This window comes from Pseudomonas sp. PvP089, assembly GCF_017875165.1.
Lineage (GTDB): Bacteria > Pseudomonadota > Gammaproteobacteria > Pseudomonadales > Pseudomonadaceae > Aquipseudomonas > Aquipseudomonas fortuita.
Genome location: NZ_JAGGME010000001.1, coordinates 1762677 through 1817159 on the forward strand (window position 1 = coordinate 1762677; position 54483 = coordinate 1817159).

The 54483-nt window shown below is 60.3% G+C and carries 60 protein-coding genes and 2 pseudogenes; 30 read left to right on the forward strand and 32 right to left on the reverse strand.

All coding sequences use genetic code 11. The annotated features are described in order from the left end of the window. Positions 1-240 precede the first annotated feature (240 nt). A complete protein-coding gene (locus J3A71_RS08165) occupies positions 241-552 on the forward strand; it encodes a hypothetical protein (RefSeq protein ID WP_054902876.1) in 312 nt (103 codons plus the stop codon). 126 nt (positions 553-678) lie between these two features. Here the strand turns inward: J3A71_RS08165 and J3A71_RS08170 are convergent, their stop codons facing one another. After that, positions 679-1062, reverse strand: a complete 384-nt coding sequence (locus tag J3A71_RS08170) for an NUDIX hydrolase (protein WP_060513155.1) — start codon at positions 1060-1062, stop codon at positions 679-681. 216 nt (positions 1063-1278) lie between these two features. Here J3A71_RS08170 and J3A71_RS08175 point away from each other — a divergent pair, with 216 nt between their 5' ends. Further along, on the forward strand, positions 1279-1668 hold the full coding sequence (locus J3A71_RS08175; protein WP_209952823.1) for an NUDIX domain-containing protein: 390 nt from the start codon (positions 1279-1281) through the stop codon (positions 1666-1668). A gap of 10 nt (positions 1669-1678) precedes the next feature. Here J3A71_RS08175 and J3A71_RS08180 read toward each other — a convergent pair whose 3' ends face one another. Together J3A71_RS08180 and J3A71_RS08185 are read right to left on the reverse strand one after the other, a co-directional pair. Beyond that, positions 1679-2464, reverse strand: coding sequence for a CHAD domain-containing protein (locus J3A71_RS08180; protein ID WP_054902852.1), 786 nt, complete (start codon positions 2462-2464; stop codon positions 1679-1681). 153 nt (positions 2465-2617) lie between these two features. Then, complete coding sequence (locus tag J3A71_RS08185; protein ID WP_156340949.1) at positions 2618-2791, reverse strand: hypothetical protein; 174 nt, start codon at positions 2789-2791, stop codon at positions 2618-2620. A 242-nt stretch (positions 2792-3033) separates the two neighbouring features. Here J3A71_RS08185 and J3A71_RS08190 point away from each other — a divergent pair, with 242 nt between their 5' ends. Then, positions 3034-3324, forward strand: a complete 291-nt coding sequence (locus J3A71_RS08190; protein WP_054902851.1) for a hypothetical protein — start codon at positions 3034-3036, stop codon at positions 3322-3324. A gap of 34 nt (positions 3325-3358) precedes the next feature. Here J3A71_RS08190 and J3A71_RS08195 read toward each other — a convergent pair whose 3' ends face one another. Beyond that, positions 3359-3586: a hypothetical protein gene (locus tag J3A71_RS08195; protein WP_060513156.1), complete on the reverse strand. Its 228-nt coding sequence runs from the start codon at positions 3584-3586 to the stop codon at positions 3359-3361. Between the two features lie 12 nt (positions 3587-3598). Next, positions 3599-3889 (reverse strand): hypothetical protein, encoded by a 291-nt coding sequence (locus J3A71_RS31340; RefSeq protein ID WP_054902849.1) that lies wholly within the window; start codon positions 3887-3889, stop codon positions 3599-3601. A 257-nt stretch (positions 3890-4146) separates the two neighbouring features. Between J3A71_RS31340 and J3A71_RS08200 the strand changes: the two genes are divergently transcribed. Next, positions 4147-4581: an NUDIX domain-containing protein gene (locus tag J3A71_RS08200; protein ID WP_054902848.1), complete on the forward strand. Its 435-nt coding sequence runs from the start codon at positions 4147-4149 to the stop codon at positions 4579-4581. 58 nt (positions 4582-4639) lie between these two features. Beyond that, positions 4640-4912: a PepSY domain-containing protein gene (locus J3A71_RS08205; protein ID WP_054902847.1), complete on the forward strand. Its 273-nt coding sequence runs from the start codon at positions 4640-4642 to the stop codon at positions 4910-4912. A gap of 196 nt (positions 4913-5108) precedes the next feature. Here J3A71_RS08205 and J3A71_RS08210 read toward each other — a convergent pair whose 3' ends face one another. From J3A71_RS08210 to J3A71_RS08230, 5 genes and pseudogenes are all read right to left on the reverse strand, one after another. Further along, the gene (locus tag J3A71_RS08210; RefSeq protein WP_054902846.1) at positions 5109-6245 is read right to left on the reverse strand and encodes a HAMP domain-containing sensor histidine kinase; all 1137 of its coding nucleotides are present in this window, start codon (positions 6243-6245) and stop codon (positions 5109-5111) included. 576 nt (positions 6246-6821) lie between these two features. Beyond that, positions 6822-7160, reverse strand: coding sequence for a hypothetical protein (locus J3A71_RS08215; RefSeq protein ID WP_054902844.1), 339 nt, complete (start codon positions 7158-7160; stop codon positions 6822-6824). Between the two features lie 677 nt (positions 7161-7837). Further along, positions 7838-8632, reverse strand: coding sequence for an OBAP family protein (locus J3A71_RS08220; RefSeq protein WP_054902843.1), 795 nt, complete (start codon positions 8630-8632; stop codon positions 7838-7840). Between the two features lie 246 nt (positions 8633-8878). Then, positions 8879-9571 (reverse strand): annotated as a pseudogene (locus J3A71_RS08225) (YetF domain-containing protein). A 644-nt stretch (positions 9572-10215) separates the two neighbouring features. Continuing rightward, entirely contained in the window at positions 10216-10740 is a 525-nt protein-coding gene (locus J3A71_RS08230; RefSeq protein WP_054902842.1) for a toll/interleukin-1 receptor domain-containing protein, read from the reverse strand. A 1134-nt stretch (positions 10741-11874) separates the two neighbouring features. On the opposite strand from J3A71_RS08230, the gene J3A71_RS08235 reads away from it, so the two are divergent. From J3A71_RS08235 to J3A71_RS08250, 3 genes are all read left to right on the forward strand, one after another. Further along, entirely contained in the window at positions 11875-12771 is an 897-nt protein-coding gene (locus J3A71_RS08235) for a hypothetical protein (RefSeq protein WP_309474339.1), read from the forward strand. A gap of 169 nt (positions 12772-12940) precedes the next feature. Beyond that, positions 12941-13303, forward strand: coding sequence for a histone-like nucleoid-structuring protein, MvaT/MvaU family (locus tag J3A71_RS08240; RefSeq protein WP_054902840.1), 363 nt, complete (start codon positions 12941-12943; stop codon positions 13301-13303). Positions 13304-13557: 254 nt separating this feature from the next. Next, positions 13558-13770, forward strand: a complete 213-nt coding sequence (locus J3A71_RS08250; RefSeq protein ID WP_146024524.1) for a hypothetical protein — start codon at positions 13558-13560, stop codon at positions 13768-13770. Positions 13771-14325: 555 nt separating this feature from the next. Here J3A71_RS08250 and J3A71_RS08255 read toward each other — a convergent pair. Together J3A71_RS08255 and J3A71_RS08260 are read right to left on the reverse strand one after the other, a co-directional pair. Then, positions 14326-14907 carry a hypothetical protein gene (locus J3A71_RS08255; protein ID WP_054902838.1) on the reverse strand — a complete coding sequence of 194 codons (582 nt, stop codon included), beginning with the start codon at positions 14905-14907 and terminating at the stop codon, positions 14326-14328. A 476-nt stretch (positions 14908-15383) separates the two neighbouring features. After that, the gene (locus J3A71_RS08260; protein ID WP_054902837.1) at positions 15384-15836 is read right to left on the reverse strand and encodes a helix-turn-helix domain-containing protein; all 453 of its coding nucleotides are present in this window, start codon (positions 15834-15836) and stop codon (positions 15384-15386) included. Between the two features lie 322 nt (positions 15837-16158). Between J3A71_RS08260 and J3A71_RS08265 the strand changes: the two genes are divergently transcribed. The 3 genes from J3A71_RS08265 to J3A71_RS08275 all read left to right on the forward strand — a co-directional run bounded on the left by J3A71_RS08265 (position 16159) and on the right by J3A71_RS08275 (position 17494). Continuing rightward, positions 16159-16596, forward strand: coding sequence for a hypothetical protein (locus J3A71_RS08265; RefSeq protein WP_054902836.1), 438 nt, complete (start codon positions 16159-16161; stop codon positions 16594-16596). 141 nt (positions 16597-16737) lie between these two features. Then, complete coding sequence (locus J3A71_RS08270; RefSeq protein ID WP_054902835.1) at positions 16738-17079, forward strand: hypothetical protein; 342 nt, start codon at positions 16738-16740, stop codon at positions 17077-17079. Positions 17080-17302: 223 nt separating this feature from the next. Continuing rightward, on the forward strand, positions 17303-17494 hold the full coding sequence (locus tag J3A71_RS08275) for an MbcA/ParS/Xre antitoxin family protein (protein WP_054902834.1): 192 nt from the start codon (positions 17303-17305) through the stop codon (positions 17492-17494). Between the two features lie 235 nt (positions 17495-17729). On the opposite strand, the pseudogene J3A71_RS08280 reads toward J3A71_RS08275, so the two are convergent. Then, a pseudogene (locus J3A71_RS08280) lies at positions 17730-18497 on the reverse strand (mechanosensitive ion channel family protein); the annotation flags it as partial. A gap of 103 nt (positions 18498-18600) precedes the next feature. Here J3A71_RS08280 and J3A71_RS08285 point away from each other — a divergent pair. Continuing rightward, entirely contained in the window at positions 18601-19962 is a 1362-nt protein-coding gene (locus J3A71_RS08285) for a DEAD/DEAH box helicase (protein WP_023047768.1), read from the forward strand. Between the two features lie 121 nt (positions 19963-20083). Here the strand turns inward: J3A71_RS08285 and J3A71_RS08290 are convergent, their stop codons facing one another. From J3A71_RS08290 to J3A71_RS08300, 3 genes are all read right to left on the reverse strand, one after another. After that, on the reverse strand, positions 20084-20356 hold the full coding sequence (locus tag J3A71_RS08290; protein WP_096426618.1) for a hypothetical protein: 273 nt from the start codon (positions 20354-20356) through the stop codon (positions 20084-20086). A gap of 89 nt (positions 20357-20445) precedes the next feature. Next, the gene (locus J3A71_RS08295) at positions 20446-20739 is read right to left on the reverse strand and encodes an addiction module antidote protein (protein ID WP_016488543.1); all 294 of its coding nucleotides are present in this window, start codon (positions 20737-20739) and stop codon (positions 20446-20448) included. Further along, positions 20732-21034, reverse strand: coding sequence for a type II toxin-antitoxin system RelE/ParE family toxin (locus tag J3A71_RS08300; protein WP_016488542.1), 303 nt, complete (start codon positions 21032-21034; stop codon positions 20732-20734). The genes J3A71_RS08295 and J3A71_RS08300 overlap by 8 nt, the downstream gene beginning before the upstream one ends. A 175-nt stretch (positions 21035-21209) precedes the next feature. On the opposite strand from J3A71_RS08300, the gene J3A71_RS08305 reads away from it, so the two are divergent. Both J3A71_RS08305 and J3A71_RS08310 read left to right on the forward strand, forming a co-directional pair. Continuing rightward, positions 21210-21605: a hypothetical protein gene (locus J3A71_RS08305; protein WP_016498447.1), complete on the forward strand. Its 396-nt coding sequence runs from the start codon at positions 21210-21212 to the stop codon at positions 21603-21605. Positions 21606-21711: 106 nt separating this feature from the next. After that, complete coding sequence (locus J3A71_RS08310) at positions 21712-22638, forward strand: DMT family transporter (RefSeq protein WP_016488540.1); 927 nt, start codon at positions 21712-21714, stop codon at positions 22636-22638. Between the two features lie 47 nt (positions 22639-22685). Here J3A71_RS08310 and J3A71_RS08315 read toward each other — a convergent pair whose 3' ends face one another. After that, on the reverse strand, positions 22686-23855 hold the full coding sequence (locus J3A71_RS08315) for an MFS transporter (RefSeq protein ID WP_096426616.1): 1170 nt from the start codon (positions 23853-23855) through the stop codon (positions 22686-22688). 106 nt (positions 23856-23961) lie between these two features. Between J3A71_RS08315 and J3A71_RS08320 the strand changes: the two genes are divergently transcribed. Both J3A71_RS08320 and J3A71_RS31670 read left to right on the forward strand, forming a co-directional pair. Next, complete coding sequence (locus tag J3A71_RS08320; RefSeq protein WP_016488538.1) at positions 23962-24855, forward strand: LysR family transcriptional regulator; 894 nt, start codon at positions 23962-23964, stop codon at positions 24853-24855. 124 nt (positions 24856-24979) lie between these two features. After that, positions 24980-25108, forward strand: a complete 129-nt coding sequence (locus tag J3A71_RS31670; RefSeq protein ID WP_009683677.1) for a PA1414 family protein — start codon at positions 24980-24982, stop codon at positions 25106-25108. A 99-nt stretch (positions 25109-25207) separates the two neighbouring features. Here the strand turns inward: J3A71_RS31670 and J3A71_RS08325 are convergent, their stop codons facing one another. Both J3A71_RS08325 and speB read right to left on the reverse strand, forming a co-directional pair. Then, positions 25208-26587 (reverse strand): sodium:solute symporter, encoded by a 1380-nt coding sequence (locus tag J3A71_RS08325; RefSeq protein ID WP_016488537.1) that lies wholly within the window; start codon positions 26585-26587, stop codon positions 25208-25210. Positions 26588-26718: 131 nt separating this feature from the next. After that, the gene (gene speB, locus J3A71_RS08330; RefSeq protein WP_016498452.1) at positions 26719-27669 is read right to left on the reverse strand and encodes an agmatinase; all 951 of its coding nucleotides are present in this window, start codon (positions 27667-27669) and stop codon (positions 26719-26721) included. Between the two features lie 225 nt (positions 27670-27894). Here speB and J3A71_RS08335 point away from each other — a divergent pair, with 225 nt between their 5' ends. The 3 genes from J3A71_RS08335 to J3A71_RS08345 all read left to right on the forward strand — a co-directional run bounded on the left by J3A71_RS08335 (position 27895) and on the right by J3A71_RS08345 (position 31154). Then, positions 27895-28788, forward strand: a complete 894-nt coding sequence (locus J3A71_RS08335; protein ID WP_016488535.1) for a LysR family transcriptional regulator — start codon at positions 27895-27897, stop codon at positions 28786-28788. A gap of 136 nt (positions 28789-28924) precedes the next feature. Further along, positions 28925-30490, forward strand: a complete 1566-nt coding sequence (locus tag J3A71_RS08340; RefSeq protein ID WP_060519145.1) for a PAS domain-containing methyl-accepting chemotaxis protein — start codon at positions 28925-28927, stop codon at positions 30488-30490. Positions 30491-30554: 64 nt separating this feature from the next. Then, positions 30555-31154, forward strand: coding sequence for a DTW domain-containing protein (locus J3A71_RS08345; RefSeq protein WP_016488533.1), 600 nt, complete (start codon positions 30555-30557; stop codon positions 31152-31154). Between the two features lie 171 nt (positions 31155-31325). On the opposite strand, the gene J3A71_RS08350 is transcribed toward J3A71_RS08345, so the two are convergent. The 3 genes from J3A71_RS08350 to J3A71_RS08360 all read right to left on the reverse strand — a co-directional run bounded on the left by J3A71_RS08350 (position 31326) and on the right by J3A71_RS08360 (position 33956). Next, positions 31326-32684, reverse strand: a complete 1359-nt coding sequence (locus tag J3A71_RS08350; protein WP_016488532.1) for a TolC family outer membrane protein — start codon at positions 32682-32684, stop codon at positions 31326-31328. Positions 32685-32995: 311 nt separating this feature from the next. Next, positions 32996-33361, reverse strand: a complete 366-nt coding sequence (locus J3A71_RS08355) for a YbaN family protein (protein ID WP_016488531.1) — start codon at positions 33359-33361, stop codon at positions 32996-32998. A gap of 7 nt (positions 33362-33368) precedes the next feature. Then, complete coding sequence (locus J3A71_RS08360) at positions 33369-33956, reverse strand: YecA family protein (RefSeq protein WP_010955200.1); 588 nt, start codon at positions 33954-33956, stop codon at positions 33369-33371. 245 nt (positions 33957-34201) lie between these two features. On the opposite strand from J3A71_RS08360, the gene recQ reads away from it, so the two are divergent. Together recQ and J3A71_RS08370 are read left to right on the forward strand one after the other, a co-directional pair. Then, positions 34202-36349, forward strand: coding sequence for a DNA helicase RecQ (recQ, locus tag J3A71_RS08365; RefSeq protein ID WP_016488530.1), 2148 nt, complete (start codon positions 34202-34204; stop codon positions 36347-36349). Between the two features lie 150 nt (positions 36350-36499). Beyond that, on the forward strand, positions 36500-36937 hold the full coding sequence (locus J3A71_RS08370; protein ID WP_016488529.1) for a MarR family transcriptional regulator: 438 nt from the start codon (positions 36500-36502) through the stop codon (positions 36935-36937). A gap of 34 nt (positions 36938-36971) precedes the next feature. On the opposite strand, the gene J3A71_RS08375 is transcribed toward J3A71_RS08370, so the two are convergent. Further along, complete coding sequence (locus tag J3A71_RS08375; RefSeq protein WP_096426615.1) at positions 36972-39158, reverse strand: patatin-like phospholipase family protein; 2187 nt, start codon at positions 39156-39158, stop codon at positions 36972-36974. A 67-nt stretch (positions 39159-39225) separates the two neighbouring features. Between J3A71_RS08375 and J3A71_RS08380 the strand changes: the two genes are divergently transcribed. After that, positions 39226-39507, forward strand: a complete 282-nt coding sequence (locus J3A71_RS08380; RefSeq protein ID WP_016488527.1) for a SelT/SelW/SelH family protein — start codon at positions 39226-39228, stop codon at positions 39505-39507. Here J3A71_RS08380 and J3A71_RS08385 read toward each other — a convergent pair whose 3' ends face one another. Together J3A71_RS08385 and J3A71_RS08390 are read right to left on the reverse strand one after the other, a co-directional pair. Beyond that, on the reverse strand, positions 39508-40398 hold the full coding sequence (locus J3A71_RS08385; RefSeq protein WP_016488526.1) for an EamA family transporter: 891 nt from the start codon (positions 40396-40398) through the stop codon (positions 39508-39510). It lies immediately after the preceding gene. Between the two features lie 167 nt (positions 40399-40565). Further along, entirely contained in the window at positions 40566-41333 is a 768-nt protein-coding gene (locus J3A71_RS08390; protein ID WP_070087026.1) for an AraC family transcriptional regulator, read from the reverse strand. A 126-nt stretch (positions 41334-41459) separates the two neighbouring features. Between J3A71_RS08390 and J3A71_RS08395 the strand changes: the two genes are divergently transcribed. Next, on the forward strand, positions 41460-42272 hold the full coding sequence (locus tag J3A71_RS08395) for a UDP-2,3-diacylglucosamine diphosphatase (protein WP_016488524.1): 813 nt from the start codon (positions 41460-41462) through the stop codon (positions 42270-42272). Between the two features lie 39 nt (positions 42273-42311). Here J3A71_RS08395 and J3A71_RS08400 read toward each other — a convergent pair whose 3' ends face one another. Then, entirely contained in the window at positions 42312-42623 is a 312-nt protein-coding gene (locus J3A71_RS08400; RefSeq protein WP_016488523.1) for a DUF962 domain-containing protein, read from the reverse strand. Positions 42624-42777: 154 nt separating this feature from the next. Between J3A71_RS08400 and J3A71_RS08405 the strand changes: the two genes are divergently transcribed. Continuing rightward, a complete protein-coding gene (locus tag J3A71_RS08405; RefSeq protein ID WP_016488522.1) occupies positions 42778-43839 on the forward strand; it encodes an AraC family transcriptional regulator in 1062 nt (353 codons plus the stop codon). On the opposite strand, the gene J3A71_RS08410 is transcribed toward J3A71_RS08405, so the two are convergent. Then, the gene (locus J3A71_RS08410; protein ID WP_016488521.1) at positions 43796-45250 is read right to left on the reverse strand and encodes a TrkH family potassium uptake protein; all 1455 of its coding nucleotides are present in this window, start codon (positions 45248-45250) and stop codon (positions 43796-43798) included. The genes J3A71_RS08405 and J3A71_RS08410 overlap by 44 nt on opposite strands. Positions 45251-45352: 102 nt before the next feature. Here J3A71_RS08410 and J3A71_RS08415 point away from each other — a divergent pair, with 102 nt between their 5' ends. Next, positions 45353-45910, forward strand: a complete 558-nt coding sequence (locus J3A71_RS08415; RefSeq protein ID WP_060519140.1) for an NAD(P)H nitroreductase — start codon at positions 45353-45355, stop codon at positions 45908-45910. Between the two features lie 150 nt (positions 45911-46060). On the opposite strand, the gene J3A71_RS08420 is transcribed toward J3A71_RS08415, so the two are convergent. The 5 genes from J3A71_RS08420 to J3A71_RS08440 form a co-directional block, all read right to left on the reverse strand. Next, positions 46061-47401: a HAMP domain-containing sensor histidine kinase gene (locus tag J3A71_RS08420; RefSeq protein WP_060519137.1), complete on the reverse strand. Its 1341-nt coding sequence runs from the start codon at positions 47399-47401 to the stop codon at positions 46061-46063. A gap of 60 nt (positions 47402-47461) precedes the next feature. Further along, on the reverse strand, positions 47462-47878 hold the full coding sequence (locus J3A71_RS08425) for a Spy/CpxP family protein refolding chaperone (RefSeq protein WP_016488518.1): 417 nt from the start codon (positions 47876-47878) through the stop codon (positions 47462-47464). Positions 47879-48045: 167 nt separating this feature from the next. Then, positions 48046-48723 carry a response regulator transcription factor gene (locus J3A71_RS08430; RefSeq protein WP_016488517.1) on the reverse strand — a complete coding sequence of 226 codons (678 nt, stop codon included), beginning with the start codon at positions 48721-48723 and terminating at the stop codon, positions 48046-48048. 142 nt (positions 48724-48865) lie between these two features. Beyond that, positions 48866-49165: a YciI family protein gene (locus tag J3A71_RS08435; RefSeq protein ID WP_016488516.1), complete on the reverse strand. Its 300-nt coding sequence runs from the start codon at positions 49163-49165 to the stop codon at positions 48866-48868. 1 nt (position 49166) lies between these two features. Then, complete coding sequence (locus tag J3A71_RS08440) at positions 49167-49760, reverse strand: septation protein A (RefSeq protein WP_024717735.1); 594 nt, start codon at positions 49758-49760, stop codon at positions 49167-49169. Between the two features lie 66 nt (positions 49761-49826). Here J3A71_RS08440 and J3A71_RS08445 point away from each other — a divergent pair, with 66 nt between their 5' ends. The 5 genes from J3A71_RS08445 to rluB all read left to right on the forward strand — a co-directional run bounded on the left by J3A71_RS08445 (position 49827) and on the right by rluB (position 54186). Further along, the gene (locus tag J3A71_RS08445) at positions 49827-50687 is read left to right on the forward strand and encodes a PHP domain-containing protein (protein WP_016488514.1); all 861 of its coding nucleotides are present in this window, start codon (positions 49827-49829) and stop codon (positions 50685-50687) included. A gap of 13 nt (positions 50688-50700) precedes the next feature. Continuing rightward, complete coding sequence (locus J3A71_RS08450) at positions 50701-51330, forward strand: L-threonylcarbamoyladenylate synthase (protein WP_060519139.1); 630 nt, start codon at positions 50701-50703, stop codon at positions 51328-51330. 125 nt (positions 51331-51455) lie between these two features. Then, entirely contained in the window at positions 51456-52181 is a 726-nt protein-coding gene (locus J3A71_RS08455; RefSeq protein WP_161775556.1) for a ScpA family protein, read from the forward strand. After that, the gene (scpB, locus tag J3A71_RS08460; protein WP_024717734.1) at positions 52168-52935 is read left to right on the forward strand and encodes an SMC-Scp complex subunit ScpB; all 768 of its coding nucleotides are present in this window, start codon (positions 52168-52170) and stop codon (positions 52933-52935) included. Before J3A71_RS08455 ends, scpB begins: the two co-directional genes overlap by 14 nt. Positions 52936-53118: 183 nt before the next feature. Further along, positions 53119-54186, forward strand: coding sequence for a 23S rRNA pseudouridine(2605) synthase RluB (rluB, locus tag J3A71_RS08465; RefSeq protein ID WP_016488510.1), 1068 nt, complete (start codon positions 53119-53121; stop codon positions 54184-54186). Positions 54187-54483 lie beyond the last annotated feature (297 nt).

Sequence of the window (54483 nt, forward strand, 5' to 3'; positions counted from 1 at the left end):
TGCAGGGGAAGCCATGGCGGACAGCAAAGTTCAGACCAACAAGGCAGGCGGTACTGATTCGCTGCCTATCCGAAAGTTGGCTGAACCAATCGGATCACATCGATATCAGAGCGATCTAAATGGAGCTGCTGGGACGAATCGGTGGCCATCCATCATAATCGGCTGTTCGAAAGGGCTAGCTGTGAGAATCCCAAGCTCGGGGGCTTCAACCGTTCCGCTTTAAAGCTAAAGGGGGCTGGCATGCGAATACGTGGTGATGTCTTCTGGAAATGGGCTGACCCCGCGCTTGCCCACCGCAGTTATGATGAAACGCTGGACGACGGAACCGCTATAGAAGTCCAGACGAGGTTGTCACGAACCGGAGCCACCCAGGTTTTTATCGGGGTTTATGCCGCGAGTGGAATGCCCCTTCACGAAGAGGCATTTGCTGCCATGCCGGGCGAATCGATGAATCGTGCGCTGGCTTGGGGGATAGGACGGGCCAAAAGCATTGCCAATGAGCCAAATAGGAAAGGCATTAAGCGACCGCCATTCAGTACGATGGGGGAGTAGGCAAGCCCAGCCAAAACCAGAAAATTTCTCCTCGTACCGATACTTTTCTTGGGACGGGCAAGTTTTCTGATCGATACTCATCAGTGCTGCTGCCTATTGAACATCAAGCTCCTTGGCTGATTCAGGCTATTCGTTAGCGGTGATTATTCCTTCTCGTCTTAGCAGATCTACGTTGGTTGGCTTGACTGAGGTTTTGGTGATTTCCTGGATCGAGAACCAGCGACACTCCACTATCTCGTGCGAAGGTCGAGGCATCATGCTGGCCGGAACGGCCATTCGGTACAGCCAGTGCTCTTCCGCTTGGAGCACGTGATGCCCCAAAAACTGAGCGTCAGTCAGTTCTAGGCACGTTTCTTCCCGTAGTTCACGACGTGCCGCTTCAAGCTGCGTTTCGCCAGGATCGATTTTCCCGCCAGGGAGTGACCACTGAGGTGCCTCCTTGCGTACAAGCAATACCTTCCCTGCCTGCAGGCAGATGACGGTGGAATGAAGTTCTCTCGATGGGCTCATCACTTGTCCTCCCTTTGACGGAAGGCTCTCATGATCTGGTGAAGTTCACTTGATGCGTCGAAAGGCGTTCGACTTACCTGAGCAGGGCATTACACGCTTCGGCGCCGATAACTTGAACGTTGCCCTCGTTACACCGGTCATCTAACCGACACACGGAAGATTTATTCTCGGCAAGGAACCTGCCGGATCTAGGCCAGCCAACGTTAAGGGCAGCGCATGAAGGCAATGGACACTGCAACAGCGAAACGCAAAGGCATCCAGCTGCGCGCCACCATCATCTATCGCAAGGATGGTGAAGTCTTGTTCGTTCGCAAGCGCAACGCCAAGTGGAACCTACCTGGTGGCCGAGTCGAGCGAGACGAGACGCCGCATGAGGCGGCTATGCGGGAGATGGCCGAAGAAACTGGTCTCGCATTCGACGAGCTCCGTTACCTCACGATGTACCGGGAAGACAAGGTGATCCATTACCTGTTCGAAGCCCGCAAGTCAGACGATAAACCACGCCCTCGAAACGAGATCGAAGCTTGTCGTTGGATCAAGGCTAGGGATGTACCGAAGCGTCGAGTAAGGCGCCCGATCAAAACCATCCTGAAACGCTGCGCCTGATCAGGCCACGTTAACCGTTTGTTTCAAATCCCGAGCGCTTGCGCGCTTCGGCGTCCGCTTCATTCTTCTGCGTCTGGGCCTTCTTCGAGATGGCCGGAAGCAGCTGCTTCAGCTTTTTCAGTTCGGCCTCAGCCTGCGCCAGTTCTTTCTCCGACGACTCTGCCCAGAGACTTTCGAGAGGTTGAAGATCAGGCTCTTCGTGGACACGCAGGCACCATTGGTGGTGGTCGTGCCATGAGCCCAAGGCACCCTGAACTTTCTTCAGCGATTTCGCAGCTTCAGGGGAGAGCGGCGACAACTCTTCAAATGCTTCGGTGAGATAGCGAGCCCGCTTGACCAGGATCCGCAACTCATGGCGGTCGTGATGCTTGTCATCTACCGCGATATGTACCTTGTCCAGCAGCTTGGTCAGTGACTTCATCACCGCCCCACGCAGCGCTTTATCGTCATGCCCAGCAGAAGAGGATCTGAAAGTTGCCGGCCAGAGATCGAGGGCGGTGAACAGTTCGTTGAGCTCCTGACTCTTCGCGATAGCTTTGTACTGATCAGGCAATCGACTTCTTCGGGCCTGGGCGGCTTCGGTCAGTCCACGTGTATCCAGCTCTCCCGCCATGACCTCAAGATCTCTGGTGGGAGTAGTAAGTCGACCTACCTCGGCGGCAGCTGCTTTCAAGCGCTCCACGCCTTCGAGCTTGCGGACGGGGATCAGTAAGCTTCGGATACGTCTGACGGCGATCCGCATGTCATGTAACGCCTCGTCATCGGTCGAAGCCAGAAGGCGTTCTCTGGCATTCATAAGCGTCACTTCGAGCTCTACAAACTCGCAACGTACAGGTCAACAAACGCCATCTCGTCCTCCCCCTTGATGAAGTACGGGTGCTGAACCACTCACCGTATCGCTTACACATCAGATGTGATGGGCGAGTATAGATTTTGGTTCGGTGGCTGCTCAGGCTGAAGCTTCTGCAGATGTTACGAAGGCATGTTGAGCGGCCTGCAGCCGCTCTTGCAGACGAGCAACATAGGCCTCAGCTTCAACTGCATTCGCGAACGAAACTGGATGGCCGTCAATGATTACTTTGCAGCCTGATCCGTGTTCGTCGACCTGGATATCGATCTTCATGCCCGCCATCTCCTTGGTGTTGTTTTGGCGGCGCGGAGGGTAACGTAAATAGATCAGCAGGAAAATCGCCAGGGCCGCTCTAGCATGCAGGTTTCATCGATTATCATCAGTTCGGCAAAACGCTGTAACAACTCCAACCGTCTGATTATGAATGGATTTGCCGGCCATTTGGATGCATGAGAGCCGCTGTGGGCTATGGTGGGATGACCATCTGTCTAATACTAAAGTCGTAGGAGAGCGGCATGCGCATACGCGGTGACATTTTTTGGAAATGGTCAGACCCGACGCTTCATCACCGAACTCACGATGAGACGCTGGACGACGGCACGACGATGGATATCCAAGTGCGGTTGTCGCGAACGGGCAGCACTCAAATGTTCATAGGCGTGTATGCCGGCAGTGGTATGGCACTGCATGAAGAAGCCTTCGACACGCGTCCAGGAGAGTCGATGACGCGTGCCTTGGCCTGGGGGGTTGGCCGTGCGAGGTGCCTCGCCACCGAGCGAAACCAGCCTTCGCAACGGCTTGCTTAAACAATGTGCTGGTAGCCGAGGGTCGCAATTTTTCTCAGTGATCCACTTCTTGATGAATCCAGGCGGTATAAGCCGCTTTGAGAGATTGAGGCAGGTGTGGTGAGTCGGGTTTCAATGCGCCCGGCTTTTTCACCCACTCGGTCAGCCAGGCGATGACCAGAGTGCGAGTGACAGGGCTAGGCCCAACCTGGCGCTCTAGCTCCGCAGCTATCTGATCCAAGAACGCGATCTCAGCGTCCAATTGGGCTAGCTGATCAGCCATTGTCTCGTCCTCCTACCCCATGTGCTGCTTTCGTTCCAGGGCGGATAGAGCCAGCGCACGACCCCTGCCCGCGCCCCACGCCATGGCCCGAGTTACCGATTCACCAGGCCGTTTTGCATAGGCTTCTTCAATCCTGGCCAAGCCCGAGCGCTCGTAGATCCCGATGAACAACTGCGTGTCGCCAGTACGGGAGAGCCGAACCTGAACATCGAGCTTGGCTCCATCATCTAGCTCTTCCTCGTGGGAATGGTGCTGTAGAGCTGGATCTGCCCAAGCCCAAAATACTGCTCCTCGATGTCGCATCCTTGCCTCCTGATTACCTCTCCTTCAAGCGAGCTTAGTCCGTTTCGTCTAGATCGGTGGTTTCAATCATTTCAGGACATTCCAGTGCATGTCTTTGACTCACTCATGATCATGTGACCGGTGGGAATTCAGAGACTTCATGCTTCTTCGCATGGAAAACCGTCAATTCGGAACTCTGCATTCAGCCATGGATCATCAGATCATGGATGATCATTTTCGCGTTAAGGATGTCGCCCATTCTCTAGGTGCGATCCCTTATGAGCGTCACTACGCATCGCCCAGTCAGAGCTAAGGCCACGATCATCTGCTTACGAAATGACAAGGTTCTGCTTGTCCGCAGGAAGGGGGCTAAATGGAAGTTTCCAAGCGGCGTGCTCGCGACCGGCGAAGCGCCAATCGTTGCCGCTGCCCGTGAGCTTTGGAAGGCGCTGGCGCTTCATTGCTCAGGCTTGAACGCTGTGGGCACCGTCGAGGTAGGCAATGTTCTCCACCATATTTTTACGACTGACGTACCCGACGGTTGCTGCGTCGCGCTTGGCAGAGGCATCGTTCATTGTAAGTGGATTTGTTGGGAGGAGCTGAGTTCAACCATGCTGAAACCCACAGCCGCTGCTTTGCTTTCACGAGACCTGCAGGAGCTCGTTCACCATGATGGGTGCCCGGAATCAGTCTCGTCTTTCAACACAAACTGAACGTCAAGATCAGCGTTCGGGTCGGATCGTTAACTGTCATGAAAAAAGGAAGTTAGTGATGAAAGCGATGACACGAGTGTTCACTGGCCTGGCGTTGGTTGGTGCTATGGGGGCTACTTCTGCATGGGCTGATACGCCCGGTGCTGACTGGAAGGTGAACAAGGATCAGGCTGAGGCCACCTTGAAAGGCGCAGGCTACACCCAGATTACCAAGATCGAAGCTGACGATGGTCACTGGGAAGGCGAGGGTATCAAGGCTGATGGCAAGCAATACGAGTTCCAGGTTGATCCGCACGACGGCAAGATTATCAAAGACGAGCTGGATAACTGATCAGGGCGGGTGTTGCTCTCTGAGCGGCCCGTGCCTAAGGCGCGGGCTTTTTTTCGTTAGTCATCCCAAACGGATTTCGGCGTTTCTGGGCCAGTCTCCTGGCAACGGAAGCAAGCGGCGGCTATCGACCCAGCTAACCTTGAGGTTTCTCCCCAAGGTCAAAGAGCAAGCTTTTCGCTCGTTCTAATAACAGGGATTATGTCGATGGCTGTCTCGGAAAGCTCACTCGAAAAGTCGTGCCTTGCTCAGGGCTAGATACGACTTGAATGCTGCCGGCATGGCTGGCCGTGATTTCCTTGGCTATGAACAACCCTAGCCCTAGACCTTGGCTCTGCTCACCGTCAGCACGACTTGCGCGTGTTAAGCGTGCTTCAGGATCAAATAGGTAGGTGATCTGGTCGGCAGAGATTGGTTTTCCCCAGTTGTGTACCTCAATTACGGCCATGTTCTCAACGCAGCTAGCACCTACTCGAATCGGCCGCTCAACATCCCCGTGTCGTATGGCATTTACCATCAGATTGGATATCACCTGGCTCATGCGTAGCGGATCGACGCTCGCCGGCAGTGCATCGGTACGTTCGAAAACAACGTTAATCTGTGGATGGGCGAAGCAGACCTCTTGTACAACCCTGGCACACAACGAAGTCAGATCGATATCCTGACGTTGCACCGTGATGCCCAGGCCCAGGTTGCATCTGGCGAGATCCAGTAGATCGTTTACCAACTGATTGGCACGTTCGGCACTCGTATCGATCTGCACCGCCAAGCTCTGTTCACGGTCTCCCCACTGCTTGGCTCTGGTAAGCAGCGCCGCTCCCATTTTAATGGCCGTTAGTGGTGATCGAAGATCGTGACCCAGTACCCCCAGCACCATTTTGCGTGTGGTATCGACAGCCTTGCCATAGGATGCGATGGACTCTACAAGAGCCTGATCGATAGCTTCGTTGAAACGGATTATTTCGGGTACACGATCCGCTTGATCGAGTGATGCTTCCTGTGAAAGCCAAAGCCTGAGCACGCTGGATCTGAGGGCTCTGTACTCGGATACCATCTGATCGAGGGTAAATCCATCCAGAAGGCGAAGTACGGCATGAGTCTCAGCAGCGCTTTCGCCCTCAATAGCTGGGCCTAAACCCTGCGATTTATCGATCTCCTGCTGCAAGCTCTGTGGTGTATCCATATCGCGAGCCACGGCTTGGAGGATGAAGGCGGCATGATTTCTTAAGCCCTTGTCACTAAGCGCTTCGCGAGGTAATTCAACGGTACGAGCGAAATCCTCCCAAGCCTGCAGGATGCTGCCCATGTGCTGAGTGATGAATGTCGACAACCGCATGCAGCCTGCCCTCCGTCCTAATCGCGTATCTTTTCCGTTGAGTCTGTAGAAGCGTAGCTCCCTGGCATCTGGTTGGTGACTTCCAGCGCAACGCGACTGATTTGATACTAAAGCAAGCGTCCGCTACGGGGCGACTGCTGTCACTCGCCAAAGGAATTGAGCACGCTGATAATCTCGGCAGTTCAGCTCTGGGTTGCCCAGAGGCATCCTCGTCGAACTGCTTTGTCCAACAGGCGATACGCTTTTGCTGACAAAGGCTGCGCATGAGGGGGCGGATTTACCGGGAGGGTTTCCGCTACAGCAAAGCGGAGGTGCTGTTGCTCGACCTCAGCCAGCGTAATGAGATTAGTGGTGACCTGTTCGGGCTGCTCAGCTAGTGGCGAGTGAGAAGCTGATGGGGGGGCAATCCATGGACGATGGGAACGATGCGTCTGGCGAGCGCCCCGGTCGACCTGTCATGGGGATGATGAGCCAAAGCTTCACGACACGAGTTAATGAGCTCTGTACTGTTTACTGCAAATAGAGCGGGGCCATGAGCAAGGCCAGGGCTTCCAGCTCCCCTGGCCCTAAACAACCTTACCGGTTGTCTTCAGTCATGCCGCTGTCTTCGTCCTGCACCGCTTGCGAAGCTTCGTCAATTTCGCTTTGGCCATTGTCCGATTTGGGCCCCGTGGTATGACCTCCCATGCCGCCTCTATGAGCTGTACCAACTGCGCCCTGGTGATCGCTTTGGTACCCACCGCCTAAATCCTGACCATCTTGATGCAAATCTCGTTGAAGGTCGGATTCGCTCTCCGACAACTGTCCACCTCTTTGATCAGGCTCAGATGGTCGGTGTGGATCATTCTCGAAGCCATCAGGATTGTTTTGAGTGGTGCCACCTTGCTGACCGGTTTTTTCTTGATCGTTTGCCATGATCTCGCACCTCGTGTGGTCACACAGAGAGCCTGTGTGTTCTGGTGAGATGCTTGGCGAATTAGGGACGCTCCCTTTACTTTCGTATTAGCTGACCGGGTGCGCGAAAGATCGTGAAGCGCAACGAATCGTGTAATAAAGGTTGCTGCATAGCTTGTGCAGTTGTCCGCGCTCGGTATGCCACTACCCGGCGTCCAAGAGAGGCAGGCGCTGCCTGATGTCGGCAATCAGCCGTCTACCTTCTGCCTCCATCAGATCGCCATAATTGGCAATGGCGGCACACCCTCGGCACGTGAGGATAGCCTTCTTGTTCAACCTCTGTGGTACTACAAGGTCTTGCCCACCGCATTTGAGACATCTCAAGGTGACGCTCACAGTTTTCCTCTCCATGGACGTTGATCAGAATCCTTCCCTCGCCGTGCTGATCACTAAACACGGTGCGGTACATGGAGTGTCGCGGTGTGCTGATCGTTCACTTTGAGACAAGGACTAGGCCGGGCATTTGAGTGTCGGCAACTAGCAAGCGGAGCGCGCAGCCCATGGAGGGGCGGAGGCGTGAGGATGGAAGCCCGGTAGGGCCGTGACCCTGGCAGCGCCAGGGTGCGGTACACGACAGCCGCTCCCCCGAAAGGGGGGACACGCCCGAGGCCCCATCCACACAAAGCTGATGCAGGCGGCTATTGGCTGGATCGGCTATTTGTAGTGGATGGTGTAGCTGTTGAAGGGCGATGTAAATGGGCACCGGTTGGATCGGTGATTTGAATGACGTTACCGTGCTGCCAGCCATTCGCCTGGGGATCAGCATCAGGAATACGAATGTCAGCCCGCTCAGCTTTGGTTTTTGCAGCATCCACACCCAGGCGCCGATTGCGCTGTTCGACCATCGCCGGGCTAGCCTGGCCATCAGCGGTAAAGCCCATCATCAATTGCGGCACACCTACAGGCAGCGATTTATCCTGATCGGTGTGCCAGGTGTGCCATGTCTTCCCATAAGTATGCGCCAGTCGCTCCATCAAGGCATGTTCAGCAGGAGCAGGGATGCCTGGGGCGATCAGCTGCCCAGACGCGACCTCGTAGCCATGACTGTGCCACATCGCCTTCTCCTTGATTGGTAATCCGGCAAACAGCTTCTCGTCGATGATGTACTCGACGCCCATGATCTTCGCACACTTGGTATTGCCGTCGAATATCACACACTGAATGACATCCTCGTTGAGGATGGAGCAGTAGTGATGCGCTTCCATTTGCACGTCCTGATGGCCGTTGTAGAAGTGAAATCCATCCAGGTAGGCGTTGATGGCCTCAATGGGCGGCTTGGACTGCAGCGTCGCGGCGCCGGTTTCCAGCAACTGGGTTTTTGCCGACTCTGGCCGGCCTGGTGCCTCCACAGGAGACTTCGTTTCGGGAGCGGCGCATGCCCACAGCAGAGTGCAGGCAAGGGGAAGAGTTATCGATTGGAATAGCTGTCGCATGAGGAAGCCTCTGGCTGATGTCCTTAGAGGACAGCTTTGGCCGATGAAGCGGACAGCCCAACGGACGAATGGCCCGAGTCGATGAGGAATGGCGGGCAAAAGAAAGCCCGCTGCTAGGCGGGCAAGGGAGCTTCTATCACACGTAGGGATAGCTAACGCTCCCACATAGCATGTGAAAAGGGCGTGAATAAATCCGTCAGTGAAGACGGTGCCTGTCCAACCCCCGCGCTATTAAGTGGATTAGGTCTAGCGGTTGCGCACGGTATCCAATGCAGGTGACCAGACGTTATGTCCGCAGCGTTCACACACGACTGAGTCTTGAGGTTCATGGAAGGTTGGGAAGCCGCAGCTGACGCAACAGTGAAGGCCCGCGTTCGGCGGTGCCAGGTACTCCGGACGATGTTCGACTGGGAGCACCGACAGCCCTGGCCGGGTGTCATCTTGCCCATAGAAATACAGACTGAGATCGCCATCGGTTTCCAATAGGCCGAGTCGAACTTGGCCGAGATGCTCCACGCCTTGTTGGCGCAGCTCCATGAAGAGCTCGTTGGACGAGATGTTCAAATTCCGCAGCTAATGGATCTCGTACATTCCGTCCTTTACGACCGTGATGGGCAGTCCATCGATCCAGGCCTCGCATGTTTTGCTGCGCCTCATCATGTAGACGGTTCCGCGATAGAGCAGCAAGAGCGTAAGGAAAACCAATGCGACCGGGAGGAGGGGTACATCTTCATAAAAAGTCACATCGCCTGCGGCTGAGCCCAAGGTGAGGATCACCACGAGCTCGAATCGGGACAGCTGCCTGATTCCGCGTCGACCACTGAATTTCAAAAAGAAGAACACGGCTAGAAACGCCGCTGAAACACGAAGGGCGACCTCCAAGAGGAAGGTCAGCGGGAACTCGCCAATGAGCATCCTTTGTAGATCAAATGAAACCATTCGCTGTACCCCGCCAGTTGCAATCTCCCGTTACAGACTGACCCGCAATTATCGATCTTGGTTCATGCGGCGGTGTCGGCGAGATCAGTAGACCTTTTGCCATACGTTGATTGGTGCAAGGCTTTGGATTCCATAGTAGCTGGGTGACGTGCGGTTAGATGGACGCGCGCTTCGGGACTGCGCCCATATCTATGTGGCAGCAGATCTTCGCCCTTGGACGAAGCTCCCAATTATTGGGGGGTGAGTTGCAGTTTGGGCAACTGAGCTGGGATTCACTGAAAGTAGCTATTTCATAAGTGCTCAACATGTCCGTAGACTCGCCGAGCTCAGATTGCGACGATGATGTCTTCGCGACCACACTTTTCTGAGCCGCCAATCATCAATACCTGGTTTTGTCCGAGGTCATTGTCACTATCTGCATCTGAGCAGTCTGCAAGTGGCTTGGCACAAGAATGGCTGGTGTTTCGGTACTCCAATGGCGAAGTTGAATCCGTAGGCATCCATTGGCATTGCTGTCGACACCTTGAATCTGGCGGCCCCCCTGGGGAGGAGAAGGCGATTAGCCTGCCGGGATGTCCCAAGGGCAGGCAACAGCGGATGGGCATGCCCGATTATCTCCAGGCATGCTGTGTGGACGCTTGATGTTAGGATGCTTGGGCATCATTAGACTTTAGCAAATCGGCGATCTCAGCAGCGATCTCATCAATGGTGTGCACCGCGGTGCTGCGCGCCACCTTGTCCGCGATCGAAGAACTGAAATCCATCACCTGCTGCTTGGTGATGTTGTGCCAAATCGGCAGCAATATCTGTTCGCCAGAAACCGAGCGGGTAACGATCCCGTCCAATTCGTAATTCGTCCATCCCTTCTTGATAAACGCTGGGGACAGAACCACAAGTCCAACGCGGCTATTAACCAAGCCTTTATCAATTTTTTGACGCAAGCTGTCCCCGATACGAAGTGTCATTTCGTCAAACCATACCTTGAGCCCAACTGCAATCAACGCATTGGCCAATGGCCTGACAAACTCGTCCTTGTCCTCAGATGCATGAGATATGAACACGTCATAGGTTTGCCCGTTCGACTGCGCCGGAGTTGGAACCTCGCTGCGGACTAGGCTTGGTACCTCAGATAGCGGACGACGATAGATTTCCGGAACTCCACTGGGCAAAGCACGTGACGTGCGCCCCCCACCCCCACCAGATGAAGAGGATGATGACGGAGAAGAGTATGAGGTGGAGGAATATGAGCGTGCTCCATAGCCCCCATAGCGATTTCTACACGCAGGACAATTTGCTGCCGCGCTTGCGGAGCGGTGACCCTTACTAGGTGCGGTGCATGTCGCCATATCGATTCTGACTCCCCAAACGCAATGTGCGCCTTGTACGTGCCCTGCCTCAGTCATGGCATTAGCGGGACAATCCCATAGGTTCAGCGCTAGAAAATCATGCCAGTTTGAAGCGCCTAAACTGAAGGATTACTGATATCAACGTGCCATGCAACCCTTTTGGGGTATAGCGAAACGTGGATCGCTGGCAAGCAGCGGAAACTATGGAAGGAACTTTCGAGTGCGCTTGTGTGGCTGAATTGAACTCGGTTTCGTAGATACCTCGAACGGCTGCAAAGAATCGATTGCGGTCGGTCACCACTGGCTGTTTTCGACCCAGGGGTGCCAGTGCAGTTGCCAGTAATTATGTGGGAGTGGGCTTGTCCCGCGAAGCGGCCGGCCCATGCATTGGAGGTAGCTGGCACGGGCTACGCCCGTGTTCGCTGGGCAAGCCCGCTCCCACAAAAATCAACTCTGAGTTCACCGCCAGCAACGCGTCGTAGGCTAGCGGTCATCATTTACCTCTTTCTATCCAAAGCTCCCAAACGGGAGCGATGGTCACGCTCAATTCCCAAAGCCTGTGGCCGTGGACGAAGACCGTGAGATACCCGCGTTGTGAGCTTCACTGGTACCCATCTCCCTGAGTAATAGATGATCAGGCCACATGCTGGATCAGGGCCCGATGTGTTGTATCTCGAAGTAGCACTCCACCTCGTCTTTGGCCTACCTCTTTCGGCTGAATAACCTGCAGTTCCGTGGAGAAATCATTGTCGCTAGGGGCGAGACGGGATCAAATGATGCAGCCAGTTCAAGCTGTGATAGCGGCTATGTTAATGTGCCATCACGAAGCCAGTAAGGAATATTGTGATGGGTTGGAAAGGGACAGTTCGATCTCTGCAAGCGTCTGCAAGGCGAGCAGAACGTAATGCGCATCGCCGCCAACGTGAGCTGGAGAAGCGGCAGAAAGAGTTCGCGAGAATGGAGGCCCTCGAACAGGCGGCCTACGAAGTCGAGGTGTATGAGAACCACATTGATATCCTGCTCTCGATGCATAAGGAATGCGCTGAGCCGGTCAAATGGAAGAAGATTCTGTCCAAGCCTGAGCCTAAGCCGCCCGTGAAAAGCGGGGCCCTTGAACAGGCCGCTATGCAGGCCTCGGCGACTTATCGTCCAAACTTCTGGGCCAAGCTGTTTAAGTTGGAAAGCCGTCAGCGTGCGGCCCTCATCGCGAAAATCGCCACTGCCGCAACTGAAGATGAACGGCTGTTCCAGGCGCAGTTTGAAGAATGGAAGACTCAGCATTCTGATTGGTCGGAGGAGCGGGACATTGCCCTGCGGATTCTTGATGGCGATCGCCAGGCAAAGCTCGACGCTATCGAGGCGTTCGAGTCGTTCGAGGAAATTTCGCACCTTGGCTCATCCATACAGATGATCGTTCATGAGGGAGGCGTGCTGGAAGCAAAGCTGGCTATTCACGGCTCGCACGTCATTCCCACCGAGATCAAATCGCTGCTCAAAAGCGGAAAACTGTCGACCAAGGCGATGCCTGCAGGCCGCTTCAACGAACTCCACCAGGATTACGTGTGCAGTTGCGCACTGCGGGTAGGCCGCGAGCTGCTGGCCATCTTGCCGGACGACCTCGTCATCGTTACGGCGATGGATAACGTGCTGAACAGCTCTACCGGGCACATGGAGGATCAGCCGATCCTCAGCGTTGCATTCTCCCGTGCCACTGTCGAAGGTCTTAACCTCGAAGCCATCGACCCTTCAGATGCGATGAAAAACTTTGTTCACAATATGAGCTTTAAAAAGGGTGCTGGCTTCTCGGCGGTAACGTCCTTAGACGCGCAGCGCTTTGCTCAGGTAGGTGTGTGAAGCAGCACAGGCCTAATTAGTGAGATGGATATAGTTTCCTTATATTGCTGCTGAGCCTGCAAGTGCTGTTGTGGTGAACTAACTCCACGTTGCAGCATCAAATTCATTAGGCCCAGCTCCACATTTGGGTTAACCTGTAAGCACTTTTTTAAATACCTGAGGACTACATATGTCTCGTTTGGCAGAATTCCGAAAGCTTGAGCAGACCCTGGCCGCGCAGCTCGCTGAGCTCGAGGCGATGAAGGGCAGCACCGAGCTGAAGAAAGAAATCGAATTTGAAGAAAAGCTTCGTGATTTGCTGAACAAGTACGGCTTCAGCCTGCGTGACATCATCAACCTGCTGGATCCTCAAGCGGGTCGTCGTAGCGCCCCGGCTGTGGCAGAGAAATCGCCGCGTCGTGCACGCCAAGTTAAGCAGTACAAGAACCCGCATAACGGGGAGATAATCGAGACAAAAGGCGGCAATCACAAGCTGCTGAAAGAGTGGAAGGCGCAGTACGGGGCCGAAGAAGTAGAAGCTTGGGTTTCCTGATTTATTGTTGCTGCACTCAAAACGGCCAATCTGGCCGTTTTTTTGTGTCAGGGAAATTGGTGAGGTAGCAGATCAGCCTTTCTTCCATATGTCGTTTACCGTCGACCATGGAATGCCAAGCTCATCTGAGATTTCTCGCTTGGATTTGCCAGCCGCTTTGGCTTTGAGCACCGCTTCAATCTTCGCTTGCCGTGCTGGCTGACCAGGCTTGTGGATTACAAGATGCCCACCTCAGGCTGACGACGAGGCTTTTGTTGGACGTGGCCAAGGCTGACCATGGGGCCGATGAAATCGCTGAACAGCTCACTCAGTGGTGGTCAGCAAAAGACGCGGCGCGTATTGCTCATGAGATCAAAGCTCACTTGATGCGTATCAACAGCGCCTCGCATGTCCCCAAAACGTCTGACGATCCGGACTTCATCCCCAGAATGATTGAGGCGGGAGAGCGGCGGATGACTGGGCCCTGATTGTGCGACAGGGGGAAGCTGACGCGGGATAGGTGGAGTACAAATGTATTCTTTCCTGTTTTCATGCCAGTGAATGGCTTAATGAGCGCCTGAATTTCTTCTGCTTTCAGCAATCCCAATGGTAGCGTCGCTCAAGTGCCCGTCTGAACGAGGCCGAGTCAACCCAGGAGATTACAAGCCTGCAAGTCGTACCGTTCGCGTCCTCTCGGATACTGATGTCTCCTAGGGAAGTCCCGCTATGATGCTGAAAATACATTGTGATCAAGTCCTGTGCACACTGGCGAACACACTCTAGGCGACGGGATTGACAGAAAAATGATGGATTGATGACGTCACTGAGAGGTACCAGCGGCAGTAAGCATGGCGGATCGTGCTGTCCGCAGTCCTAGTAGGAGTTGTCTGATCGCGGGTGGTCAGAAGCTAGGAATGAAGTGGCCCTGTTTACCAGGTACGAGATGAGAAGCCACAGCAGGGTTACGATGCTGTCCGGATGGATAAGATATGTGAGCTGCGAAAGGATGGAGGCGGGCGACCGACTGATCGCCCGCCGGAGGGTTAAATCAGGCCGCTCTTCTTCTGCGCGCGACGGATTCTGCGTTTGATTTTCTGAAGGGGAGGATCGGTGACGACCAGGTGCTCCTTCAGGAACAGTGAGGGGAAATTGGCTTTTGCTAGCGCCACTGGGACGGCTGCAAACGACCCCCAGTTCCACCGCCAGGCTGACAGCTCAGCGCCGGTCTCGATCACATAGAGCGGCTCTTCATAAAACGCGCGGAAGTCCATGATCGCCAATTGCTCGTAACCGGGCTTGGGCATACGAACCTCCCTCCCGTTTCTATCCCATCCAATGAAGTAAGAGTCATAGCCGATCGACTTGCCGTCAAAATGACTGAACCGCACATGCGCGATACCCTCTTCGGGAACACGCAAGGCGCAGATTTTCTTCATGAGCGTAGTGTAAAAGTCACCGAGGCGGTCGGATGGCGCCGTCTTCAGGCAGCCCTTGAAGTGCTCATAATCTTGGTAGCCCAGGCGCTGAGCCAGGTAACGAAGGTACTGGGTGTGTTTGAGCTTTGGGGCATCCGCAACCTTGGTGGTTTTAAAGGTTTCCAGGATGGTTTCGGCATTGAAACGCATGACATTGACTCCGGTGTCATGGCCGAAAAAGCACTCGTTAGACGAGATCTTTGCAGATCAGACGCGCTTTGCTGAGCTTGCTGCTAGCCGGGCTGGCCACGGGGAGTAATGTGGTAAGCAGGCACAACACCGTGCTTTCCCAACACAGCGGGGCGGTATACGGCAACCTGGGCACTTGGCCCTCGTCAGCAGGATAGCAAGGCTTCGAATTTGGGTGCAAGCGCTCTATCATCGTTCCTTGCTGCTTTAATACTTTGTGCTAGGGATGCGAAGTTTGGCTAGGTTGAGGGTGTGCTGATCACAGTGGCACGGGCCTGATCTTTGGCATCTGCTGCTGCAGAGGAGCTCGCCAGCAGGCTGGGCGTGGCTCTTTTGGGCATCAATACTTTAAGGGTCGCAGGCCCACTCCTCAGAGTGCATCCATACGGCTACTACGCTTGGCTGGCCGCGCTTGAAGCGGACAGGTCGAGAGAGGGTTAGCATTTTCTCCAGTAACGGCTCAGAGTGGATCTAGGTAAGTCCAGCAACGCCATGGCCTCTGATTGAGTCTTGCCCTCAGCCTTCAGCGCCTGCACCTTCAACAAAACTGCCTCAGCGCTCCTGGTGCGAGGATGTGCTTGCTTGACTGGCTCGGTGGGGAGTGGCGCATCGATCAGCTCCATGCGCTCCAACTGGTCGAGCGCCTGCTCCAGAATCTGCCTCGCGGTTTTCTGCTCATCAGCTGCGTGCACGAGCGCCAGGAAAGCGATCGGATGCAAGTTCAGCGCTTTCGCGAGCTCTTGGCTGGTTTCCAGAGTGGCATTGGATTTCAAGCCTTCCAGTCGACTGATGTGTGACTGAGTCACACCTCCAGCGACATCGTATTGCGAAAGCTGCTGCTGCTCTCGCAAAAGCTGGAGCACGGCCGCAAAGGCATCTCGAAGACTCATTTCATCCGCCCTGATAAAAGCGGAGGGTATGCCGCGTTTGCGTGCGCTCACTCAAATGTATATATTCATCGCTGTGGGAATCAGGTGGCTCTGTCAGCTTCGGCTGTAATTGGGGGTAGCCCTCTGACCGCAGGCCCTGGCCCGGAGGGGGCTCTTCAATATATCTCTAAATCGTAAATGAGTAGCGTCACCGTGTGGCAAGCCTCGGCCCGCACTCTGTGTGGCCCGTTAGCTATCCATCAACGATGAAAATTGATCTTTTCTTGTCCGAATCATCATGTCGAGGCGGTTTAGCTGTGCGTTGGAGTAAGCGAGGAAGGCGGTGGAATCAGTTCTAATTGCAGACATCCTGTACGGGGAGGCACGGAATCTTAATGGGTCGAGCCTCAGCGATGGCGACCTCATTAGCATCGTTCAAAAGGACTTTTCCGACCGTGCAGTTTGTGTGGTGAGGCAGTGGTTGTTGCTGGATGTTTTGCTGGCCGAGGGCATGCGCGCTGAGATCGAAGGGGAGGGGCGTCAGCCCACCATTCTCTACGCCCACAACGTGGTCTTTGATAACCGAGAATGCATTCCCGCGGGGGACGGTCTTGTGACCGATTACGAGCGAGAATTCTACGGCTGCCTGTTTGAAACCGGGGATGTCTTGGTGGTGCTTGCCGGCCGTGGTGGACGCAAATATGTGAGTCAGCCTGCGGTGGCCGCGCTGAAAAATCCCGACATTCGAAGTGCCGCAGGATTGCTGGTGCACGATCTTTAACGCCTGCAGGTGCCGCTTTCCTCCCTGGTCGTGCAATGGGGCCGCAAGCTCCAATATTCGTTTCTCTGCGCTGAGAAGCAGTGCTCAGTCGGGTGACCGGTTTTGACGTCGGGGCAGTAACTATTAAAGGAAATTTTCAGGGTGAGTAAGCTTAGAGTTCCGCCGTTTACCAATAAGCCGGCTTGGAGTGACTGCGCCGCGATACCGAGCGGTGTCGCAAAAGCCATGGACACGCAGTTCGACGTGACCGTAACGGCCTATCTTTCCTCTGTGCAGTACGGGGAGGGGGAGGCGTACATGATCGGCGTGATTTTTGGCGACGACCGTAAGCGGTTTACTGATGGCTCGACAATTTGCACATCAATAATTATGAAGACTGAAGAGCGGCGGGGCTACTTGATAGTCCACACCATGAACAGTTGTTATGTGATATGCGACTGGGCGGCAAGTAATGGGAAGGAAAATCTAGGCTTCGTTCATTGATGTTCCTGCCTGAGCTGGAGTTTGAAAGGAGTGAACTTCAGGATGTGGGTTTGCGCTGTCTCATTTTCTCAGAATTTACCAGTGAGGCGGTGCTGGTTTTCAGAAGGTGTTCAAGTGAGCGGGAAATGCAGGAATTTACTTAGGTCTGGCATCGTATGTCACGCCTAGCTAGCTCGGGTTGAGCGATTTTGGACGACCAACACCAAGGGCTGGGAGGGCATCTATGGATCGGATTGAGCGCCTCTGGCTGCGGGCTGAGCAGGTGTTTGGTGACAGAGCCAAAGCTGCCGTTTGGTTGTCGCAGCCTCGGGCCGCATTTGAAGGTTGCTCTGCGCTGGAGCTTGCACGTGAGGAGGCTGGCAATCGTCTGGTCGTCCAGACCCTGGAGCGGATTGCTCACGGCTACTGCTGCTGACAAGCATGACGTAACTACGCGTCATCGCGAAATCAACTGCGAGAATAGCAACGGATATTGAGCGCGGATCTTGCCCACAGGGGGAAGCGGAATGGGGCTCAAGGCGCGGGCTGGGCGGGAAAGGGGTTACGCAGGAGGGTGGCAGATAGTATATGAATTGGTAGTATGTGTACTATCTATGAGGCCAGGGTTTACGGGGTCTGTGGCGTAGGTAGTATATTATCCGCGGTTATAGACCACGGTTGCGGAACGACTCGCTCATCAGGCGCCAGGTGGGGATGGAGACAATCGTCTTGTCGAAGTTCTGCACCTTCACCGTGTGCAGGGTAATGTCCACCACGTCGCCATCGGCACCCACCTGCGGCATTTCGATCCAGTCACCCACGTGCAGCATGTCGTTGCTGGTGAGTTGCACGCTGGCGACGAACGACAGCAGGGTGTCCTTGTACACCAACAGCAGCACCGCCGACATGGCACCCAGGCCCGACAGCAGCAGCAACGGCGAGCGGTCGATCAAGGTGGCGACGATGACGATGGAGGCGAAGATCCACAGCATCATCTTGGCCAGTTGCACATAGCCCTTGATCGAGCGGGTGCGGGCGTGTTCGGTGCGGGCGTAGATGTCGAGCAGGGCATCCAGCAGGCACGACAGCGCCATGGTCATGAACAGCAGGGTAAAGGCCAGGGCCACGTTGCCCAGGAAGTGCTGGGCAGTGTCGGACAGCTCCGGCACCAGCTTCAGGCCGAACTGGATCACCAGCGACGGCGTGGTTTGCGCCAGGCGGTGGAACACTTTGTTGTGGCGCAGGTCATCCAGCCATTTCAGCGCGGGCTGGCGGGCCAGCAGGCGGGCGCCATGCAGCATCAGGAAGCGCGCCAGGCGGCCGAGGATGAGGGAAATCAGCAGCAGCACCGCCAGGCCAATGGCGGCGTGCAGCATCGGGTGTTGGTCGAGGGTGCCCCACAGGTCGAGGGAGTCACGCCAGATTCGTTGTATATCCATGGGCTTGCATACAGTCTTGTTGCGAAACGAAGGGCCATTAGAGCGCGGATGGCGACAAAGTTGCCAAAAGAAATTCGGCTAAGGCGGCAGAAAACGTTACCCTATGCAACTGAATTTCCCGCACTTGCCTGAGGTTACCTCCGTGTTCTCCCAATTCGCCCTGCATGAACGCCTGCTTAAAGCCGTGGCCGAGCTTAAATTTGTCGAGCCAACCCCGGTGCAGGCCGCGGCCATCCCCCTGGCCCTGCAAGGGCGCGACCTGCGCGTGACCGCGCAGACCGGCAGTGGCAAAACGGCGGCCTTCGTGCTGCCGCTGCTCAACCGCCTGGTTGACCTGAAAGGCGGGCGCGTCGAGATCCGTGCGCTGATCCTGCTGCCGACCCGCGAGCTGGCCCAGCAAACCTTGAAGCAGGTTGAGCTGTTCTCGCAGTTCACCTATATCAAGGCGGGCCTGGTTACCGGCGGCGAGGACTTCAAGGAACAGGCCGCCATGCTGCGCAAGGTGCCGGACGTGCTGATCGGCACCCCGGGTCGCCTGCTTGAGCAGCTCAACGCCGGCAACCTTGACCTGTCCCACGTGCAGGTGCTTATCCTCGACGAAGCCGACCGCATGCTGGACATGGGCTTTGCCGAAGACATGGAGCGACTGTGCAAGGAGTGCGAAAACCGCGAACAGACCCTGCTGTTCTCCGCCACCACCGGTGGCGCGGCCCTGCGCGACATCATCGGCAAGGTGCTGAAAGACCCTGAGCACCTGATGCTCAACAGCGTCTCGCAGCTGGCCGAGGGCACCCGCCAGCAGATCATCACCGCCGACCACGACCAGCACAAAGAGCACATCGTGCAGTGGCTGCTGGCCAACGAAACCTTCGACAAGGCGATCATCTTCACCAACACCCGCGCCATGGCCGACCGTATCTACGGTCACCTGGTGGCCAAGGACGTGAAGGCTTTCGTGCTGCACGGCGAAAAGGACCAGAAAGACCGCAAGCTGGCCATCGAGCGCTTCAAGCAGGGCAGCTCCAAGGTGCTGGTGGCTACCGACGTGGCGGCTCGCGGCCTGGACATCGACGGCTTGGACCTGGTGATCAACTTCGACATGCCTCGTAGCGGTGACGAGTACGTGCACCGCGTGGGCCGTACCGGCCGTGCCGGTGGCGAAGGCCTGGCGATCTCGTTGATTACCCACAACGACTGGAACCTGATGTCGAGCATCGAACGCTACCTCAAGCAGCAGTTCGAGCGCCGTGTCATCAAGGAAGTGAAAGGCACCTACAGCGGGCCGAAGAAGGTCAAGGCCTCGGGCAAGGCTGTTGGCGCCAAGAAGAAGAAAGTTGATAAGAAAACCGGCGATAAGAAAGCGGCCGCCAAGCGCAAACCAACCGCCAAACCGCGGGCCAACGCACCGCTGGCCAGCGCTGACGGCCTGGCGCCGCTGAAAAAGCGCAAGCCTGCTGCTGAATAAGTAGCGATCAAGGCCCTATTGCCGGCAAGCCAGCTCCCACAGGGAAACCACAGACGCTGAATTCAGCGGACCTGTGGGAGCTGGCTTGCCGGCGTTGGAGCTATCGAAGGCAACCCGTCAATCAATCGGCCTTCTTCTCCGCCGTTTTCAGTTCCTTGATCCGCTGGTCTATCAGCTGACACTTGTCGGGCAAGTCCTTGCTCGCCGTTCCTAGATCCATCCCTTGAAGCTCGTCGTTGATCTCCTTCGCCTTCTGCGGGTTCTGCTCGGTCAACTGGGTAACCAACCCGGCCAGCTCTTCACGTTTCTGCGTGGCTTCTTCCGGTGTGCAGGCCCAGGCGGGCAGGGCGCAGGACAGGACAATGACGCAGGTAATCGGCAGCAGCGGTTTCATCCTTTTTACCTCTAGCGGTGGCTATGCGCGGTGGAACGATGCGGCGGCAAGCAAGTTCAACCTTGGCGACCGATGGCGCAGATGCGTTGTCAGCCAGCGAGGTGAGGCCGCGCCGTCATGTCTATTCCCAATGCCTTCATCACGGTCAGAAACGACTTCAGCGTGGGGTTGCCATGCTCGCTGAATGACCTGTAAAGCTGCTCTCGGGACAGCCCCGTCTCTTTCGCCAGTTCGCTCATGCCCTTGGCACGTGCAACCACGCCGACAGCTTTAGCGACATAGCTGGCATCGCCGGTTTCAAGTGCATCGGTCATGAACTGCGCGATTGCTTCAGGTGTAGTGAGGTACGCGGCAGGATCGAATTCAGAGAAGGTTTCAGTCATTTTGCATCCTCCACGAACGCAGAATCTGGTGGGCAACCTTGATGTCTCGCTTTTGACTGCTTTTGTCGCCGCCACAGAGCAGAATGACGAAGGTGCTGCCCGTCTGATGGAAGTACACCCGATAGCCGGGACCATAGTGAATTTTGAGCTCACTCACGCCATGGCCTACCGGAGATACGTCGCCCGGCAGACCCTCCATCAACCGGTTGATCCGAGAAATGATTCGGGCTCTGGCGCTTAAGTCCCGTAGTCCGGTCACCCAATGCCTGAAACTGCTGGATTCGATTTTCTTCATCGAGTGAATGTAGTTTATAAACTACACCAGGCGAGGCAGCAAATGGTTTCTGTCTATTGCTACCTACGCGGCTTCAGACCGTGGCATCCATCCAGCCTTCATCTTTCGGAACACCGCTTGCGTCGGCAGGTCCCAACCTGTGTACCCCTTCCGTCCACAGCAGGAGCCCGTAGCCATGAGCATCGCTTACGATTGGGACCTGATCGAACGTTTGCTGCACGAAGTGCAGAACGGCGCCGGTCATAGCTTTACGCCACGCCCCTATGCCGAACAGCACGCCGCGGCCCAGGCCGCCAAGGGTGAGCCGGTGGGGGATCTGGATCACCTTAAAACCCACGCTTGTGAGTATGAAAAGCTGCTGTTCGAGCGTGGCTTCATCGAAAGCCGGCCTGAAGAAGAGGGCGGCAATGGCGAAAACTTTGTGCTGACCGAGCGTGGTTTACGCTTGCTGAGCCTGATCGACAGCAGCATCCCGGGCTTCGAACACCCGCGCCAGGTGCTGGACGAACAGGCGGATGCGCTGGATGAAGCCACCTTCGAACAGGTGTCTTCGAAGGCGCAGATCGCTTGAGGTCGTTTTGAGGCTGGCAACAGCGGGTAGGGAAGCCCGATAATCGGTAGCTTCTGAAGACTGCCGAGCCTATGCCCATGCCTGCGAACACCCCTGAGGCCCGCCTATGAGCGCGGTCCGCAAGAACCCAGACGCCTTTGCCTTTCAGGTGATGCTGGGGCTGTGCCTGATCTGGGGTTGCCAGCAGGTGCTGATCAAGACCGCCGCGGTCGACATTGCGCCGGTGATGCAGGCTGCGCTGCGCAATGGCATTGCCGCTGTGCTGGTGGCGCTGATGCTGTGCTGGCGCGGTGGCTGGGAGCAGGTTGGCATCACCTGGCGGGCCGGGTTGCTCGCGGGCGGGTTATTTGGCGTGGAATTCCTGTTCATTGCCGAGGGCCTGAAGCTGACGTCGGCGGCGCACATGTCCGTGTTCCTCTACACCGCGCCGGTTTTTACCGCGTTGGGCCTGCACTTTCGGCTGCCCAGCGAGCGCCTGCGGTTGTTGCAGTGGCTGGGCATTCTGTTGGCCTTCGGTGGCATTGCCATGGCGTTTGCTGGCGGCATGTCGTTCGAGGAAATGGATGGACGCATGCTGCTGGGTGATGCCTTTGGCGTGATCGCCGGGCTGGCCTGGGGCGCTACTACAGTCGTGGTGCGCTGCTCGCGGCTGTCGGAAGCACCGGCTACCTTGACCTTGTTCTATCAGCTGGCGGTGGGGTTTGCAGGCCTGTTGCTGATTGCCTTGCTTAGCGGGCAGATCGGCGCTGTATCGCTGACACCCTTGGCGATGGGCAGTGTGCTGTTCCAGGGCATTGTGGTGTCGTTCATCAGCTACCTGACCTGGTTCTGGTTGCTGCGCAAGTACCTGGCGTCCAACCTGGCGGTGTTTTCGTTCATTACACCGCTGTTCGGGGTGACCTTTGGGGTGCTGCTGCTGGACGAGCCGCTAAGCGTCAATTTCGTGATCGGCGCGCTGTTGGTGTTGCTGGGCGTGGTTCTGGTGAGTGCCGAGCCTTGGGTGAAGCAACAATTGCGCAAGCTGGTGGGTTGAAGGTTGCCTGTGCCGGCGATAGGGCCGGTACAGGCAAAACCAGTTAATCAGGCTGAGCGGGTTGCCGCCTGGCAACCTTGAATACGCTGCCCGCTGGAGATCACCAGCACGCCCGCCAGCCCCAGCCCCATCGCCGCCAGCATCAACGCCGGCTGCAGGCCGCCGCTGTAATGGCTGCTGACCGCCGCCAGCAACGGCCCGCTCAACTGCCCCAGGGCAAAGCACGCAGTCAGCAGCCCGGCATTGCGCTGTGTGGCATGCGGGGCCAGCTCCCGCGAGCGTTGCATCACCAATTGCATGCAGGCCAGGAACGGCCCGCCACACAGCACCACACCCAGCGCCAACCCGATCCCGCCGCCCACCAGGCAGGCCAGTACGCCCAGCCCTTGCAACCACAGGGTGGCGGTCAGCCAGGCCGAGGTGCGCCCGTTACGGCGCAAGCTCACCAGCACCACCCCCAGCGCTGCCGCCAGGCCAAACGCCGGCCAGAACAGGTCGGCCATCCACTGCCCGCGGAACTGCTGGTTGGCCATTTGCGACAGGAAAGTGGCCGGCAGGATGTAACCCACGCCGTACAGCGTATATACCAGCGCCAGGCGGCCAATGCCGGCGCTGCGGGCCGGGCCCGGGTGCGCTGGCGAGGGAGTGGGGGCAGCTTGCAGCGCGCGTGGCAGCCAAGGCCGTACGGCCAGCAGCATCACCAGCGCAGCCACGGCGTAGATCAACCACAGTGCTGCCGAACCCAGCCCCAGCAGATGCGCCAGCAGTGCCAACAGCCCGGTCAGGGCAATGCCCAGGCCGGGGCCTGCAAACACCAAGGCACCCAGCCGTTGGCGGTTGTGGGCGTTGGCTACCTGCTGGCTGAGGCTGGTGATCATCACCAGCACCCAGGCACTGGCCACGCCGGTGCCAAAGCGCAGCAGCAGGTGGCTCCAGAAACCGTCGGCGGCCCATGAGGCCAGGGTCAGCAGTACGCACAGCCACAGCCCGCCGTGCAGGCGCAGGCGCACCTGGCCGGGTGTGCGAGCGAACATGGCGTCCACCGCGCCAATGAAATAGCCCAGGTAGTTGGCGGCCGCGACCAGCCCGGCGACCGTCAGATCGAACTGGCCTTCGGCGATCAGGTGCGGCAGTTGCGGTGTGAGGGCGAAACGGCCGATGCCCATGGCCATCATCAACGCCACGGCGCTGGCCAACAGTTGAGTGAGTGGCGACATGACAGGTCTCCTGCGTGGAATTAAGCGATGACTGGCAGGTTAGGGTGGTTTAATTTTCAATAAAATTGAATAATGATGATCAAGTTGTTCTGTTTTGGAGAATGCTGTGGAATTCAGCCAGCTGCGTATCTTTCAGGCTGTGGCCGAGGAAGGCTCAGTCACCCGTGCTGCAGAGCGCCTGCATCGGGTGCCGTCCAACCTGTCCACGCGCCTTCGCCAGCTTGAGGAGCAACTGGGTGTCGAGTTGTTCCTGCGCGAGCGCCAACGGCTGCAGCTGTCGCCGGCGGGCAAGGTGCTGCTGGAGTACGCCAACCGCCTGTCGGCCTTGCGCGACGAGGCGCTGGCCGCTGTACGCGGCGGCGAGCCGGCCGGCGACTTCGTGCTGGGGACCATGTACAGCACGGCTGCCACCCACCTGCCAGCGTTGCTGGCGCGTTATCACCAGGCCTACCCCGCAGTAAACCTGCAGGTGCGCGCAGCGCCCAGCGGCGAGCTGCTGGAGGGCCTGCTTGGCCACACCCTGGACGCTGCCCTGGTGGATGGCCCGCCGAACCTGGCCGGGCTGGATGGCGTGCCGTTGTGCGAGGAACAACTGGTGCTGATCACCAGCCCCGAGCACCCGGCGGTGCAAACCGCCAGGGATGTGGCGGGCAAGGCGGTGTTCACTTTCCGCCAGGGCTGTTCTTACCGCATGCGTCTGGAGGCGTGGTATGCCCATGCCCACACGCCCATGGGCCGGGTGATGGAGATCGAGTCGTACCAGAGCATGCTGGCCTGCGTGATCGCGGGCGCAGGCGTGGCGATGATGGCCCAATCGATGCTCGACAGCCTGCCTGGGCGTGACCGGGTGAGGGTGCACCGGCTGCAGCAGCCGTTCGATCAGGCGGTCACCTGGCTGATGTGGCGTCAGGGCATGCGTGGGGCGAATCTGCAGGCATGGATCGACTTGCAACAAAGCGAAACGATTAACCAGTCGTCGGAATGCGGCGCCAGGGCTTGATCCGCGTCAAAATGGCCCTTATCTGTAAGAGCATAGGCATGCGTAATACAGGACATCAGGCTATGATCTGTATGAACCATCCCAGGATTGATTCGCCGTGAGGCTGACCCGTCAAGGGGGCATTATGAATAAACCACTGTCCAACTGGCTCCACGACCTGGCGGTCGCCCTGGGGCTGATTCCACCACCCTTGCAGCCGGTGCCGATCCCGACTGATGAAGAGCAGCGCAAACGCCAGCCGCGTCGCCGCTGATATAAGACAAAGGCCGCAGCACCTGGGTGGGTGCTGCGGCCTTTTTTGTGTCTTGGAGTTTAGTGTTATCCCTGCCGGCGATAGGGCTTGAGGCTAATGTCAGGCCAGATTCACCGCACCGACTGTTTTGCGAGACATCAGGCTAACCGCCACAAAGCTCACCAAGCCGATCGCCAGGCTGTAGTAGATCGGCGTATTGGCCTCCAGCCCGTCTTTGAACATGAACAGCAGCGCGGTGGCAAAGCCCAGCGACATGCTGGCAATCGCGCCAGCGGTGGTTGCACGCTTCCAGAAGATCGCCCCGATCAGCGGGATCAGCATGCCGCCGACCAGCAGGTTATAGGCCAGGGTCAGCGCGTTGATCACATCGTTGACCATCAGCGCGATGCCCAGCACCACCAGGCCGGTGAGCAGGGTGAACAGGCGGCTCATGCCCAGGCTCGACTGCTTGCCGCCACGCAGCTTGGGCAGCAGGTCCTCGGTCACAGTGGTCGAGGCCGCCAGCAGGCCGGCGCTGGCGGTGGACATCATGGCCGCCAGGGCCGCGGCCATCAGCAAGCCACGGATGCCATCGGGCAGGGTGCTCTTGATCATCTCGGCAAAGGCATTGTTCGGGTTGGCCAGGTCGGGCATCAGCACATGCGCGGCCATGCCGATGGCGGCGCAGGCCAGGCCGTACACCACACAGTACACACCGGCGACGGTACCGGCACGCTGGCAAACCTTTTCGTCACGCGCAGTGAACACCCGCTGCCAGATGTCCTGGCCAATGAGGATGCCGAAGAAGTAGATCAGGAAGTAGGTGATGATGGTGTCCCAGCCAATGGTGGTCAGCTGGAAGCTGGCCGCTGGCAACTTGGCCACCAAGGTGTCCCAGCCACCTGCCTTGTACAGGCACACGGGCAACAGGATGAACATCAGGCCGACTGTCTTGATCACGAACTGGACGATGTCGGTAAGGGTCAGCGACCACATGCCGCCAATGGTGGAGTACAGCACCACCACACCGCCGCCGAGCAGCAGCGAAGCCCAGAAGGGCAGGTCCAGCAGCACCTGCAATACGGTGGCCATGGCCAGTGTCGAGGTGACGCCGATCATCAGCGCATAGGCCAGCATGATCACGGCGCTGGCTTGGCGTGCGGTCGGGTTGTAGCGTTGCTCAAGCACCTGGGTCACGGTGAAGATGCGCAGGCGCAGCAGCGGTTTGGCCAGGAACAGGTTGATGGCGATGATGCCCAGGCCAAGGGCCGCGCATAGCCAGAAGCCGGAGATGCCATGGACGTAGCCCAGGCGCACGGTGCCCACGGTAGAAGCACCACCAAGCACGGTGGTGGCCATGGTGCCCATGTACAGCACAGGGCCCAGGTTGCGCCCGGCTACCAGGTAGTCTTCATGGGTTTTTGCACGTCGCATGCCGTACCAGCCAAGCCCGAGCATGCCGGCGGTGTAGATCATTACAACAATGATGTCCAAGGCCATTGGGGTTCTCCCGATTATCTTTATTATGGCGAGATCGACCACGCGGGCGGCCACGGCCGCCGGCGGTCTTGTCGTGTTGTTGGCGGGCCTCTGTGGCCCTCCCTCATGGCTCCTGCCGGGGTGTAGCGGTGTTAACGACGCACGACGCCCGGAAGCACGCAGAGCATCTCGAACAGCAGGTTGGCACCGAGCAGCGAGGTATTGCCGGTGGTGTCGTAAGGCGGGGAGACTTCGACGAGGTCACAACCGATCAGGTCCAGGCCGTGGCAGCCGCGAATGATCTCCATCGCCTGGATGGTGGTCAAGCCGCCGATTTCCGGGGTGCCGGTACCGGGCGCCCAGGCCGGGTCGATGCCGTCGATGTCGAACGACAGGTACACCGGGCCGCCGCCGACCTTTTCCCGCACTTCGGCCATCAGCGGTTCCAGCGACTTGTGCCAGCACTCTTCGGCCTGGACCACGCGGAAGCCCTGGCGGCGGCTCCAGTTGAAGTCATCGGCGGTGTAGCCCTGGGCGCGCAGGCCGATCTGTACCACACGGTCGCAATCGAGCAGGCCTTCTTCCACGGCGCGGCGGAAGGTGGTGCCGTGGGCGATCTTCTCGCCGAACATGTGGTCGTTGACGTCGGCGTGGGCGTCGATGTGCACGAGCCCGATCTTGCCGTGCTTCTTGTGCAGCGCCCGCAGGATCGGCAGGGTGATGGTGTGGTCGCCGCCCAGGGTCATCGGGATGACATTGTGCTCGACGATTTCGTCGTAGGCTTCTTCGATGATGCGTACGGCGTCCAGCAGGTTGAAGGTGTTGATCGCCACGTCACCGATGTCGGCCACCGATAGCGAGTCGAACGGTGCGGCCCCGGTGGCCATGTTGTAGGGGCGGATCATCACCGACTCGGCGCGGATCTGCCGCGGGCCGAAACGGGTGCCGGAACGCAGCGAGGTACCGATGTCCAGGGGCACGCCGATGAAGGCAGCATCCAGGCCTTGGGCACTTTGCAGGTGGGGGAGACGGAGCATGGTGGCGATGCCGCCGAAACGCGGCATTTCGTTGCCGCCCAGTGGTTGGTGGAGAGTCTTGTCCACGGTGGGCCTCATCAGTCGGTCGATTGTTGTGTTTGTTCGAACCTGTGCCGCCGCGCGCCTCTCACGTGTGGTTTTGCCGGCGGGCAGGGACATTTCGGCCAAGTCTGCTGAAGGTAGTGCCGGGGAAGAATCGCTACCGACAAATACTTAGTTCAGGAATTTCTGAACTAAAGACGGGCAGAGCGGTTAGACTGCGCGCAAATACACCTGCGGAACCGTTGCACCATGGCCTCGACCTTGCCCGACCTGAAACTGCTGCGCATCTTTGTCAGCGTGGTGCGCCACCAGGGCTTCGCCAACGCCCAGCGCGAGTTGAACCTGTCGACCTCGGCCATCAGCACCTACATGAGCCAGTTGGAGGGCGCGCTGGGCATCGTGCTGTGCCACCGCGGCCGTGGCGGTTTCAGCCTGACCAGCAAGGGCGAGCTGTTCCACCAGGAGACCCTGCGGCTACTGGCCGAACTGGATGGCTTCGAGCAGTATGCCGCTGCCCTCAAGGGCGAGTTGCGTGGCACCCTCAACCTCGGGGTTATCGACTCCACGGTCGGCGACCGGGCCTTGCCGTTGGCCGAAGCCATCGGCGCCTACAGCCAGGAGCACCCGGCGGTGCACCTGCACCTGTCGGTGTCCAGCCCTTACGAGCTGCAACTGGGCGTGCAGGACAACCGACTGGACCTGGCCATCGGTGCGTTCTCCTCGCGCATGAGCGGCCTGCTCTACCAGCCGTTGTACCGTGAACAGCACTGGCTGTATTGCAGCAGCCGCCACCCGTTGTATACCGAGCGGCGCATCCCCGAGCCGGTAGTGACGCAGCAGCGCATGGTCGGGCGCGGCTACTGGAGCCAGGCCGAGCTGGCCCGGCATGGCTTCAAGCACAGCGCGGCGACGGTGGAGAGTATGGAAGCGCAGTTGATCCTGATCCTGTCCGGCGCCTATATCGGGTACTTGCCCGAGCACTATGCCCAGGCTTGGGTCGACAAGGGGGATTTGCGCGTGTTGTCGCCGTCCACCTTTGGCTACCAGGCGCCGTTCTCGCTGATCATTCGCCGTGGGCGTAGCCGTGAACCGCTGATCCAGACCTTCCGTGATCTGTTGAAAAGCCAGTTGAACGTGGGCTGAGCAGCGACGCATTCATGCATTCCGTCGGGCGACGTTAAATTCCGGCAAAAGCTGACCGCTAACCTGATAGCGCTCTGCTACATATCAACTTGCGCTGATGATTTTCCCCTTATTTCATCCTGCAAGGATCGCCCCGATGCGCATGAATTTGCCCGTCACTGAGCACGAAAGAACCTTCTCAAGCGATCAACGCCTGATTTCCACGACTGACCTCAACAGCCGCATCACCTACTGCAACGAAGCCTTCGTGGCGATCAGCGGATTTACCTATGACGAGCTGGTCGGCCAACCGCACAACCTGGTGCGTCACCCTGACATGCCTGCATCGGTGTTCGGGCATATGTGGGACACGATCAAGCAGGGCAAGCCGTGGATGGGGGTGGTCAAGAACCGGGCGAAGAATGGTGATTACTACTGGGTCAGCGCTTACGTCACGGCCATCTACGAGCAGGGCCGCATCAGTGGTTACGAGTCGGTGCGCTCGGTGCCCACGCGTGAGCAGATCCGCCGCGCCGAGGCGCTGTATGCGCGCCTGCGGGCCGACCGCGCAGCTGTGCCCTGGGCGGCGCGGCTGGGGCACGGGTTAGCCCATGGCTGGCCGTTGATAGCCGCAGGTCTGGTATCGGCAGGCGGTTACTTGTGGCTGCCGGCCTATGCAGCGCTTGGGGTGCTGATGGCCAGCCTGCTGTTGGCCTGGTACCTCGTCGAGCACCGGCAGAACCAGGCCATCCGCCGCACGTTGGCCGAGCATCCCAAAGCCTTCACCAGCCCGCTGGTGGCGCTGACCTACAGCGACAACCCGGGCCTGCAGGGCCAGCTTGACCTGGCCATCATCAGCGAGGAAGCGCGCTTGCAAACAGCCCTGACCCGCCTGGTGGACGCTGGCGTCGGGGTAAAGTCGCGGGCTGCGCAGTCCTCAGATTTGTCCGATGCCCAGGCGCAGATGCTTGACCGCCAGCGCAGCGAGACCGACCAGTCGGCCACGGCCATTGCGCAAATGGCCGCAACCATCCAGCAGGTCACTCACAACGTGCAGAGCACGGCGCATGCGGCTGGCGATGCCGACCAACTGGCGCAGCATGGCAGCGAGCTCGCGCTGCAGAGCCTCAAGGCCATGGGCAGTATGAGCGATGCCGTCAACGACATCGGTCAGGCGGTCAATGCCCTGGCCGAGCAGACCCAGTCCATCGGCAGCGTGGTCGATGTGATTACCTCGATTGCCGAGCAGACCAACCTGTTGGCGCTCAACGCTGCCATCGAGGCGGCGCGCGCGGGTGAGCAGGGGCGGGGTTTTGCCGTGGTGGCCGATGAAGTGCGTTCGCTGGCACAACGTACCCGTGCATCGACCGACGAGATTCACCACATCATTGCTTCGTTGCGCGCGGGCGCGGAACGGGCGGTTAGCACCGCCAGCCGGGGTGAGCAGATCTCGCGGGACAGCGTGCACAGCGTCGAGGCGGTGCAGACGGCGTTGAGCGGGATTGCCCAGGCGGTCAGCCGCATCACCGGCATGAGCCAGCAGATGGCGACGGCGTCGGAGCAGCAAAGCCATGTGGCCGAGGACATCAACCAGCAGATCGTGAGAATTGCCCAGCTGTGTGACCAGAGTGCCGGGCAGGCCAGGCAGGGTGCAGAAATCAGCCAGGACCTGGAGCGCATGGCGGAGTACCTGCACAGCCTGGCAGAGCGCTTCAACCGCTGAGATCGCTGGGGCCGCAAAGCGGGCCCCGGTTCTGTGGCACACTGTTCCCGCCAAGGAGAACCCCATGCCCAGACCCCGCTGCGAGCGCTGCCAGCGCCCGCTCGACCATTGCCTCTGCCCACTGATCCCCGCGCTCGACAGCCGCACCCGCGTCATCCTGCTGCAGCACCCCAGTGAAACCGCCCATGCCCTGAACACTGCGCGCCTTGCTGCCCTTGGCCTGAACAACGCCGAGCTGCGGGTGGGCGAGGTATTCGATGATCTGGGTGAATTGCTGGCAACGCCTGGTTACCGGCCGGCCTTGCTGTTCCCGGGCGATGACGCTCAGGTGCTGACAGCCTATGGCAAGGTCGATGACACGCCGTTGCTGCTGATCGTGCCCGACGGCACCTGGCGCAAGGCGCGCAAGCTGCTGTACATGAACCCGCTGCTGGAAGGGTTGCCGCGGGTGACGCTGGGGGCAGTCGCGCCTTCGCGGTATCGGCTGCGCAAGGCGCCGGAGGCGGGGGCGCTATCGACCATAGAGGCAGTGGTGGGGGCTTTGAATGCGTTGGAGCAACCTGCCAGCTTCGATGCGCTGCTGGCGCCGTTCGAGGCGTTGATCGAGGGGCAGATCAGGGCCATGGGGGTGGAGACGTTCCAGCGTAACCATGGTGAGGGTTGAGGTGCCCGTGAGGGCCCTATCGCCGGCAAGCCAGCTCCCACAGTTACAGTGTCAAGGCTCATGCTTTTATTCCCACAGGCAACTGCACAAAGTTTGAAGCCTATGCAGTACCTGTGGGAGCTGGCTTGCCGGCGAAAGGGCCGCAAAGCGGCCCCCAGAACTTGAAGCCGATCAACGCATCTCAGGTAGACGCGCCTCGGTACGCACTTCCGTGGTAGCCAGCGCCTCTGGCGGCAGCGAAATACGCTGTTTGCTCAACAGCTCACCCATGGTCGCCAGCACGCGGTAGCGCGAGAATTCCTCGGTGTAGCGGACTTCGGTGTAACGGCGGTCGGCGTTGTACAGCTCGTTTTCACTGTCAAGCACGTCCAGCAGGGTACGCTGGCCCAGGCCGAACTGGTCCTGGTAAGCGGCGCGCACGCGCTTGGTGGTCTCGGCGTATTCACGCGCGGTAGGCAGCTGCTTGCTGGCATTGTTCATGGCGTTCCACGCCAGGCTCAGGTTTTCGGTCAGCTCACGCAGGGCGTTGTTGCGGATGTCCAGGGCCTGGTTGATCTTGTGCGCGTCAGACTGCAGGCGGGCCTTGTCGCTGCCGCCGCGGAACAGGTTGTAGTTCATCTCTACGCCGGCCTGCCAATCGTTGTTGTTGTGGCCTTTTTCGCCACCGGTGTTGTTGTTGGCACCGGTTGCAAGAATGGCGTCGAAGCGCGGGTAGAAGGTCGACTTGCCCACTTCGTATTGCTGCTCGGCGGCGTTGACGTCAGCCTGTGCCGATTTGATGTAGGGGTTGTTCTGGCGCATGCTGTCGCGCGCGCCGTCGAGGGTCTCAGGCACCTCGCCCTTGATGGTCGGCGGGCTTTCCAGTTCGTCCGGGGCACGGCCGATCACGCTGAAGAAGTTGGCCTCGGCATCGGCCAGGTCCACTTCGGCGGTATCCAGGTTGTTTTCCGCCAGGGCGCGACGGGCGCGGGACTGGTCGAGGTCGGCGGTGCTGCCAACGCCGCGCTCGTTACGCAGGCCGATCTGGTCGTTGACGCGCAGGTGGGCTTGCAGGTTGTTCTTGGCCAGGGTTACCAGCTCACGGCGCTTGAGCACTTCCAGGTATACCTCGATCGCACGCAGGGCGACATCCTGGGCAACTGCCTGGGTGTAGTAGGCGCGGGAGGTAGAAACCGCTTCGGTGCGGCCCACTTCGTTCGCGGTGTTGAAACCGTCGAAAATCATCTGCCGCAGGCGTAGCTCGGACTGGGTGTAGTTGAGGGTTTCCTTGTTGTGGTTACCCTCGGCACGGGTGGTGGCATTGTCCGAACGCTGGCGGCCATAGCCAGCAACCAAATCCACGGAAGGGTAGTAGCCACCACGCGCAAACTTGACGTCTTCATCGGCCGACAGCTTGCTGTTACGGTTGGAGCTTACCTGCGGGTGGTAGTCCACGGCGCTCTGGACGGCCTCGGTGATCGACATCGCCTGTACGTTGGCACTCGCCAGGGCCAACAGTAATGCACTGGTGATGGGGTTCAAAACGCGCATGGTACATCTCCCTGATCCTGGAATTGATCCTGCTGCTCGCCAAAAAAATGACGATAAAATTATCGCGTATAGTGTTGCAGGTTTTTAACAACACAGCTAAGTACATTCAACGCGATAGATAAGAAGATTTCTTCATATAAAATAGCAATATAAGACATATATTGTCTAACAAGGGCAGCGAAACTTTGTGCTGGCAAGCGCGCGAAAAGGCAAGAAAGCCAATGAATACAAGGCTTTTGTGTGGTTCCAGAACCATTTCGGATAAAGAAAACGACCGTTAGGCGAAAGTGATATTTGGCGACAAAAAAATGTCACTTCGGTGTGTGCAGGGTTTTCTGCCTGACGATATAGAGGCTTACCAATACAGCGCTGGTCAACATGAAGGCGCGTGCCCAGAACAGGGGCACCAGATAGCACGACAGGCCAATGCTGGCCCACATCAGGCCGATGGCGTAGACCTTGCCCTTGAGGGGGATGCCTTCACCACTGAGGTAGTCGCGGATCCATGGCCCGAGCTTCGGGTGATGGACCAGCCAGTGGTGAAAGCGCGGCGAACTGCGGGCAAAGCAGGCTGCCGCCAAAAGCAGGAAAGGGGTGGTGGGCAATACCGGAAGGAATATCCCCAACACCCCCAGCGCAACGCTGAGCCAGCCGATGGCCAGCAGCAGGTAGCGCACAGGCGACTCAGTGGTGGCGTGGCTTGAGCAGCGCCGGTTTTTCGTCAGGGGCGTGCAGCAGCAGGAACAATGCGCTCAGCGCCTCGGGGATCTGGACGATCATGTCATCCTGCAGGTTGGCGTTGCTGGCGATGTCGGCGAACTCTGGCTGTTCGTCGAACAGGCCCGAGCCCACCATGATCGGCAGCAACATTTCGCTGACTTCTTCTTCGGCGTTCTCGAACCAGGCCTCTTCACGCAGGAACACGCCTTCCATGAAGCCAATGCACCAGCCGCGCAGGTCGGAATCATCCGGCTCGTCGGTCAGGTCGAGGTCGCATGGCAGGTCGAATTCTTCGTCGCTGGCCAGCTGGCGGGCGATGTGCGCTTTCAACGCCACCAGGGTGGCTTCGATCTCGGTGCGCTGGGCCTCGCTGGCGTAGTGCGGCTCTTCGGCGAACAAGGCGTCGATCCATTCGCGCTCGGGCACGTCCTCGGCGTTGATCGACAGGGCGGTCAGGTAGCCGTGGGCGGCGACGTAGTCCAGCGCCTCTTCGTGCAGCTCGTCGGCGTCGAGGAAGGCTTGCAGGCGGGTCAGTTGCTCGGCGAAGGACATTACAGGGCTACCTTGGGGAATAAACGATACCGAATTCTAGCACCAAGCAAGGGTAGCGGGGTAAAGGGAACGTCTATCACCATGGTGCCCTGTGCAGTGCGGTGCTGCGGTATACTCCGCGATTTTTCATGCAGGGGCAGATTTTATCGGCCCCTGGCAAAAACCGCTTACGCATTTGGCGTGTGCGGAGCGGGTTTTTCGTCCAGCCTGTATGCAGGGTGGTACGGCGATTTGTGGAGTTGCACATGCTCGAACAGGCTCAGCGCGTTCTCAAGGACATCTTCGGCTACGACAGTTTCCGTGGGCGCCAGGCAGCAATCATCGAATGCGTGGCCAATGGCGGCGATGCCCTGGTGCTGATGCCCACTGGTGGCGGCAAGTCGCTGTGTTTCCAGGTGCCGGGGCTGCTGCGCCCGGGCCTGACGGTGGTGGTCTCACCGCTGATTGCGTTGATGGACGACCAGGTCGCCACGCTGGACGAACTGGGCGTGTCGGCTGCCGCGCTGAACTCTACCCTGACGGCGGAGCAGCAGCGTGAACTGGCCGGGCGCCTGCGCCGTGGCGAAGTGAAGATGCTGTACCTGGCGCCGGAGCGCCTGGTGCAGCCGCGCATGCTCGATTTCCTGCGCGATCTGGACATCTCGCTGTTTGCCATCGACGAGGCGCACTGCGTGTCGCAGTGGGGCCACGATTTCCGCCCCGAATACCTGCAACTGGGGCAATTGGCCGAGCTGTTCCCGCATGTGCCGCGCATTGCGCTGACCGCCACCGCCGATATGCGCACCCGCGAAGAGATTGTCCAGCGCCTGCACCTGCAAGGCGCCGAGCGCTTCCTGTCGAGCTTTGACCGGCCGAACATCTTCTATCGCATCGTACCCAAGGAAGCGCCGCGCAAGCAGCTGATGGCCTTCCTTGGCGAGCGCCGCGGCAACGCGGGCATTGTGTACTGCCTGTCGCGCAAGAAGGTCGACGAAACGGCAGCCTTCCTCTGTGATCAGGGTTTCCCGGCATTGCCTTATCATGCCGGCCTGGCTGCCGAGACCCGTTCTGCCAACCAGCACCGCTTCCTCAATGAGGAAGGGTTGATCATGGTCGCCACCATTGCCTTCGGCATGGGTATCGACAAACCCAACGTGCGCTTCGTTGCCCACCTCGACCTGCCCAAGTCGCTTGAGGCCTATTACCAGGAAACCGGCCGTGCCGGCCGGGACGGCTTGCCATCCGATGCCTGGATGGCCTACGGCCTGCAGGACATGGTCATGCTCAAGCAGATGCTGCAGAACTCCGAAGGAGACGAGCGCCACAAGCGCATCGAGCAGCACAAGCTCGACGCCATGCTGGCGTTGTGCGAAGAGACCCGCTGCCGCCGCCAGTCGTTGCTGGCCTATTTCGATGAAATCCTCGAGCAGCCGTGCGGGCACTGCGACAACTGTGTCGACAACATTCAGACCTGGGACGCCACCGAGCCGGCCCGTCAGGCGCTGTCGGCGGTTTTCCGCACTGGCCAGCGCTATGGTGTCGGCCACCTGGTCGATGTGCTGTTGGGCAAGGACAACGAGAAGGTGCGCAATTTCGGCCACGAGAAGCTGTCGGTGTTCGGCGTCGGCAAGGGCCTGGCCGAGGTCGAGTGGCGTTCGTTGTTCCGCCAGCTGGTGGCGCGTGGGCTGGTCGACATCGACCTGGAGGGCTATGGCGGCCTGCGCCTGTCCGACAGCTGCCGGCCACTGCTGCGCGGCGAGGTGACCTTGCAACTGCGTCGCGACCTCAAGCCGCAGACCACGGCCAAGACCTCATCGTCCAGCGGTGGCAGCCCGGCCAGCCAGTTGGTGCGTGCCGAGGAGCGCGAGCTGTGGGAAGCGCTGCGTACCCTGCGGCGCAAGCTGGCGGAGGAGCACAGTGTGCCGCCCTATGTCATCTTCCCCGACTCGACGCTGCTGGAAATGCTGCGCAGCCAGCCGGTCAGCCTCAGCGATATGGCCCAGGTCAGCGGTGTGGGGGCGCGCAAGCTGGAGCGTTATGGCCAGGCGTTCCTCGAGGTACTGAACAACAGCGGTGGCACCGAAGAGGCGCCGAAAGTGGTACTCGACCTGCGCCACGAACTGGTCAGCCTGGCCCGGGCCGGCATGACCCCGGCGCAGATCGCCGGGCAGCTCAACTGCAGCGAGAAGAACGTGTATAGCCTGCTGGCCGAGGCGTTGGGCCGCCAGGAGCTTAGCCTTGACCAGGCCCTCGACCTGCCGGAAGACCTGCTGATGGAAGTACAGGACGCCTTCCTGGATGGCGAGGGCGAACTGCCGCCGGTGTCGGCCATTGCGCCCCAGTTCGGGGCCCGGGTGCCGGAGGGTGTGCTGTATTGCGTGCGTGCGGCGCTGGCGGCCGAGTTCGAGATGTGACGGGCAGTCAGATCGAGGGCAGAACCGCCATCTGCTGACCTTTGTCATGCTTTTTGACGATTATCGAACGGCGGAGGGCGCGCGAGCCTTGCCTCGTCGGAAAGGGCATGGTTAGCTGCCTAATAATTAGATCTGTTCAATGAGTTGCTTATGCCCCTGACCGACAACCAACACCGCTTCGGCATGCAGCTGGCCCAGATGTCCCGGGGCTGGCGTGCCGAACTGGACCGCCGCCTGGCCGGGCTCAACCTGTCCCAGGCGCGCTGGCTGGTGTTGCTGCACCTGGCGCGTTTCGAAGAAGCCCCTACTCAGCGTGAGTTGGCCCAGAGCGTGGGCGTTGAAGGCCCGACCCTGGCGCGCCTGCTCGACAGCCTGGAAGCACAAGGGCTGGTGCGCCGGCAGGCGGTGGTGGAAGACCGGCGGGCCAAGAAGATCTTGCTGTGCCCGCCGGCCAAGCCGCTGATCGACCAGATCGAAACCATCGCCAACCAGCTGCGGTTGGAGCTTTTCACCGGGGTGGACGAGGCAGAGTTGCAGGTGTGCATGCGGGTGCATGCCACGATCCTGTCCAACCTCGAGAAGTCCTGAGGGCCCCAGGGGTCGCTTTGCGGCCCCCGGCGAATCAGAAGGTATGCCCCAGGTTCAGGTACACCGCCTGCTCATGCGCACTGTTGGTGCCGTAGCTGAAGTTCAGCGGCCCCAGAGGCGTTTCCAGCCCCAGGAAGATGCTCGCCGCATTGATGTAGCCGCTGTCGAACTCGTTGTCGTTGTTCCACGCGCGCCCACGTTCCAGCGACCCGCCAATGTACAGCGGGAAGTCCAGCGGTACGTAGGCCCGTGGCGTCAGCCGGCGGTAATAGACCATGCGCAGCAGGCTCACGTTCTGCCCCGACACCGAGTCCTGGCGAAAGCCAGACAGCTCTCGTGCCCCACCCATCACGAAGCTGGACGTCACCACCTCGGTAGCGTCCAGGGTGCGCCCGTAGCGTCCGCCCAGCACGAAGGTGTTCGGCCCGGTACTGATGGCCTTGTCCAGGTTGAACAGCCACTGCCGGTAATCCTGGTCGGAGTCCAGCGATTTGTCGTACTTGCGCAAGGTCAGGCCAATGTCCTCACCGCTGTGCGGGAAATACACGTTGTCGAGGGTGTCGAACGAATACTTCAGTTCATAGAAGCCCTCGTTGAAGCTGACCTTGGGCAGGTCCTGGTCGCCAATGCGTACCTCGGCCTCGCCCCAGGCCTTGCCCACGCCCAGGCGTACTTCACCGTTGGTGCCAATCTGGCGGCCGAGGTTCAGGCCAAAGCCGTAGCGTTCCAGGCGGTACTCTGCGACGGGGTCGTTGTCCAGGGTGGCTTCGATGTTCTGTGAGCTGAAATCCAGGTACGGCGCAATGAAATAGCGCGAGCCAACGTCCAGCGGCTGGTAGAACTCGCTGTACAGTTCTTGCTGGTCGCCGATCTGGCCACGGGTCAGCCACTCGGCACCCAGGCTGTTGATGCCATTGACCCGGTAGCTGGCGCCCAGGTTGAAGGCGCTGTCACCGCGCAGGTCGTCCGAAAGGTTCAGGCCCAGGCGCAGGTAGTCGGTGCCGCCGCGTCGACCGCGGGCGTTGATCACCAAGGTGTTGTCGTTGCCCTTGTGCACCACGCGGTACTGCACCCGGTCGAAGTAGTCCAGGCCGTAGAGCGTGCCCATGTCGGTCTGCAGGCGGTCCAGCTCAAGGGGGGCGTCGATCGGCTGACGGATGTAAGAGCGGATCACGTCGTCGCTGACCTTGGAGTCGTTCTCGATCCGGATCGCGGTGATCACCGGCGTGCGCTGGCGTGGCGAGCGGGCCACGGCCAGGTTGCTGTCACCCTCAGGCTCGCGCAGGGCAGCCAGGCGTTGGTCGAGCAGGCGGGTGGCGCGGTAACCGGCGTCGATCATGTCCCGGGCACGGCCGAAGTCGGTCACGCCGAAGGCAGCTAGCGATGGCTGGATGAGGATGTCATCGCGCTGCAGGCTGGCCAGTTGTTCTTCCGAATTGCGCCGTGTCATCAGGGTAATCGACTGGTTAAGCACGTCGACCACGGTCAGCAGTTGCTTGCGATCGCGCAGCGGGGTACCGATGTCGACCACGATGGCCAGGTCCACGCCCATTTCGCGGGCCACGTCGACGGGGATGTTGTCGACCATGCCGCCGTCCACCAGCAGGCGGCCGTCCAGTTCGACCGGGGCAAACACGGCGGGGATCGACATGCTGGCACGGATGACCTGGGGCAGATGGCCGTGGCGGAACACCACCTTTTCGCCACTGGCGATGTCAGTGGCTACAGCGCGAAAGGGGATGGGCAGCTTGTCGAAATCGCGGGTATCGGCGGTGTGCGCCAGTTTGCTTTCCAGCAGCAGTGACAGGTTCTGGCCCTGGATCACCCCCAGCGGCAGGCCCAGGCTGCCGTCGTCGCGAAAGCTGAGCTTTTGCTTGACCAGGAAATCGCGATCATCCTGCTTGCGCCGGAACGGCACGTCCTTGCGCGGCGGGGCATCGGACAGCGCCTGTTGCCAGTCCAGGGTGGTGGCGAGCTTTTCCAGTTCTGCGACACTGTAGCCCGAAGCGTAAAGCCCGCCGACCACTGCGCCCATGCTGGTGCCGGCGATGGCGTCGATGCGCACGCCCTGTTCCTCCAGTGCCTTGAGCACGCCGATGTGGGCCAAACCACGGGCCGCACCCCCCGACAACACCAAGCCGACCTTGGGCCTGGCAGGTTCCGCAGCGGCAGCCATGAAGGAGGTGAGGGCGAGCAGCAAACAGCACAGCAAACGGCGCATCGTGAGTCTCAAACCGTGGGCTAAAGACCGCTAGTATAAGCGGCCCCTTACCTGGAGATGCCTCAGCATGGCCGATAACAAGCCCGAAATCGTCATCACTTATTGCACCCAGTGCCAGTGGCTGCTGCGCGCTGCCTGGCTGGCCCAGGAACTGCTCAGCACGTTTGCCGACGACCTTGGCCAGGTCGCGCTGTCACCGGGCACCGGCGGGGTCTTCTGCATTACCTGCAATGGCGTGCAGATCTGGGAGCGCAAGGCCGACGGCGGCTTCCCCGAGGCCAAGGTGCTGAAACAGCGGGTACGCGACCAGATCGACCCGCAGCGTGACCTTGGCCACAACGACCGCTGATCAGGCGCCCTCGGCCAGTGGCCGCTGCTTGGGTGGTTGTTCGCGGGTCATGCGGCTGGACAGCACGATGGCGAAGATGATCAGCGCGCCGCCCAGCAGCATGCGCAAGGTCGGGGTTTCGGCGAACACCACCCAGGCCACGGCAATGCCATAGACCGGCTCCATGCCGAACACCACGGCGGCGGTGCGCGCCTTGATCACCGCCAGGCTGGCGACGAACAGGCTGTGCGCCACGCCGGTGCAGAAGATGCCGAGCAGGGCGATCCACAGCCAGTCCATGGCCGCCACGCCTGCCAGACCTGGTGCGGCGAACGGCAGCAGGCACAGGCCTACCACCAGGTTCTGCCACAGGGCAGCCTGTACTGCTGGCAAACGCCCGGAGCCGGCGCGGTTGGTGAGGGACAGCAGCGAGAACAGCAGCCCTGACAGCAGTGCCCAGAGCAGGCCGCCAGTGGCCTCGCTGGCCAGGTCGAAATCTGGCGTGACCAGTATCAGGCCGATGCTGACCAGCAGCACCAGCACGGCCTCGTTGCGGCGGATGCGCTCGCGGAACAGCAGGCCTTCGAGGATGACGGTGAAGGCCGGGAAACTGGCGAAACCGAGGGTGGCGATGGCCACGCCGCCAACTTTGACGGCAATGAAGAAACTGACCCAGTGGCCGGCCAGCAGCACACCGCCGAGCAGCAGGCGACGGATATCCTGGCTGCTCAGGCGCTGCCAGCCCGGGCCGGTCAGGCTGGCGAACAGGGCCAGGGCGAGTACGGCGAAGGCGGCGCGGCCGAAGACGATGATCGCCGGGCTGGCAGTGGCGGCCAGTTTGCCGAAGACGCCGGTCAGGCCGAAGAACAGCGCGCCAATGTGCAGGGCGCCGAGGGCGGTGCGGTGGTTCATGGTGGTCCTTGCTCAAGATCTTTATCGACGTTGCCGGCCTCTTCGCAGCACAAGGCTGCTCCTACAGGGACTGTGCGTATTCTGTGGGAGCAGCCTTGTGCTGCTAAGAGGCCGGCACTGGCAAAGTGTAAAACCACAGGCCAACGATTTCTGTCGCAAGACTGCTGTCAGTTGTCGCCAGGCTCTCGCCGCAAAGCCATTGGCGTACACCCGAACGCCCGCAACATCGCCGCTGAAAACGCACTCTGCGAGCAATACCCCACCTGCGCCGCAATTTCACTCATCGGTAGCACGGTCTGCACCACCAGCCGCCGCGCCTTGAGCAAGCGCCGCTGGCGAATGTAGTCCATCGGTGTCATGCCGCATTCGGCAGTAAACCGCGCATGCAGCCGGGCGCCGGACAGCCCGGCGATGCGCGCCAGGTCGGCGACCTGCAACGGGTAGGCAGCATGCTGCTCGATATGGGCATCGAAGGCTGCATAGGGTAGGCGCTGGCTGGGGCGCACGTTGGCTGCTGCCGTGCAGTTGAGGCTGGCCAGCAACAGCGCTGCGCCTTGCCGGGCAATCAGCGGGTCGTCCATGGGGCTGGCCGCCAGCCAGTCCACCAACTGTTGCTGACGGTCGTCCAGGCCCAGCGCGGCGGGGCGGTCGAGCAGGCGGCGGCTGGCATCGGCATGCTCGCCCAGCTGCTCGTGCAGCCACTGCTCGCCAGGCACATCAAGCACCAGGCAGTGGCTGCCGCCATCGCTGGCGCAGGTGTGATGCGCGCCTGCCGGGACCACGACCAGCCCTTGCCGGTCGATCCCGGCGCCTTGCCCCTGTACCTCGAACTCCAGGCGGCCACGCAGGCCGAACACCAGTTGCGGGTGTTCGTGGCTGTGGGCGATCAGGCTGTCGCGGTAATGGCGCAGCGAGAGTATCGGGCCGGCGGTCATGGGGCGTCCTCGCAGGGCAGATCCGCATTGTGCCTCATTCCCGGCAGGCGATCACCGGTAACCGTTTTGCCACGGCGCTGTCATGCGCGCCTGCCAGTCTCCAGCAAACTGCGCCGGAGCCTGTCCATGACCCATGCCGAACTCTCCCGTCCCTCGCGCAAGCAACGCGTGCGTACCCTGTGGATCTCCGATGTCCACCTGGGGACACGCGACTGCCAGGCCGAACACCTGTCGCAGTTCCTCAAGGGCTACCAGGCCGACCGCGTGTACCTGGTAGGCGACATCATCGATGGCTGGAAACTGCGCGGTGGCATTTACTGGCCACAAGCCCACACCAACGTGATCCGCCGCTTGCTGACCATGAGCAAGCGCGGTACCGAGGTGATCTACGTCACCGGCAACCATGACGAATTCCTGCGCCGCTACTCGAAGCTGATCCTGGGCAACATCCAGCTGGTGGATGAGGCCGAACACCTGACCGCCGATGGCCGCCGCCTGCTGGTGATCCATGGTGACCAGTTCGACGTGATTACCCGTTACCACCGCTGGCTGGCGTTTCTCGGTGATCGTGCCTACGGGTTCACGTTGGTGCTCAACCGTTGGCTCAACCACTGGCGTGCGCGGTATGGCTATGGTTACTGGTCGCTGTCGGCGTACCTGAAGCACAAGGTCAAGGGCGCGGTGAACTTCATTAGCGACTTCGAGGATGCCATTGCCCATGAGTGCACCCGGCGTGGTTTGCACGGGGTGGTGTGTGGGCATATCCACCATGCCGAGATCCGCAAGGTGGGCGAGGTGGACTACCTCAATTGCGGAGACTGGGTGGAGTCGTGCACGGCGCTGATCGAGCATTGGGATGGCCGTATCGAGCTGTATCGGTTGGCCGATGCCCAGGCGCGGGAAGCGCAGGCAGTGGCGGCGTCGCGTGAGCCGGCTTAGAGGCTGCAGAACCATGGGGCCGCAACCCGCCCTCAATGTCTACAGCCGGATCTTGCCCAGCAAGATATCCCGGAACATCACGAAATCCCCGGCCAGGCTGTACAGCGGGTAGGTGAAGGTCGCCGGCCGGTTCTTTTCGAAAAAGAAGTGCCCGACCCAGGCGAAGCCATAGCCGAACAGCGGCACTGCCAGCAAAAGCAACCACTTGCCACTGCCAATGGTGTAGGCCAGCAGCGCTATTACCAAGCTGGTGCCGACAAAGTGCAGGCGGCGGCAGGTGGGGTTGCTGTGCTCCCCCAGGTAGTAAGGATAGAACTCGGCAAAACTGCGATACTGCGCTGTGCGGTTCATGGCAGTGCTCCGGGATTAATACTTCTGGACAAGATGCACGGCGTGGAGCCTGATTCGAGTCTAGAGTGACTGACGGGGCCTACCAGTGACAATAGGCGCCAAATGAGTATCCTTGGGGTTCACCGCAGGAGCGGTCGGTAAAAAGAAGCCTGTCATGAGCGAAAGAACCACGTCAGCCAGCTGGGCATCAGGGATTGTGAAGGCGCTCGAACTGGAAGGGCTGGACTGCCCGTCCATGTTCAAGCAACTGGGGCTGGACTTCGCTGCCCTCGACGACCCCGATGCACGTTTTCCGCAAGATTCCATGACCCGGCTGTGGCAGCTGGCGGTGGAGCTGTCAGGCAATGAAGCCATTGGCCTGAACATGGCCCGCGTGGTACGGCCGGCTTCGTTCCATGTGGTGGGCTATGCATTGATGTCCAGCCGCACCCTGGCAGAAGGCTTCCAGCGCCTGGTGCGGTACCAGCGCATCATCGCCGAAAGCTCCGATCTCAGTTTTGTCCTTGGCGACGAGGGCTATTCGCTGATCCTGACGGTGCATGGCGACCATCTGCCCCCGACCCGGCACAGTGCCGAAGCATCGCTGGCCTGTGCGCTGGCGCTGAGCAAATGGCTCAGTGGGCGGCCGGTACAGCCGCGCCGGGTACTGGTGCAGGGGCCGCAGCCAAAGAATGTCGAGCCGTACAAAGTGGCGTTTCATTCGCCCCTGGTGTTCGGCGCGCCGCACGATGCGCTGGTGTTCGAACGGGCCGACATGGAGGCGCCGCTGCCGACTGCCAACGAGGCCATGGCGGTGCTGCACGACCGTTTTGCCGGGGAGTACCTGGCACGATTTTCCGAAAGCCGGGTTACCCACCGCGTGCGCCAGGTGTTGTGCCGCATCTTGCCGCAGGGGGAACCCAAGCGCGAAACCCTGGCCCAGGCCTTGCACTTGTCTCAGCGCACCTTGCAGCGGCGTCTGCAGGAGGAGGGCACCAGTTTCCAGAGCTTGCTTGATGACACCCGTCGCGAGCTGGCCGAGCAATACCTGGCCCAGCCGGGCATGACACTGCTGGAAACCGCCTACCTGCTGGGCTTTGCCGACCCCAGCAATTTCTACCGGGCGTTCCGCCGCTGGTTCGATGCCACCCCAAGCGAGTACCGCGCCCGCCTCGGCACGGACGCCGAGGGGGTCAGTGACGCCAGAACGCCGGCATACACAGCACCAGCACCGTAATGATTTCCAGGCGGCCAAGCAGCATGCCGGCCGCCAGGATCCACTTGGCCGCGTCCGGCAGCGTGGCATAGTTGCCCGACGGGCCGATCACTTCACCCAAGCCCGGGCCTACACCCGAAACTGTGCCGGCAGCGCCGGTCAATGCGGTCATCCAGTCCACGCCCAGCAACGACAGCAACAGGGCCATGACGCAGATGGTGATGGCGAAGAAGAACGAGAACGTCAGAATCGAGCGCACGATGTCTTCGTCGAGGCGGTGGCCGTTGTATTTCTGCTTGATCACCGCACGCGGGTGGATCAGTTGGTTGAGGCTGGCCTTGAGCAGGATGTAGGCCACCTGGAAGCGGAAAATCTTGATACCGCCTGCGGTCGAGCCGGAGCAGCCGCCGACGAAGCCCAGGTAGAAGAACAGCATCAGCGAAAAGTTGCCCCACAGGCTGTAGTCGCCCAGGGCGAAGCCGGTGGTAGTGACCACCGAGGTCACGTTCAAGGCTACGTGGCGCAGGGCATCGAGCCAGTGCAGGTTGGTGCTGTACCAGTACCAGGTGCCCAGGACCAACCAGGTAACCACCAGCATGCCCAGCAAACCTTGCACCTGCTGGTCACGGATCAGCGCCCTGCGGTTGCCACGCAGGGTCGCGACGTAAAGGGTGAACGGCAGGCTGCCCATGATCATGACCACTACCGCGACCCAGTGCACGGCCGGGATATCCCATTTTGCCAGCGACTGGTCGGAGGTGGAGAAGCCGCCGGTGGAGATTGCCGACATGGCGTGGTTGATTGCATCGAACGGGCTCATCCCCGCCCACCAGAAGGCCAGCGAGCCGAGGATAGAGAAGCCGACGTACACCCCCACGATCGACTTGGCCACCATGTGCGAGCGTGGCATGACCTTTTCCGAGCGGTCGGACGATTCGGTCTGGAACAGGCGCATGCCGCCGATGCGCAGCAATGGCAGGATCGCCACCGCCATGGCGATGAAGCCGATGCCGCCGAGCCAGTGAAGCATCGAGCGCCACATGAGAATACCCGGCGACATGTTATCGAGCCCGCTGAGTACGGTAGCGCCGGTAGCGGTGATGCCCGACATGCTCTCGAAGAAGGCGTCGGTGTAGCTGATGTGCTGGGTCAGCAGGAACGGCAGGGCGGCAAACACGCACACCACCAGCCAGCTGCTGACCGTGAGCAGGTACATGTCACGCGGGCGCAGGTGGACATGCTCGGGGCGGCCCTGTACCACCAGGGCCAGGCCGGCGATGAAGGTGATCAGGCTCGACCAGAGGAAGGAGGGCATGTCACCAGTGCGCTCGAAGATCACCAGGGTCGCCATGGGCACAGCCATGCCGACGGCGAGGGTAATCAGGAAGATGCCGATGATGAAACCAATGATCCTTAAGGTCGGCAACGCCATGTGATCTGCTCTGACTCGAAACGGAAGGGCGCCATTCTACCTATGGGTCTGGTGATGTAAACGCTAGAATGGCCGCACATTCAACTGCCAGGAGGGTAGCCGATGGAGGCTCTCGACGCATTGCTCAACCGTGTTTCCGTGCCACGCCTGACTGACCCGGCACCCAATGCCGCACAGCGCGAGGCGCTGTTCCAGGCTGCCTTGCGCGCCCCGGATCATGGCCAGCTGCGACCATGGCGCTTCCTGACCATCGAGGGCCAGGGCCGTGAAAAGCTGGGTGAGCTGTTCGCTGAAGCGGTGCAGAACAAGGGCGAAGCCAGCCAGGCTGCGCTGGACAAGGCCCGCGCCATGCCGCTGCGGGCGCCGCTGCTGATCGTGGTGATCGCCAAGCTGCAGGACCACTTCAAGGTGCCCAAGTCCGAGCAGCGTCTGGCAGCCGGCTGTGCGGCGCACGGCATTCTGATTGCCGCGCATGCGCAAGGCATCGGGGCGGTGTGGCGTACCGGGGACATGGCCTTCGATGCCCATGTGCACAAGGGCCTGGGTCTGGCCCAGAATGAAGAGTTGATCGGTTACCTGTATGTCGGCACGCCGCTGACCGAGCCGCGCACTGCGCCGGTGCTGGACACTGCCGAGTTCGTCAGCGCCTGGGGCGAGTAACGCAGCCTGGGGCTGATTTATTGCATCAGGGCCACTGGCCTCTTCGCGGGGCAAGCCCGCTCCCACAGGTACTGTGCGCTGCCTGATACCTGCACCGTACCTGTGGGAGCGGGCTTGCCCCGCGAAGAGGCCAGTGGCCCTTACATCACATCAACTGCCAGTAGCTTCAGCCAAGGGCAACTCCAGCCTGGCCACAAAGCCCCCCTGTGGGTGGTTATCCAGCACCAGTCTCCCGCCATGGCGCTCCGCCGCTTTGCGCGCAATCGCCAGCCCCAGGCCATGCCCTGGCGCGTCCTGCCCCGGCGCGCGGAAGAACGGCTCGCCCAGCTGCGCCAGATGCTCCGCTGCCGCCCCGGGCCCATGGTCACGCACGCTGATCACGATGTGGTCCTGCTCACGCACGGCGCTGACCTCGACCGGCTGCCCCACCGGGTTGAAGCGCAGGGCATTGCGCAGCAGGTTGTCGACGGCGCGCTCGATCAGCGTCGGCCAACCTTGCAGGGTCAACCCCGGCTGCGCCTCCAGGCGCACGTCCTGGTCCGGTGCGCTGAGCAAGGCGTCTTTGCGCACGCTGCCGAGCAGGGCATTGAGGTCGACCGGCTCGGCATGAGCCTGCTCCGCATCGACCCGGGCCAAGGCAAGGATTTCGCTGATCAGGTCTTCCAGCCGGTCGCACTCGCGGGTCAGGCGCGGCCACAAGGTCTCCCGCTGCTCAGGCCCGGCGCGCTCGGCCAAAGCCAGGGCAATGCGCAGCCTGGCCAGCGGCGAGCGCAACTCATGGGACACATCGCGCAGCAACTGGCGCTGGCTGCCAATGGTGCTTTGCAGGCGCGCGCCCATCTTGTTGAAGTCCTTGGCCAGCACGCCAAACTCGTCACGCCGTGCAGCCAGCTGCGCCAGGCTGTTCTGCTGGTAAGTGGTCTGCCCCAGGTCATGCACCGCGCTGCGCAGGCGGCTTAGCGGGCGGGTAATGGACAGGGTGACCAGCAGGCTGAACAGGGTCAGTACCACCAGCGCAATGCCCAAGGCACTGAGCGGCCACATCAGGCTTTCGCGGTGCCAGGCGTCCAGTGCAGGGTGGGGGATGCGGTAGATCAGCAGGTAGGTTTCGCCGGTCTCCGGGCTGGTGTATTCCTCGGTCAGCCGACGCCATGGCAGGCGCCGCTCGTCATTGTGCTGGCGTGCCTCGAAGGCCGCCGCACGGCGTGGGAAGGTGCCGGGCACCACGGCCTCGCCACTGTCATCGAGTACCTGCACGTCGATCTTGTAGCGATCTTTGCGCCGTTCCAGAAAGTGCTGTGCCGCATCCAGGCCTTGCTGCTCGTAATGCTTGGCCCACTTGCTGGCCAGGGTATTCAGGCCCGGGTGGCGGCTAAGGATCCAGGCATCCTGGTTGAGCATGTGGCCCAGCAGGATAGACAGGCCTGCGACCAGGGTGATAGCCAGCCAGAAACTGGCCAGGATGCGCCAGAACAGTGAACGCAAGTGCACCTCCTGTAAACGGTAAAAGCCCGGCCCGCGGGGAGGCGGGCCGGGCATCGGGCGGACAGCTTACTGAGCCTTGGTGCCTTTTTCAGCTTTCCAGGCCTGGAACTCCTGCCACTCGGCTTTCTTGGCGGCGCGTTCCTTTTGCAGTTCGTCGAACTTTTTCTGCTGTTCAGGTTTGAGCAGGTTGCGCACCGCAGTGTCGGTCTTGTCGCGGCTGGCTTGCAGCTCGTCTTTCATGGCTTTCTGGTCGGCGGCTGGCAGCTTGGCCAGGTAGCGCTCGGTGATGTCACGGCGCTGCTGCATCTGCTCGCCCATCAGCTTGCCGATCTGCTGGCGCTGGTCGCGGCTCAGGTCCAGTTGATGGAAAGGCGCATCACCGCGATGATGCGGGCCGTCGTGTCGCGGGCCGCCTTCAGGCATGGCCATGGCCACGGTCGGCAGGGCGGCGGCGAACATCAGGGCGATAAGGGTCTTGCGCATGGTGTCTCTCCTTTCATAGGCCGGTGGTTACCGGATGAGCACAGTCTAGGGAGATCACCGTCAAGCGCAGTCAGGGGATGGTAAAGGCACTGTAAAGAACAGTTCCAAGCTCCAGGCTGCAAGTGAAGCCGATTGCGATCTTGCGCCTTCTTGTAGCTTGCAGCGAGTTACAGGCAGTAGTAATAGCCACGGCTACGCAGCGCCACGATACGTGGCCTGCCATCGGCATGCGGCCCGATCTTCTTGCGCAGGTTACTGACATGCATGTCCAGGCTGCGGTCGTACAGGGTCAGTTTGCGCCCCAGGCCGATTTGCGCCAGCTCCTGCTTGTCCAGCGGTTCGCCAGGCTGGCGCAGCAGGGCTTCAAGAATGCGGCTTTCGGACAGGGTCAGGGTCATTTCACGGCCGTCGATGCTGGCCACGCCGCGCGCAGGGCTGTACACCAGGTCGCCCAGTTCCACCTGGCTGGTGGTGGCGGTGGGGTGGCTGCGGCGCAACACTGCTCGCAGACGGGCCGTGAGCTCGCGCGGGTCGCAAGGTTTGGCCAGGTAGTCGTCGGCGCCCAGCTCCAGGCCAAGAATGCGGTCCAGCGGCTCGCCCCGTGCAGAGAGCATCAGCACCGGCAGCTCGGTGTGCTCGCTGCGCAATTGCTTGAGCAATTCCAGGCCGCTGCCATCGGGCAGCATCACATCCAGTACCACGGCCGCCGGAGCGTGCTCGGCCAGGGCCTGGCGTGCGCTCAGGCCATCATGGCACGCACGCACGGTGAACCCTTCCTGGGTCAGCCAGCTGCCGAGCAGCTCGCACAGTTCCTGGTCATCATCAATCAGTAACAGCTCGCTCATGACTCACTCAATTCAACCATTGACGGCGGCTATTCGGCCCGCCAGTGGCAAAGATACCGCAGACTGATGGCAGCCGTATAACTACTGGTGCCGCGTCAGCTTCTTCGCGGGCTTGCCCGCGAGGAAGCGACTCGGTCTCAGATCAAGGCAATACTTGCTTGAACGGCTTGACGACGACGTTGTCGTACACGCCCGCCGCAATGTAAGGATCGGCATCGGCCCAGGCCTGCGCCGCGGCCAGCGATTCGAATTCGGCAACGATCAGGCTACCGCTGAAACCGGCTTCGCCCGGGTCGTTGCTGTCGATGGCCGGGTGGGGGCCGGCCAGCACCACGCGGCCTTCGGCCTTGAGCTGCTGCAGGCGTTCGATGTGCGCCGGGCGGGCAGCCAGGCGCTTTTCCAGGGAGTTTGCGACGTCGCTGGCGATGATGGCGTAGAGCATGTCAATCCTTGGGTTTGGTAGTAGAAGGGTCGTCGTGCAGGTGGCGCGACAGGTACACGCCTTGCGCCACCAGGAAGATCACGGTCATGCCCAGGCTGCCGAACACCTTGAAGTCCACCCAGAAGTCCTGGAAGGTAAAGGCGACGAACAGGTTGGCCGCGCCGCAGAACAGGAAGAAACCGATCCAGGCAACGTTCAGGCGGGTCCAGATGGCATCTGGCAGGGTCAGGGCGTGGCCCATGATGCGCTTGATCAGCACCCGATCGCCGATGAAATGGCTGCCGGCAAAGCCCAGGGCGAACAGCCAGTTCACCACCGGCGCTTTCCACTTGAGGAAGGTTTCGCTATGGAAGGTCAGGGTCAGGCCGCCGAATACCAGGCAGGCCACCAGCGTCAGCCATTGGCCCTTTTCCAGCCTGCGTTGGCGCAGGAACAGCGCACCGTACACCACCAGCGAGCTGATGATCAGCATGGCCGTGGCACTGTAGATGCCGCCGAATTCGAAGCTGTGGCCGGCGACTTCCATGGGGCGCGGGTCAAGCTTGTAGACGATGAAGAACAGCAGCAGCGGGATGAAATCGATGAATTGTTTCACAATGGCAGCCAGAATCGGGATGTGACGGCATAATAACAAACATCGATTCCAGCGAAAGCGCTCTCCATGAATGTTGATCTGCACTGTCACAGCACGGCCTCCGACGGCGCCCTGTCGCCCTCGGTACTGGTTGCCCGGGCCCATGAGCACGGGGTGCAAACGCTGGCACTGACTGACCACGACACCCTCGAAGGCCTGCCCGAAGCCCGCCAGGCCTGCATTGAGCGGGGCATGCGCTGGGTCAGCGGGGTGGAATTGTCGTGCACCTGGGGTGGCGCGACCATCCATGTGCTGGGTTATGACTTCCCGCTGGACGCGCCGCCCTTGCTGGCGGCCATTGAAGCGCTGCACCGTGGCCGCTGGCTGCGCGCCGAAGAAATAGACAAACGGCTGGCAGCCAAGGGCATGCCCGGCACACTCGAGGGCGCCCGCGCCGTACAGCACGAGCTGGGCGACAGCGGCAACGCCCCGGCGCGCCCCCATTTTGCCGAGTACCTAGTGCGTGCCGGGCACGTCAAGGACCGCGGCGAGGCGTTTCGCAAGTGGCTGGGTGCCGGCAAGCTGGGCGACGTCAAGCAGCATTGGCCGACCCTCGACGAAACTGTCGCCACCCTGCGGCAGTCCAAAGCGTGGGTGAGCCTTGCACACCCCATGCACTACGACCTGACCCGCAGCAAGCGCAGAAGGCTGATTGCCGACTATATTCAGGCAGGCGGGCAGGCACTTGAGGTGGTCAACGGGATGATGCCGGCCGAGCAGGTGGGCACGATGTCCATCCTTACTCGTGAGTTCGGCCTGCTGGCAAGCGCTGGCAGTGACTTCCACGGCCCCGGCACCTGGGGAGAGATCGGTGCCTACCGGCCTTTGCCCGAGGATCTGCCACCTCTGTGGCGTCGATTCAGCCATGAACAGCCTTTGGCGCTATGAACAGGATGACTACGTGAGCCAATTTTTCCAGATTCATTCGGAGAACCCACAAGCGCGCCTGATAAAACAGGCCGTCGAGATCATCCGCAAGGGTGGCGTGGTGGTTTACCCGACCGACTCGGCCTACGCGCTGGGCTGCCAGATTGGCGATAAAAACGCCATCGAGCGGGTTCGGCGCTTGCGCCAGTTGGACAAGCAGCACAACTTCACGCTGCTGTGCTGCGACTTGTCGCAAATGGGGTTGTTCGCCAAGATCGATACGTCTACGTTCCGCCTGCTCAAAGCGCACATTCCGGGGCCTTATACCTTCATTCTCAATGCCACCCGCGAGGTACCGCGGTTGCTGATGCACGAGAAACGGCGGACCATTGGATTGCGCGTGCCATCCAACCCGATCGTGCTGGCTCTGCTAGAAGAGCTGGGCGAGCCGTTGATGAGCGTGAGCCTGATCTTGCCGCCCGAAACAGAGCCGATGACCGACCCCCACGAGATCCGTCAGCGCCTTGAGCACCATGTCGATCTGATCATCGATGGCGGTTTTGGCGACCTCAAGGCGTCGACCGTCATCGACCTCACTGGCGATGAGCCCGCGCTGATCCGCGAAGGCTGCGGCGACCCCACGCCGTTTATGGTCAACGCGTGAGCCAGATGGAAGCGCCCGAGGCACCGGCTGAGCAGGCCGAGTCGCCTCGGCAGTTGCAACTGGCCCTGGTCTACGGCGAAGCCCTGACCGAAATGCCGCTGGACCTGTACATTCCGCCGGATGCCCTGGAAGTCATCCTGGAAGCCTTCGAAGGGCCGCTCGACCTCTTGCTGTACCTGATCCGCAAGCAGAACATCGACATCCTTGACATCCCGGTGGCGGAAATCACCCGCCAGTACATGGGCTACGTGGAACTGATGAAAAGCGTGCGCCTGGAGTTGGCTGCCGAGTACCTGGTGATGGCCGCCATGCTTGCCGAGATCAAGTCGCGCATGCTGCTGCCGCGTTCGGCCGATGTCGAGGAGGAGGAGGGCGACCCGCGCGCCGAACTGATCCGCCGTCTGCAGGAGTACGAACGTTTCAAGGCCGCAGCCGAGGGCATTGACGACCTGCCAAGGGTGGGCCGCGAGGTCGTTGTGCCGCGCCTGGAAGCACCGCAGGCCAAGGTCCGCAAGCTGTTGCCGCAGGTCAGCCTGGAAGAGTTGCTGATGTCCATGGCCGAGGTCATGCGCCGCAACGACCTGTTCGAAAGCCATCAGATCAGCCGTGAGACCTTGTCCACCCGTGAGCGCATGAGCCAGGTGCTGGAGCGCCTCAAGGGCGGTGCTTTCGTGCCGTTCGGCGACCTGTTTGCCGCCGAAGAGGGCAAGCTGGGTGTGGTGGTGACCTTCATGGCGGTTCTCGAACTGGTGAAGGAATCGCTGATCGAACTGGTGCAGAATGAACCCTTCGCCGCTATCCATGTGCGGCTTCGCCCAGCGCTTGTTGAAGAACCTGATGAACCTGAATGACCCCCGCGACCTGGCGTCACTGATCGAAGCTTTTTTGCTGGCTTCGGGCAAGCCGCAATCCCTGGAGCGCCTGTACGAGCTGCTCGAAGAGGCCGAGCGCCCCGAGCCCCAGGTGTTCAAGCAGGCCCTTGAGGTGCTGGGCAAGTCGTGCAGCGGCCGTGCCTTCGAGCTCAAGGAAGTGGCCAGCGGCTACCGCCTGCAGATTCGCGAGGACTTTGCGCCCTGGGTCGGGCGCCTGTGGGAAGAGCGCCCGCAGCGTTATTCGCGCGCGCTGCTCGAAACCCTGGCCCTGATCGCCTACCGCCAGCCCATCACCCGTGGCGAGATCGAAGACGTGCGGGGCGTGGCGGTGAACAGCAATATCATCAGGACCATGGTCGAGCGCGAGTGGATTCGCGTGGTTGGCTACCGCGAAGTGCCCGGGCGGCCAGCGATGTTTGCCACCACCAAGGCGTTTCTCGACCATTTCAACCTCAAGAGCCTGGATGAGCTGCCGGCCCTGGCCGAGCTGCGCGAAATGGAGCCGGAGCCGCTGCTCGACCCGGATGATGCGCCAGTGCCCGCGCACCTGCAGGCGTTGGCAGATGCCAGCCTTGGGGAAGAAGACGTTTCTGAGCCAAAGGACGAAACCAGCTTCCGTAGTTTGCTGGTGGAGCTGGATGCCATGGAGGAGGGGTTGAAGATCGATTTTGATGACTTGCGCGAGGAGGAGCCTGAGGCTTCTCTGGGGGAAGAGGGCAAGTTACAGCCCTGATTCTTCTCTTGGCGACAGGGCCAGTGAGATCAACACAAGACCACTAGGCTGAAACCTCTCCCAATGCGTGCAAAACCCTCTAACCTCCAGTGCGTTCCATTGCCGAACCGCGTATGATGCGCGGCCTTTTGGCGCGTTCGTCGCCAAGAACCTGTTTTCATTCCTACACCGGGAGGTGCCCAGATGAGTGAGCAAGACCTGCAAGATACCGAGATCACCCCACCCGCTGGCGAAAAGCTGCAGAAAGTGCTGGCGCGCATTGGCGTGGGTTCGCGCCGTGACGTCGAGGCCTGGATCAGCCAGGGCCGCATCAAGGTCAACGGCGTCGCAGCCACCCTTGGCCAGCGCGTCGACCTGCACGACGCCATTGCCGTAGACGGCAAGCTGATCAAGCGCGAAGAGGCCGCCGAGGCCACTCGCCGGGTGATCATGTACAACAAGCCTGATGGTGAAATCTGCACCCGCGACGACCCTGAAGGCCGCCCGACCGTGTTCGACCGCCTGCCACGGCCAAAAGAGGGCCGCTGGATCAACATCGGCCGCCTCGACATCAACACCACCGGCTTGCTGCTGTTCACCACCGACGGTGAGTTGGCCAACCGCCTGATGCACCCGTCCTACGAGATGGACCGAGAGTACGCGGTACGGGTGCGTGGTGAAGTCGACGACGAGATGATCGAGCGCCTGAAAGCCGGCGTGATGCTGGAAGACGGCCCGGCGAAGTTCACCGACATCCAGAAGGCACCGGGTGGCGAAGGTTTCAACCACTGGTACCACTGCGTGGTGATGGAAGGCCGTAACCGTGAGGTGCGTCGCCTGTGGGAATCCCAGGGCATGGTGGTCAGCCGCCTGAAGCGCGTGCGTTTCGGCCCGGTGTTCCTCAACTCTGACCTGCCGATGGGCCGCTGGCGTGAAATGACCCAGGGCGAAATCGACATCCTGGCCGCCGAAGTGGGCCTGCAGCCAGTAGCGCTGCCTGCCATGAAGCTCAAGGCCAAGGACAAGATGGAGCGCCTGCAGCGCAAGTCGACCCGCCCGCTGGGCCGTGGCGAGCGCGTGCGCAACCTGCGCCCGGCTCACGAAGGTGCTGCTACCGGCGAGCGCCCGGCGCGTCAGCCGCGTGAAGAGGCCCCGCGTAAACCTAACCGAGGCAGCACGGTGGCCGAGCGCCCGAGCGAGATGCGCAAACGTACCGGCAAGCCTGAGGGTGACAAGCCGGCAGGCCGCGGTCGCGGTAAGCCGCGTGGCTGATAAGCCAGTGTGGTAATCAAGAAACCAGCCTTCGGGCTGGTTTTTTTATGCCTGTAGGGGCGCGGCCGCTTCGACAGCTACCGCGTCAATTTGAGGTCTTGCGCGGTCCTTGTAGCGGCCTTGACGGGGCACTGGACCGGTCGGAAAGGGCCGCATAGCGGCCCCAAGATATTGAACAAAAAAGATTTTTCGGACGACTGGCAAGTTTCTGAACCGCCGTGTAAAGAAATTTATACGAATGTAGCCGTTTTCAGTCCGCATTTCAGATCGCGCCCGGTCGTGTAAACAAACCTTGCC

Excerpts from the sequence above, each read along its gene's own strand:
- J3A71_RS08425 (WP_016488518.1), bottom strand. The coding sequence starts at position 47,878 with ATGCGCAAGACCCTTATCGCCCTGATGTTCGCCGCCGCCCTGCCGACC.
- J3A71_RS08180 (WP_054902852.1), bottom strand. The coding sequence starts at position 2,464 with ATGAATGCCAGAGAACGCCTTCTGGCTTCGACCGATGACGAGGCGTTA.
- J3A71_RS08340 (WP_060519145.1), top strand. The coding sequence starts at position 28,925 with ATGCGCATGAATTTGCCCGTCACTGAGCACGAAAGAACCTTCTCAAGC.
- J3A71_RS08210 (WP_054902846.1), bottom strand. The coding sequence starts at position 6,245 with ATGCGGTTGTCGACATTCATCACTCAGCACATGGGCAGCATCCTGCAG.
- J3A71_RS08430 (WP_016488517.1), bottom strand. The coding sequence starts at position 48,723 with ATGAGCGAGCTGTTACTGATTGATGATGACCAGGAACTGTGCGAGCTG.
- J3A71_RS08415 (WP_060519140.1), top strand. The coding sequence starts at position 45,353 with ATGGAGGCTCTCGACGCATTGCTCAACCGTGTTTCCGTGCCACGCCTG.
- J3A71_RS31340 (WP_054902849.1), bottom strand. The coding sequence starts at position 3,889 with ATGCGACATCGAGGAGCAGTATTTTGGGCTTGGGCAGATCCAGCTCTA.
- J3A71_RS08290 (WP_096426618.1), bottom strand. The coding sequence starts at position 20,356 with ATGAAACCGCTGCTGCCGATTACCTGCGTCATTGTCCTGTCCTGCGCC.
- recQ (WP_016488530.1), top strand. The coding sequence starts at position 34,202 with ATGCTCGAACAGGCTCAGCGCGTTCTCAAGGACATCTTCGGCTACGAC.
- J3A71_RS08300 (WP_016488542.1), bottom strand. The coding sequence starts at position 21,034 with ATGAAGAAAATCGAATCCAGCAGTTTCAGGCATTGGGTGACCGGACTA.
- J3A71_RS08390 (WP_070087026.1), bottom strand. The coding sequence starts at position 41,333 with ATGACCGCCGGCCCGATACTCTCGCTGCGCCATTACCGCGACAGCCTG.
- J3A71_RS08215 (WP_054902844.1), bottom strand. The coding sequence starts at position 7,160 with ATGGCAAACGATCAAGAAAAAACCGGTCAGCAAGGTGGCACCACTCAA.
- J3A71_RS08325 (WP_016488537.1), bottom strand. The coding sequence starts at position 26,587 with ATGGCCTTGGACATCATTGTTGTAATGATCTACACCGCCGGCATGCTC.
- J3A71_RS08370 (WP_016488529.1), top strand. The coding sequence starts at position 36,500 with ATGCCCCTGACCGACAACCAACACCGCTTCGGCATGCAGCTGGCCCAG.
- J3A71_RS08295 (WP_016488543.1), bottom strand. The coding sequence starts at position 20,739 with ATGACTGAAACCTTCTCTGAATTCGATCCTGCCGCGTACCTCACTACA.
- scpB (WP_024717734.1), top strand. The coding sequence starts at position 52,168 with ATGAACCTGAATGACCCCCGCGACCTGGCGTCACTGATCGAAGCTTTT.
- J3A71_RS08240 (WP_054902840.1), top strand. The coding sequence starts at position 12,941 with ATGTCTCGTTTGGCAGAATTCCGAAAGCTTGAGCAGACCCTGGCCGCG.
- J3A71_RS08205 (WP_054902847.1), top strand. The coding sequence starts at position 4,640 with ATGAAAGCGATGACACGAGTGTTCACTGGCCTGGCGTTGGTTGGTGCT.
- J3A71_RS08360 (WP_010955200.1), bottom strand. The coding sequence starts at position 33,956 with ATGTCCTTCGCCGAGCAACTGACCCGCCTGCAAGCCTTCCTCGACGCC.
- J3A71_RS08315 (WP_096426616.1), bottom strand. The coding sequence starts at position 23,855 with ATGTCGCCACTCACTCAACTGTTGGCCAGCGCCGTGGCGTTGATGATG.
- J3A71_RS08220 (WP_054902843.1), bottom strand. The coding sequence starts at position 8,632 with ATGCGACAGCTATTCCAATCGATAACTCTTCCCCTTGCCTGCACTCTG.
- J3A71_RS08235 (WP_309474339.1), top strand. The coding sequence starts at position 11,875 with ATGGAGGCCCTCGAACAGGCGGCCTACGAAGTCGAGGTGTATGAGAAC.
- J3A71_RS08200 (WP_054902848.1), top strand. The coding sequence starts at position 4,147 with ATGAGCGTCACTACGCATCGCCCAGTCAGAGCTAAGGCCACGATCATC.
- J3A71_RS08195 (WP_060513156.1), bottom strand. The coding sequence starts at position 3,586 with ATGGCTGATCAGCTAGCCCAATTGGACGCTGAGATCGCGTTCTTGGAT.
- J3A71_RS08255 (WP_054902838.1), bottom strand. The coding sequence starts at position 14,907 with ATGCGTTTCAATGCCGAAACCATCCTGGAAACCTTTAAAACCACCAAG.
- J3A71_RS08190 (WP_054902851.1), top strand. The coding sequence starts at position 3,034 with ATGCGCATACGCGGTGACATTTTTTGGAAATGGTCAGACCCGACGCTT.
- J3A71_RS08445 (WP_016488514.1), top strand. The coding sequence starts at position 49,827 with ATGAATGTTGATCTGCACTGTCACAGCACGGCCTCCGACGGCGCCCTG.
- J3A71_RS08350 (WP_016488532.1), bottom strand. The coding sequence starts at position 32,684 with ATGCGCGTTTTGAACCCCATCACCAGTGCATTACTGTTGGCCCTGGCG.
- J3A71_RS08375 (WP_096426615.1), bottom strand. The coding sequence starts at position 39,158 with ATGCGCCGTTTGCTGTGCTGTTTGCTGCTCGCCCTCACCTCCTTCATG.
- J3A71_RS08395 (WP_016488524.1), top strand. The coding sequence starts at position 41,460 with ATGACCCATGCCGAACTCTCCCGTCCCTCGCGCAAGCAACGCGTGCGT.
- J3A71_RS08170 (WP_060513155.1), bottom strand. The coding sequence starts at position 1,062 with ATGAGCCCATCGAGAGAACTTCATTCCACCGTCATCTGCCTGCAGGCA.
- J3A71_RS08175 (WP_209952823.1), top strand. The coding sequence starts at position 1,279 with ATGAAGGCAATGGACACTGCAACAGCGAAACGCAAAGGCATCCAGCTG.
- J3A71_RS08260 (WP_054902837.1), bottom strand. The coding sequence starts at position 15,836 with ATGAGTCTTCGAGATGCCTTTGCGGCCGTGCTCCAGCTTTTGCGAGAG.
- J3A71_RS08310 (WP_016488540.1), top strand. The coding sequence starts at position 21,712 with ATGAGCGCGGTCCGCAAGAACCCAGACGCCTTTGCCTTTCAGGTGATG.
- J3A71_RS08275 (WP_054902834.1), top strand. The coding sequence starts at position 17,303 with ATGGATCGGATTGAGCGCCTCTGGCTGCGGGCTGAGCAGGTGTTTGGT.
- J3A71_RS08385 (WP_016488526.1), bottom strand. The coding sequence starts at position 40,398 with ATGAACCACCGCACCGCCCTCGGCGCCCTGCACATTGGCGCGCTGTTC.
- J3A71_RS08435 (WP_016488516.1), bottom strand. The coding sequence starts at position 49,165 with ATGCTCTACGCCATCATCGCCAGCGACGTCGCAAACTCCCTGGAAAAG.
- J3A71_RS08185 (WP_156340949.1), bottom strand. The coding sequence starts at position 2,791 with ATGAAGATCGATATCCAGGTCGACGAACACGGATCAGGCTGCAAAGTA.
- J3A71_RS31670 (WP_009683677.1), top strand. The coding sequence starts at position 24,980 with ATGAATAAACCACTGTCCAACTGGCTCCACGACCTGGCGGTCGCCCTG.
- J3A71_RS08165 (WP_054902876.1), top strand. The coding sequence starts at position 241 with ATGCGAATACGTGGTGATGTCTTCTGGAAATGGGCTGACCCCGCGCTT.
- rluB (WP_016488510.1), top strand. The coding sequence starts at position 53,119 with ATGAGTGAGCAAGACCTGCAAGATACCGAGATCACCCCACCCGCTGGC.
- J3A71_RS08380 (WP_016488527.1), top strand. The coding sequence starts at position 39,226 with ATGGCCGATAACAAGCCCGAAATCGTCATCACTTATTGCACCCAGTGC.
- J3A71_RS08335 (WP_016488535.1), top strand. The coding sequence starts at position 27,895 with ATGGCCTCGACCTTGCCCGACCTGAAACTGCTGCGCATCTTTGTCAGC.
- J3A71_RS08410 (WP_016488521.1), bottom strand. The coding sequence starts at position 45,250 with ATGGCGTTGCCGACCTTAAGGATCATTGGTTTCATCATCGGCATCTTC.
- J3A71_RS08345 (WP_016488533.1), top strand. The coding sequence starts at position 30,555 with ATGCCCAGACCCCGCTGCGAGCGCTGCCAGCGCCCGCTCGACCATTGC.
- J3A71_RS08405 (WP_016488522.1), top strand. The coding sequence starts at position 42,778 with ATGAGCGAAAGAACCACGTCAGCCAGCTGGGCATCAGGGATTGTGAAG.
- J3A71_RS08400 (WP_016488523.1), bottom strand. The coding sequence starts at position 42,623 with ATGAACCGCACAGCGCAGTATCGCAGTTTTGCCGAGTTCTATCCTTAC.
- J3A71_RS08305 (WP_016498447.1), top strand. The coding sequence starts at position 21,210 with ATGAGCATCGCTTACGATTGGGACCTGATCGAACGTTTGCTGCACGAA.
- J3A71_RS08285 (WP_023047768.1), top strand. The coding sequence starts at position 18,601 with ATGCAACTGAATTTCCCGCACTTGCCTGAGGTTACCTCCGTGTTCTCC.